Annotated in this window: 32 protein-coding genes (1 of these 32 only partly in view); 18 read left to right on the top strand and 14 right to left on the bottom strand. The window is 69.4% G+C overall.

Going from position 1 to position 41,629, the window contains the following annotated elements:
• From C693_RS23775 to C693_RS0113845, 3 genes are all read left to right on the top strand, one after another.
• Positions 1-208, top strand: a 208-nt coding sequence (locus tag C693_RS23775; RefSeq protein WP_026107422.1) for a hypothetical protein, incomplete at its 5' end; no start/stop codon positions are given.
• 91 nt (positions 209-299) lie between these two features.
• On the top strand, positions 300-1,835 hold the full coding sequence (locus tag C693_RS0113850) for a 2OG-Fe(II) oxygenase family protein (protein WP_017462888.1): 1,536 nt from the start codon (positions 300-302) through the stop codon (positions 1,833-1,835).
• Between the two features lie 210 nt (positions 1,836-2,045).
• Complete coding sequence (locus C693_RS0113845; RefSeq protein WP_017462887.1) at positions 2,046-2,387, top strand: luciferase family protein; 342 nt, start codon at positions 2,046-2,048, stop codon at positions 2,385-2,387.
• Positions 2,388-2,554: 167 nt separating this feature from the next.
• Here C693_RS0113845 and C693_RS21845 read toward each other — a convergent pair whose 3' ends face one another.
• On the bottom strand, positions 2,555-3,472 hold the full coding sequence (locus tag C693_RS21845) for a GIDE domain-containing protein (RefSeq protein WP_017462886.1): 918 nt from the start codon (positions 3,470-3,472) through the stop codon (positions 2,555-2,557).
• Between the two features lie 17 nt (positions 3,473-3,489).
• Positions 3,490-4,071 carry a LemA family protein gene (locus tag C693_RS0113835; RefSeq protein ID WP_017462885.1) on the bottom strand — a complete coding sequence of 194 codons (582 nt, stop codon included), beginning with the start codon at positions 4,069-4,071 and terminating at the stop codon, positions 3,490-3,492.
• Positions 4,072-4,288: 217 nt separating this feature from the next.
• Between C693_RS0113835 and C693_RS0113830 the strand changes: the two genes are divergently transcribed.
• A complete protein-coding gene (locus C693_RS0113830) occupies positions 4,289-5,896 on the top strand; it encodes a carboxyl transferase domain-containing protein (RefSeq protein WP_017462884.1) in 1,608 nt (535 codons plus the stop codon).
• A gap of 71 nt (positions 5,897-5,967) precedes the next feature.
• Here the strand turns inward: C693_RS0113830 and C693_RS0113825 are convergent, their stop codons facing one another.
• The 3 genes from C693_RS0113825 to C693_RS0113815 form a co-directional block, all read right to left on the bottom strand.
• Positions 5,968-6,708, bottom strand: a complete 741-nt coding sequence (locus C693_RS0113825; protein WP_017462883.1) for a hypothetical protein — start codon at positions 6,706-6,708, stop codon at positions 5,968-5,970.
• 88 nt (positions 6,709-6,796) lie between these two features.
• Positions 6,797-7,642, bottom strand: coding sequence for an FTR1 family iron permease (locus tag C693_RS0113820; RefSeq protein WP_017462882.1), 846 nt, complete (start codon positions 7,640-7,642; stop codon positions 6,797-6,799).
• Between the two features lie 4 nt (positions 7,643-7,646).
• Entirely contained in the window at positions 7,647-7,973 is a 327-nt protein-coding gene (locus C693_RS0113815; protein WP_017462881.1) for a cupredoxin domain-containing protein, read from the bottom strand.
• A 365-nt stretch (positions 7,974-8,338) separates the two neighbouring features.
• Here C693_RS0113815 and C693_RS0113810 point away from each other — a divergent pair, with 365 nt between their 5' ends.
• On the top strand, positions 8,339-10,027 hold the full coding sequence (locus tag C693_RS0113810; RefSeq protein ID WP_017462880.1) for a molecular chaperone HscC: 1,689 nt from the start codon (positions 8,339-8,341) through the stop codon (positions 10,025-10,027).
• The gene (locus C693_RS0113805) at positions 10,027-11,430 is read left to right on the top strand and encodes a J domain-containing protein (protein ID WP_017462879.1); all 1,404 of its coding nucleotides are present in this window, start codon (positions 10,027-10,029) and stop codon (positions 11,428-11,430) included. The genes C693_RS0113810 and C693_RS0113805 overlap by 1 nt, the downstream gene beginning before the upstream one ends.
• Positions 11,431-11,445: 15 nt before the next feature.
• Here C693_RS0113805 and C693_RS0113800 read toward each other — a convergent pair whose 3' ends face one another.
• From C693_RS0113800 to C693_RS0113790, 3 genes are read right to left on the bottom strand one after another with little or no spacing between them, the layout of a single operon-like run.
• Entirely contained in the window at positions 11,446-11,760 is a 315-nt protein-coding gene (locus C693_RS0113800; protein WP_017462878.1) for a DUF6587 family protein, read from the bottom strand.
• Positions 11,757-13,598: a ferrous iron transporter B gene (feoB, locus tag C693_RS0113795; protein ID WP_017462877.1), complete on the bottom strand. Its 1,842-nt coding sequence runs from the start codon at positions 13,596-13,598 to the stop codon at positions 11,757-11,759. Before feoB ends, C693_RS0113800 begins: the two co-directional genes overlap by 4 nt.
• Complete coding sequence (locus C693_RS0113790; RefSeq protein ID WP_026107420.1) at positions 13,595-13,840, bottom strand: FeoA family protein; 246 nt, start codon at positions 13,838-13,840, stop codon at positions 13,595-13,597. Before C693_RS0113790 ends, feoB begins: the two co-directional genes overlap by 4 nt.
• A 120-nt stretch (positions 13,841-13,960) precedes the next feature.
• On the opposite strand from C693_RS0113790, the gene C693_RS0113785 reads away from it, so the two are divergent.
• The 4 genes from C693_RS0113785 to C693_RS0113770 all read left to right on the top strand — a co-directional run bounded on the left by C693_RS0113785 (position 13,961) and on the right by C693_RS0113770 (position 19,354).
• The gene (locus C693_RS0113785) at positions 13,961-14,752 is read left to right on the top strand and encodes an enoyl-CoA hydratase/isomerase family protein (RefSeq protein ID WP_017462875.1); all 792 of its coding nucleotides are present in this window, start codon (positions 13,961-13,963) and stop codon (positions 14,750-14,752) included.
• A 183-nt stretch (positions 14,753-14,935) separates the two neighbouring features.
• Positions 14,936-16,936 carry an acetyl/propionyl/methylcrotonyl-CoA carboxylase subunit alpha gene (locus tag C693_RS0113780; RefSeq protein WP_017462874.1) on the top strand — a complete coding sequence of 667 codons (2,001 nt, stop codon included), beginning with the start codon at positions 14,936-14,938 and terminating at the stop codon, positions 16,934-16,936.
• A 123-nt stretch (positions 16,937-17,059) separates the two neighbouring features.
• Positions 17,060-17,959 carry a hydroxymethylglutaryl-CoA lyase gene (locus C693_RS0113775; RefSeq protein ID WP_017462873.1) on the top strand — a complete coding sequence of 300 codons (900 nt, stop codon included), beginning with the start codon at positions 17,060-17,062 and terminating at the stop codon, positions 17,957-17,959.
• Positions 17,960-18,052: 93 nt separating this feature from the next.
• Entirely contained in the window at positions 18,053-19,354 is a 1,302-nt protein-coding gene (locus tag C693_RS0113770; RefSeq protein ID WP_017462872.1) for a metal-dependent hydrolase family protein, read from the top strand.
• Positions 19,355-19,358: 4 nt separating this feature from the next.
• Here C693_RS0113770 and C693_RS0113765 read toward each other — a convergent pair whose 3' ends face one another.
• Positions 19,359-19,844 (bottom strand): NUDIX hydrolase, encoded by a 486-nt coding sequence (locus C693_RS0113765; RefSeq protein ID WP_017462871.1) that lies wholly within the window; start codon positions 19,842-19,844, stop codon positions 19,359-19,361.
• A 187-nt stretch (positions 19,845-20,031) separates the two neighbouring features.
• Here C693_RS0113765 and C693_RS0113760 point away from each other — a divergent pair, with 187 nt between their 5' ends.
• The 8 genes from C693_RS0113760 (at position 20,032) to tssA (ending at position 27,073) form a co-directional block, all read left to right on the top strand.
• Positions 20,032-20,520 (top strand): GNAT family N-acetyltransferase, encoded by a 489-nt coding sequence (locus C693_RS0113760; RefSeq protein WP_017462870.1) that lies wholly within the window; start codon positions 20,032-20,034, stop codon positions 20,518-20,520.
• Positions 20,521-20,533: 13 nt separating this feature from the next.
• Complete coding sequence (locus C693_RS0113755) at positions 20,534-21,133, top strand: YdeI/OmpD-associated family protein (protein ID WP_017462869.1); 600 nt, start codon at positions 20,534-20,536, stop codon at positions 21,131-21,133.
• Positions 21,130-21,606, top strand: a complete 477-nt coding sequence (locus C693_RS0113750) for a GNAT family N-acetyltransferase (protein ID WP_017462868.1) — start codon at positions 21,130-21,132, stop codon at positions 21,604-21,606. The genes C693_RS0113755 and C693_RS0113750 overlap by 4 nt, the downstream gene beginning before the upstream one ends.
• Positions 21,603-22,175, top strand: coding sequence for a GNAT family N-acetyltransferase (locus C693_RS0113745; RefSeq protein ID WP_017462867.1), 573 nt, complete (start codon positions 21,603-21,605; stop codon positions 22,173-22,175). Before C693_RS0113750 ends, C693_RS0113745 begins: the two co-directional genes overlap by 4 nt.
• A gap of 89 nt (positions 22,176-22,264) precedes the next feature.
• A complete protein-coding gene (locus tag C693_RS0113740) occupies positions 22,265-23,032 on the top strand; it encodes an SDR family oxidoreductase (protein ID WP_017462866.1) in 768 nt (255 codons plus the stop codon).
• 112 nt (positions 23,033-23,144) lie between these two features.
• Positions 23,145-23,708 (top strand): elongation factor P-like protein EfpL, encoded by a 564-nt coding sequence (gene efpL / locus C693_RS0113735; RefSeq protein WP_017462865.1) that lies wholly within the window; start codon positions 23,145-23,147, stop codon positions 23,706-23,708.
• 103 nt (positions 23,709-23,811) lie between these two features.
• Positions 23,812-25,935 (top strand): FUSC family protein, encoded by a 2,124-nt coding sequence (locus C693_RS0113730; protein WP_017462864.1) that lies wholly within the window; start codon positions 23,812-23,814, stop codon positions 25,933-25,935.
• A gap of 91 nt (positions 25,936-26,026) precedes the next feature.
• Positions 26,027-27,073: a type VI secretion system protein TssA gene (gene tssA, locus C693_RS0113725; RefSeq protein WP_017462863.1), complete on the top strand. Its 1,047-nt coding sequence runs from the start codon at positions 26,027-26,029 to the stop codon at positions 27,071-27,073.
• 27 nt (positions 27,074-27,100) lie between these two features.
• Here tssA and C693_RS0113720 read toward each other — a convergent pair whose 3' ends face one another.
• The 5 genes from C693_RS0113720 to C693_RS0113700 form a co-directional block, all read right to left on the bottom strand.
• The gene (locus C693_RS0113720) at positions 27,101-28,213 is read right to left on the bottom strand and encodes a hypothetical protein (protein ID WP_157798633.1); all 1,113 of its coding nucleotides are present in this window, start codon (positions 28,211-28,213) and stop codon (positions 27,101-27,103) included.
• Positions 28,203-38,330 carry a filamentous hemagglutinin N-terminal domain-containing protein gene (locus tag C693_RS21840; protein ID WP_017462861.1) on the bottom strand — a complete coding sequence of 3,376 codons (10,128 nt, stop codon included), beginning with the start codon at positions 38,328-38,330 and terminating at the stop codon, positions 28,203-28,205. Before C693_RS21840 ends, C693_RS0113720 begins: the two co-directional genes overlap by 11 nt.
• A gap of 12 nt (positions 38,331-38,342) precedes the next feature.
• A complete protein-coding gene (locus C693_RS0113710; RefSeq protein ID WP_052329399.1) occupies positions 38,343-40,070 on the bottom strand; it encodes a ShlB/FhaC/HecB family hemolysin secretion/activation protein in 1,728 nt (575 codons plus the stop codon).
• A gap of 501 nt (positions 40,071-40,571) precedes the next feature.
• Positions 40,572-40,916, bottom strand: coding sequence for a hypothetical protein (locus C693_RS21835; RefSeq protein WP_017462859.1), 345 nt, complete (start codon positions 40,914-40,916; stop codon positions 40,572-40,574).
• On the bottom strand, positions 40,913-41,629 hold the 3' end of the coding sequence (locus tag C693_RS0113700) for a protein kinase domain-containing protein (RefSeq protein WP_017462858.1). It continues 3,006 nt past the right edge of the window; 717 of the gene's 3,723 nt are visible here — the last part of the coding sequence; its start codon lies beyond the right edge, outside the window; its stop codon occupies positions 40,913-40,915. The genes C693_RS21835 and C693_RS0113700 overlap by 4 nt, the downstream gene beginning before the upstream one ends.

Here is a 41,629-nt window from a genome sequence, read left to right as displayed (position 1 = left end):
CTGGCGGGCGCCGCTTACGCGGGACATCATATTCCGCGAGCCGCTGTCGCCCGCCGGGAAGATGCGCGCCGAGGTCGAGGCGCTGAAGTTGTTCCAGCAACTCGACGGCGGCTCCGGACATCAGCCGCGCACCGACCCGCGGCCGCTGGACTGGAACATCCTGGCCACTGGCGGGACCACGGCGCCACCGGACAGCGGCCCGCCCTGATCGGCCGCAGACCGGGGCCTCATGCAGTGGAGGCCGGCAGCACTGGCCGACTATGCTGATGGCCTCCCGCCCCCATTTGTCGCGAATCCCCATGCAAGACCACCCCAACACGGACGTGCCCGCCGGCCAGCCGGCCACGCCCCTGCACGATCCGGCCACCCTGCTGCGGGCAGGACGTCCGCAGCTCGCGCTGGAGGTCATCGCCCGACTGCCACGTACCGAGGTGGAGGCGTCACCTGCACTGCTGTGCACACGCGGGCAGGCGCGCCTGGACCTGGGGGACGCCGTCGGTGCGGCAGACGACTTTGCCGCCGCCGAGCGACTCGCGCCGAGCGACAGCCGCGCTGCGCTGGGGCTGGCGATGGCGCTGGGCGAATGCGGACGCCCGCGCGAGGCCAGCGCCGCCGCGCAGCGTGCCATCGCGCATGGCGACCAGGGCACGATCACCCGCTATGTACTCGGCCGCGCCCAGCTCGATGCCGGCGAACTGGACCAGGCGCAACAGACCTGGGAGGCGCTGCTCGCCTCTCATCCGACCCACGGCCCCACGCTGGAGAGCCTGAGTGGACTGCTGTGGATGCGCCACGCCGACGTGGACGTGGCGCGACGCCCCCTCGATCGGGCCATGCAGACGGCGCCGGAACAGCCGGGCATCGTCGTCCAGCTGGCGCAGCTGCTCGACACCGCCGGCGATTCCGCGCAGGCGCTGCAACTGCTCGAAGCCGCGCTGGTCCGCATGCCCGGCCAGCCGGAACTGCACGCCGCGACGGCCCGCGTCGCGCTGGCCGCCGATCCGGGCCGCGCGCTTGCCCACGCGCGCCAGGCCGTGCAGGCCAGCGGCGGGCGTCGCAGCACCGTGGCCACCTATGCCGATGCGCTGCTCGCCGCCGGCCACGTAACGGAGGCGGCCGATGTGGCCGGACGCCTGTACCAGGCCGACCCGCGGGACAGCCACGCGCTGGCCCTGCTGGGCACGGCCGGACGACTGTTGCGCGACCCCGGCCACGATGCGCTGGTCGATTACGCCCGGCGCATTTCGGCCGAACCCATCGACGTGCCGGATGGCTGGAGCGACCTGACCACCTATCTCGGCGACCTCGGCCGCGAACTGTCGGACCTGCACCGCTGGCAGGCCCACCCGCTCGACCAGAGCCTGCTCGGCGGCAGCCAGGTCGCGCTGCACCCGGCGCAGGCCGAGGGCCCGGCACTGCGCGCATTCGTGCAGGCGATCGACGGCCCGATCCGTCGTCACCTGGCCCGGCTGGCCGAAATCCCCGACCCCACCGGCCGCCAGGCGCCGGCGGGCTATCGCTTCAGCGGCATGTGGTCGGTGCGGCTGCGGCCGGGAGGCCATCACCGCAACCACTTCCACGGCCAGGGTTGGATCTCCTCGGCGTGCTACATCGAACTCCCCTCCGGCATGGGTGCGCCCGGCGGCGAGGGCTGGCTCGGCTTCGGCCAGCCCGGCGTACCCACCACGCCGGCGCTGACGCACGAGTACCTGGTGCAACCGCAACCGGGCCTGCTCGTGCTGTTTCCGTCGTGGATGTGGCACGGCACGCTGCCGTTCCGTGGAGAACCACAGGACCGCCGCCTGACCATCGCGTTCGACCTGTTGCCGGCTTGAGCATGCACCGCGCCGTTGCCGCGACCCCGCACGCCCCACCCAGCGGGCTGCGGCTGCGCCACCGGTGCAACACAGGCATGCAAGCAACCCGCGAGGCCGCCAGCCCACGACAGGGACTACGTTGATCGACCGCGCGATCGCCAGGACACTGCGGCAACCGGTTGCCGCATCGGTCGCACGCCGACATTGCGCGGAACCGGACGCCGGGCCATGGAGACGCTGCTGATGGACAAGCTGAAGAAGGAACTGGTCGCGCGGCTCGAACGGATCCCCGGGATCCGCCACATCCCCTATCCGGACCGGGACGACGGCTTTTCCGGCCTCGTCTTCCAGGACAGGGAAATCGGCCACTTCCACGACTTCAACGAACTCGACCTGCGGCTCGGCAAGGCGCTGATCAAGCGTGAGGGCCTGACGCACCCATCCGGCTCCCGCGTCCACCCGGGCCGGCGCGCGGGCTCGCCGTACATCGAGCTGCGATTCGATCGGGAGCAGGATCTCGACAGGATCGTCCGGCTGGTGACTTTGCTGGTCGAAACAAGCCCGCCATGAGCCGGCTTGCGCGCGCGATCGGCAGGATGGTCTCTTTGCCGCATATCGACACCATGCAGTCCACGCCCCCCCGGCATGCCGCCGACGCAAATGGTTGGTAGATGCGGCAAGCCTGCTTGGGCCCAGAGAAAGGCGGCGTCCGCCAGCATTTCCCCGGAAACGCGGGATCAGGCAAACAGGTGCCTGGTCAGGAGGAACAGATAGAGCTCGATCGCGCCACAAACGATGAACAGAAGCAGGTTGTTGCGCGCGTAGAGACGATACTTATTTGCCATTTCGACCGGTTGCCGCGATGCCAGCAGGAAAGGCAGGCCGTTTTCCGGACGACGGATGGTATCCATCGTTACTCCCGCCGCCTGCTCCCGCGCCTGCAGCCGCTCGCGAACCTCGGCCTGCGCCGCCTCGCGGGCCGCATCCCATTCGTCGCTGTCGATGCGACCGTTTCCGTCCGCGTCGAAACGACGGATCAGCGCAGCCTGATCGCGCTTCCACTGCGTCAGTAGATCCCTGCTGGCGTCACCGGCGGTGAGCGATGGCCGCAAGCTGTGCAATTCGCCAATGACATAAAACGTCTCGCCCTCGTGCATCCGCTCTTCGGTGTAGCGGAAGCGTCCACTGCGACCGTTACGCACCGCCATCGGACGAGACAGCGACGCCTGATTGTTTCGCCAGCAATCCTTGACCGAGGGCATGACCTCGGCGCCGCGGGGGTCGACGAGCATTCGACCCTTGCCGTCATCGATCAGGATCGGATCGCTGCTGACGGCCTGCTCCAGCGTCACCCAGTGTCTGCGTCCGGGCGCGGTGTAATCGACCTTGTATTGCTCTATCCGATAGCGCCACCACGTGCATGGGACGCCGGTGAGCGGCGCCAGCAACGCTTTTCCGGAAGCGGCGAACTGATGCCCGACCAGCTCCACGTGCCCCTGTGCTGCCGACCGGGTGCGGGAGGTGGGAACGTCCTCGATCATCCTGGCCCGCTTCAGCGAGCGGTACCAGCCCACCAAGCCGATCGCACCGAGTGCGCCGAACAACGTCATGCCGATGACCGCATCTGCCACGGCCTTGTACGAATGGAATTCCATGAGATCGCGATTGGCCCTCACCGTCCTCCGCCGAAGAGCTTCCGGACATCGACGTCCCGGGTTTCTTCCTTGCTGAAACGCATCATCTCGGCAGGCCTGAAGCGGCACGCCACGGCGATCAGTGCGTCCGGGAACTGGTCGATGCGTGTGTTCAGGCGGTTCACCGAATCGTTGTAGAGCTCACGTCGATCGGCAATCGCGTTTTCCAGCCCGCTGATGCGAGCCTGCAGATGCTGGAAGGATTCATCAGCCTTGAGGTCCGGATAGTCCTCGACCTGCGCGAACAGGCGGCCCAGGCCCAGGCGCAGCGATTGCTCGGCTTCGCCAAGACGCCTTGCATCGTTCGATGCACCGGCGGAAAACACTGCGGCACGAGCGTCCAGCACCTGTCTGAGGGTTTCCTGCTCGTACTTCATGTACTGTTTGCAGACGTCCACCAGCTTGGGCAACTCGTCATGCCGCTGCTTGAGCAACACGTCGATGTTGGCCCAGGCCCTGGCAATGTTGTGCCTGAGCTGCACCAGGTTGTTGTAAAGAATGACCAGGTAACCGGCGGCCAGCAATGCGCCTGCCCATGCGACGATTTCCTTGACGCTCATCGACCCTCCCTTGGTGTGCTCGAGCCCTCAACCCGGCGGCTGGAGACGCCGCAGCACACGATCGGGTGATGCGCCCAAGGTATCGCGATCGAGGGTAACAGCCCTGGCAACGAGGGGCACTCCGCGCTCGCCGACGTCGCCTTTGCCGCACTGCGTAATGGGCCACTCGCGCCGCGCCGCTATCATGTCGGTTTCCCTTTGCACGGCAGGCTTGTCCATGAGCGTGATCGCCTCGCAGATCGATCCCCGGTCGCCCGAATTCCAGGCCAACGCGGCGCAGCTGCGCGCGGCGGTGGACGACCTGCACCGGGAGCTGGCGAAGGCGGCCGAGGGCGGCGGCGAAAAGGCGCGCGACAAGCACACCGCGCGCGGCAAACTGCTTCCGCGCGAGCGCATCCGCGCCCTGCTCGATCCGGGCTCGCCCTTCATGGAGCTCTCCGCGCTGGCCGCCCACGGCATGTACGACGACGCCGCGCCGGCGGCCGGCCTGATCACCGGCATCGGCCGGGTCAACGGCATCGAGGTGGTGGTGGTGGCCAACGACGCTACGGTGAAGGGCGGCACCTACTTCCCGATGACCGTGAAGAAGCACCTGCGCGCGCAGGAAGTGGCGCTGGAAAACCGCCTGCCCTGTGTCTACCTGGTCGATTCCGGCGGCGCCTTCCTGCCGCTGCAGGACGAGGTGTTTCCGGACAAGGAGCACTTCGGGCGGATCTTCTACAACCAGGCGAGGATGTCGGGGCTGGGGATTCCGCAGATCGCGGTAGTGATGGGCTCGTGCACCGCCGGCGGCGCCTACGTGCCGGCGATGAGCGACGAGACGATCATCGTGCGCGAACAGGGCACGATCTTCCTCGGCGGCCCGCCGCTGGTGAAGGCGGCCACCGGCGAGGTGGTGGATGCCGAGACGCTGGGTGGCGCGGACGTCCATACGTCCGTCTCCGGCGTGGCCGACCACTACGCCGAGAACGATGCGCACGCGCTGGCCATCGCCCGCGACATCGTGGGCCACCTCAACCGCAAAAAGGACATGCCGCTCGCCCTGCGCACGCCGATCGAGCCGAAGTACCCGGCCGATGAGCTGTACGGCGTGATCCCGCAGGACACCCGCCGCCCGTTCGACATCCGCGAGGTGATCGCGCGCATCGTCGACGGCTCGGAGTTCCACGAGTTCAAGGCGCGCTACGGCAAGACCCTGGTGTGCGGCTTCGCGCACATCCACGGCTACCCGGTGGGCATCGTCGCCAACAACGGCATCCTGTTCGCCGAAAGCGCGCTCAAGGGCGCGCACTTCATCGAGCTGTGCAACCAGCGCAACGTACCGCTGGTGTTTTTGCAGAACATCACCGGCTTCATGGTCGGCAAGAAGTACGAGCAGGCCGGCATTGCGAAAGACGGCGCCAAGATGGTCACCGCCGTGGCCTGCTCGCACGTGCCGAAGTTCACCGTGGTGATCGGCGGCAGCTTCGGCGCCGGCAACTACGCCATGTGCGGCCGCGCCTACGGCGCGCGCTTCCTGTGGATGTGGCCGAACGCGCGGATCAGCGTGATGGGCGGCGAGCAGGCGGCCAGCGTGCTGGCCACGGTGAAGCGCGACGGCATCGAGGCCGCCGGCAAGAACTGGAGCGTGGAAGACGAGGACGCCTTCAAGGCGCCGATCCGCGAGCAGTACGAGCGCCAGGGCCACCCGTACTACGCCAGCGCGCGGTTGTGGGACGACGGCATCATCGACCCGACCGACACCCGCCGGGTGCTTGGCCTGGCGATCTCCGCCTCGATGAATGCGCCGATCGAACCGCAGCGCTACGGCGTGTTCCGCATGTGACGGCCCGGCGGGCGAACTCGCCCGCCACGTCGCGTCATGGAGAGCGGCGACGCGGATCGAGCGCCGTCGACTCAGAAGAACTCGTACTCCAGCTGCGCCACCCAGGTGTGGCGCGGGGCGGCGGCGTTGATGCCGAGCAGCACGCCGACGCGGTACTCGACGTTGCCCATGGTGTGCGGCACGTGCCATTCGCCGGCGACCACCGGGCCAGCCTGGTAGGCGTGGTCGTCGGGTCGACCGTAGGCCTCGATGCCCGGACGGAACGCCTTCGAGACCGCGTAGGTGCCGGCGTAGCTGTAGCGGAATTCGGTCTTGTGCGAGGCGCCGGCACCGATCTCCTTTTCCCAGATCAGGTTGACCCGGTGGTCGAAGCGACCGACGGTCTTCTCGATCAGCGGGCCGACCTCGATCTCGCCGGGACCGCCGCCCTTCGGATGGCCGTAGGAGGCGAGCAGGCCCAGGTCGGCCCAGTACTGGCCAGGCTCGGTGAACTGGAAGGTGTTCTCGAACTCGTAGCCGACCAGCTTGCCGCCGGCGCCCGGCTCCTTTTCGTACTCGGCCAGGTAGAGCTCCGGCTTCCACCAGCTGGTGAAGGCGTGCGCCACCGACAGCTCGGCGGCGCGCTCGCCGTTGTAGTCGCGGCGACCGTCGGTGATGCCGTAACCGCGCAGCTCGATTTCGCTCTGGGTGGCGATCACGTGCGGCGAGTACACGATGAAGTCGTCGGCGTGTGCGCTGCCGGCAACACCGAAGGCGGCTGCGGCGAACAGCGTCGCCAGGGTGGCGGCGGTGGTTCGGGAGATGAAACGCATGCTCGGATGTCCTTGAACTCGTTGTCTGCGGACCGCAGGCACCCGTCGCGCGGGCAACGCGTGCCCCGCGACCGGGGAAGGCCTGCGATCAGGATTGCGGGACGGCGGCGGCCGAGGCCTCGCGACGCCTGGCGACCGGCTGCGCCGCCAGCCGCATGCCGCCGACCAGGAGCAGCAGCGTCGCTGCGTAGAAGACCAGCTGGATGCCGGCCGGCGAGGCGTCGTAGCCGACCAGGATGCCCAGCGTCTTGCCGGCCAGCGAGCCGTTGGAAAGCAGCCACGAGGTGTCCCAAAGCTGCTCGCCCAGCGCCGGCAGCCGGTTGGCCTGCAGCAGGAAGCGCGCGGCGGTGGACGCCAGTCCCGCGGCCAGCAGTACCAGCATCACGTTGGTGGCGCCGAAGAAGTGCCTGAGCGGAATGCGCAGCAGGCCGAAGTACAGCGCGAAGCCCAGCGCCACGCCGCCGCCCACGCCCAGTGCGATGCCGCCGATCAGGCCACCGGCGCCGATGCCGCCCATCGCCATCGAGTACAGGAACAGCACCACCTCGGAGCCTTCGCGCAGCACCGCCAGCGCGATCACCGCCAGCAGCAGGGTCAGCGAACTGGAACCGGCCTTCACCGCCTGCCCGACCGCACTCATGTGCTGGGCCAGTTCGCGCGCATGGCGCGACATCCACACCACGTGCCAGCCGATCATCGCCACCGCCGCCAGCAGCACGCCGGCGTTGAGCAGCTCCTGCCCCGAGCCGCTGGCCAGCCCGGCGATGAACCCGGCGCCCAGCGCCACCAGCAGCGCGCCGGCCAGCCCCAGTCCGATGCCGCCGAGCACGAACAGCCCGCGCAGCCGCACGCCGCGTGTGGCGGCACAGACGATGGAGACGATCAGGGCCGCCTCCAGCACTTCACGGAACACCAGCAGCGCTACACCGGGCATGGCATCACTCCACGATCAGCCGGCCCTGGGCCGTGTCCTGGTGGAAGTCGCCGAAAAACCGGTAGCTGCCGGGCTTCAGCGGCCCGACGTAGACGGTGATCGTGCTGTTCGGCAGCACGATCTTCTCGCGGTTGAACTCGGTGCTCTCGAATTCCTCCGGCGAGGCGTCGCGGTTCTCGATCACCAGTTTCATCTTGGTCCCGGCAGGCACCTTCAGCTCTGCCGGCTGGTAGGCGTGGTCCTGGATGACGAGATGGAATTCGGGCACGTCGGCGGCCCGGGCGGCGAAGCCCGAGAGCAGCAGGACGGCGGCGAGGGTGAGACGGTTCACGGCGGGGCATCCGGGTCAGGCTTGATATGAATATGATAATTGTTCTCATTAACAACGGCAAATGATGCGCACCGACGGCGGAGCGGCGGCATCAGCCGCCTGGCAGGCGCCAGCGAGCGGGTGAGTACGCCCCGCGGCAATGAGCCGCGGCTCGCGCGGCTGCCCCTACACCATCGGTGCGGGACTGTGGGACCATGACGGCCTCGATCCGGCGGTAGCGCCGGGGGACGGGACACGGCCCTTGCCGCCATGCCCGGTGTCCCAGTCGAACCGCGGCGCTCCGGCGCCTTCCGCATGGAATCTGTCATCACCGGGCGGTATCGCCGCCCTGCCTTGGACACGGTCGCTAGGGGGACCGTCACGGAATGCTTGTTGGCATCGATCTCGGCACCACCCATTCGCTGATTGGCCGCTACGGCGACGACGGCCCCACCCTCTTTCCCAACGCGCTCGGCCAGCTGCTCACGCCTTCGGTGGTGAGCCTGGATGCCGACGGCCACGCGCTGGTCGGTCAGGCTGCGCGCGACCGGCTGGTGAGCCACCCGGGCAGCAGCGTGGCCAGTTTCAAGCGCTGGATGGGCAGCGACCGCGAGACCCGGCTGGGCGATCGCGGCTTCCGCCCGGAAGAACTCTCCGCGCTGGTGCTGCGCGCACTGATCGCCGATGCCGAGGCGGCCACCGGCGAGACGGTGACCGAGGCGGTGATCAGCGTGCCGGCGTATTTCTCCGACGCACAGCGCAAGGCGACCCAGGCTGCCGGCACACTGGCCGGCATCAAGGTCGAGCGTCTGATCAACGAGCCCACCGCCGCGGCGCTGGCCTACGGCCTGCAGGAACGCCGCGACGGCTCGCGCTTCCTGGTGTTCGACCTGGGCGGCGGCACCTTCGACGTGTCGGTGCTGGAGATGTTCGAAGGCGTGGTGGAAGTGCATGCCAGCGCCGGCGACAACTTCCTCGGCGGCGAGGATTTCCTCGACGTGCTGGAAAAGACCTTCCTGGCCGACCTGGGGCTGCAGCGTTCCAGCCTCGATGCGGCCACCAGTGGCGTGCTGCGCCAGCGACTGGAGACCGCCAAGCGCGCGCTCACCGGCCAGGCCTCGGCGACAGTGCAGCTCACCGTGCGCGGCGAAACGCACGAGTGGTCGATCGACGAGTCGCGCTTCGCCCAGCTCGCCGACCCGCTCCTGCAGCGCATGCGCGCACCGCTGGAACGCGCCATGCGTGACGCACGGCTGCAGCCCGAACAGCTCGACGAGATCGTGCTGGTCGGCGGCGCCAGCCGCATGCCACTGGTGGCGCGGCTGGTCACCCGCATGTTCGGCCGGCTGCCGCTGCGCCACGTCAACCCGGACCAGGCCATCGCGCTGGGCGCCTGCGTCGCCGCGGGCCTGAAGTCGCGCGACCAGCGCCTCGACGAAGTGGTGTTGACCGACGTCTGCCCCTACTCGCTGGGCACCCAGGTGGTGCGCCGCGATGGTCAGGGCCGGATGCAGGGCGGCTTCTTCGAGCCGATCATCCACCGCAACAGCGTGGTGCCGGTGAGCCGCGAGCAGAGCTTCTTCCCGGTCAACCCGGGGCAATCGAAGCTGCGGCTGGACGTGTTCCAGGGCGAGAGCCCGATGGTGGAACGCAACATCAAGTTGGGCGAGCTGGAAGTGGAGATCGACCCGACCCGCCCGCCGCAGGAGAACGCGGTGAACCTGCGCTTCACCTACGACGTCAACGGCGTGCTGCAGGTGGAGGCGAACGTGTCCTCGACCGGCAAGCAGTACGAGCTGGTGCTGGAACAGAACCCCGGCGTGCTCAGCGCCGAACAGATCCGCGCCCGCCTCGCCGCGCTGGCCGAGATCAAGATCCACCCGCGCAGCAAGCAGGAAAACCTCGCCCTGCTCGCCCGCGCCGAGCGCATCTACGAGGAACACCTGGCGATGCGCGACCAGGTGCAGGCGTGGATCGCGCAGTTCCGCGCCGTGCTGGAGACCCAGGACGAGATGGTGATCCGCGAACACCGACTGGAGCTGGGACGCGCACTGGATACGCTGGAATCGATCTGATGTGGCCGTACAGCGAGCTGGGCATCGAGGCGACCGCCGACGAGCGCGCGATCAAGCGCGCCTACGCGGTCAGGCTCAAGCAGAACCGCCCGGACGAGAACCCGGAGGGTTTCCAGCGCCTGCATGAGGCCTATCAGGCGGCACTGCAGCGCTGCCGGGGTAGCGCTGCAGCGGCGCCCGCGGCGGCGACATCAGCCGCACCGCGCCCGTTGCCCCCGCCGGCTGCCACCGCGGCATCGGCGAGCCAGCCGGCGCCGGCACCTCCGTCGACGCCGGCGCCAGTGACGTTCGACGCCAGCGCCTTCCTGCAGGAAGCAGTGGCGCGCGCCGACGCCAACGAACCTGCCGCGCTGCGCAAATGGCTGGAAAGCCACCAGGCGCTCTGGTCCCTGAGCCTGAAGACGCGCGTCGGCCAGCACTGGCTGGCGGTGATCCACCAGGCCGCTCCGCCGATGCCCGATGGCTGCTTCGACGAGATGCTGGCGTTCTTCCGGCTGGATCACGCCGGCGCCGTACCCGATCCACTGCTCGTGGCGCAGCGCCGCCAGCGCATGCACATGGCCTGGCACCTGGCGCCCGCGCGCCGCGACGCGTTGGCTGGCCTGCTCGGCGCCCGCTCGGTCAGCGCACGCAAGCAGATCACCCGTTCGCTCCGCTGGCTGCAGCAACCTTTCCGCTGGCCGGTCGCGTTGTGGCGCAGCCTGTTGCCGCAGAACCTTCGCAACATGAACAACCTGATCCTGCGCCTGGCCGGGCAGCCCCCGGTCGAACTGCCGCCACCCGTGGATCCCCGGCAACAGGCATTCTGGCTGCAGGCCGCGCACAGCGGACTGTTCAGTCGTGTCGGGGCTGCCATCGTCGGCGCGCGGGTAGCTGGAGCGCTGCTGCTCGGATTGCTTCTGGGCGTGGCGTTCGGCGCGTTTGCCGGGATGCAGGGCGGGCAGTTCGCCTGGGGCATGGTCGGCTTGCTTGAGGCGATCGCCGGCGGCTTCTGCGGCGTGGCGCTGGCCATCATGGCCTGGTCCGAGCTCACCGGCTGGCAGCGTCGCCCGATGCCTCTGAAAGGCGCGGTCGGATGGCTGCACTTCGCGCTGGTGCCACTGCTCGCCATCGGCGCGCTGATTGTCGTCGATGCCACCGACTCGCCGATGGCCGGCTGGATGCTGACCGTACCCGCGCTATGGCTCGCGTTGGCCCGCGTGCTGCACGGGCGGAAGATATCGGCTTCGCTGCGCCCCTGGCTGCGGCTGGGTATCTTCCTGATCTATCCCGTCGCCAGCCTCGTCGCCAGCGCGGTGCAGGTCCCGGTGATCATGGGCAACAGCCTGGCCGCCGCCGCCCTGCTGGCCTGGACGATCGACGCCTGGCGTCGCGTGCCCAGGCGCCAGCGCGCACTGGCCTGAGCAACGGCTGTCACGCTACTTCCCGCGCGGACGGAAATGCAGCGGCATTGCGCCATCGGCCGCCGGCGGGTGCGCGGCAGCAGGCGGCTTCGGCCCGCAGGCGCCGCAGGTATCGCAGCCGTCGCTGCAGTTGCCGGTGGTCTGCTTCGGTTGCAGGCGATGCGCCAGTGCACGCTTCCAGGCCGGCGCATCCGGACTGTCCAGCCGCAGGGCGACAGCCGCCAGCCAGCGTGCGGTGAGTTTCGGCGCCAGCTTTCGCAGCACCACCAGCACGCTGACCAGCAGGACGATGCCGATCACCACGTACTGCACGAGCAGGCTGGTGCTCACGACAGCCACACAGCCACGTGGTAGGTGATGAACGAGGCCACGTAGGCCAGCGCGAACATGTAGCCGAACGAGATCGCCACGTTGCGCCACGAGGCCGTCTCGCGGCGGATCACCGCCAGCGTGGACATGCACTGCGGCGCGAAGGCAAACCACACCAGCAGCGACAGTGCGCTGGCCAGCGGGAAATTCACCGTCAGCGCGTGACCCAGTCCGCCCGTCGCGGCATCCCCACCGACCGCGTACACCGTGGCCAGCGCCGCCACCGCGGTCTCGCGCGCGGCGAAAGCGGGGATCAGCGAGAGGCTGATCTGCCAGTTGAAGCCGATCGGCGCGAAGATGTGCTGCAACGCCCGTCCCAGGTGGCCGGCGATGCTGTACTCGATCGCCGGCTCGGTGGCGCCCGGCGGCGGCCCCGGGAAGGTGGAGATGAACCACATGATCACGGTCAGCGCGAGGATCACGCCGGTCAGCCGCTTGAGGAAGATCATCCCGCGCTCGTACAGGCCGATCGCCACGTCGCGCGGCTTCGGCAGGCGGTAGGACGGCAGCTCCATCAGCAGCGCGTGTTCGCTCTTGTCGCGGCGGATGCGCTTCATCACGTAGCCCACCAGCATCGCGCCGAGGATGCCGACGGCGTAGAGCGCGAACAACACCACGCCCTGCAGGTTGAACACGCCAAGCACGCGGCGCGAGGGAATGAAGGCGCCGATCAGCAGCGCGTACACCGGCAGGCGCGCCGAGCAGGTCATCAGCGGCGCCACCAGGATGGTGGCCAGCCGGTCGCGCGGATCGGTGATCGAGCGCGTGCCCATGATGCCGGGGATCGCGCAGGCGAAACTGGAGAGCAGGGGGATGAACGAGCGCCCGGTCAGGCCGACCGCCACCATCCAGCGATCCAGCAGGAACGCCGCCCGCGGCAGGTAGCCGGACTCCTCCAGCGTGAGGATGAACAGGAACAGCACCAGGATCTCGGGCAGGAAGCCAAGCACGGTACCGATGCCGCCAAACAGGCCATCGGTGACCAGGCTCTGCAGCGGGCCGGCCGGCATCCAGGCGGCGACATGCGCACCCATCCAGTCGAAGCTGTCGGCGATCGCGTCGGTCATCGGCTTGCCCACCGAATACACCGCCTGGAACACCAGGAACATCACCACCGCAAGGATCGCCAGGCCGAACACCGGGTGCAGCGCCCAACGGTCCAGCGCATCGTCGATCGCATCGGTGGCGCGCGGCATGGTCACCGTGGCGGCCATCAGCGCGCGCACCTCGGCGTGCAGGTCGGCACGGCTGGCCGGGTCGTCCGGCAGTATCGGCGGTGCATCCGGCATCGCGCCGTCGACCCGCTCGACCAGCGCCTGCACGCCGCCGCGCCGCACCGCCACGGTCTCTACCACCGGCATGCCGAGACGGCGCGACAGCTCCGCCACATCGATGACCACGCCGCGGCGGTTGGCTGCATCCATCATGTTCAGCGCCAGCACCATCGGCCGCCCCAGCCGCTTCACCTCAAGCACGAAGCGCAGATGCAGACGCAGGTTGGTGGCATCGGCCACGCAGACGATCAGGTCCGGCGCAGCCTCACCGGGATACACGCCGGCGCAGACGTCGTGGGTGATCTGCTCGTCGGGGCTGGTCGCGTCCAGGCTGTATGTGCCCGGCAGATCCAGTACGTGCAGCACGCGACCGGACGGCGCGGTAAACCGACCCTCCTTGCGCTCGACGGTGACCCCGGCGTAGTTGGCCACCTTCTGCCGACCGCCGGTGAGCTGGTTGAACAGCGCGGTCTTGCCACAGTTGGGGTTGCCGACCAGGGCGATGCGCAGCGAATCCGCGCTCACGCCGCCTCCTGCTCGCGCACGGTCACCCGCGAAGCCTCGTTGCGCCGGAGTGCGAAGCGGGTCGAGCCGATCTGGATCAGCAGCGGGTCGGCGCCCATCGGCCCCCGCGCCACCAGGCGCACCGGCTCACCCGCCACGAAGCCGAGATCACGCAGGCGTTGTGCGATGACATCGTCGGCGTGGGCATCGTCCACGCGGTCCACCACGGCGGGCAAACCCTTGGGCAGATCGGACAGGCGCACAGGCAAAGACCTAAATGGGAATGGTTCGCATTGTATATCGTTCCCTTTCTGTCCGCATTCAAGCCGACCGCCGCGTTTGCCGGCGTTTATCATCGGCGGTCTTTGCCGGGGAGCCCCACCATGACGAGCCGCCTCTCGATCACCGACCAGGACCGCGTGCGCCGCATCGCGCTCAACCGCCCGGAGGTGCACAACGCCTTCGACGACGCGCTGATCGCGGAGCTGACGGCCGCCATCGACGATGCCGGCCGCGACGAAAGCGTGCGCGCCGTGGTACTCACCGGCGAGGGCGAGAGCTTCTCCGCCGGCGCCGATCTGAACTGGATGCGGTCCATGGCCCGGGCCAGCGAGCAGGAGAACCGCGACGATTCGTCGCGCCTGGCGCGGCTGATGCGCCGGCTGCAGTTCTGCCCCAAGCCGACCATCGCCCGGGTCAACGGCGCGGCCTTCGGCGGCGGCGTGGGGCTGATCGCCTGCTGCGACATCGCGATCGGCGTCGAGGGCGCGAAGTTCGGCCTCACCGAAGTGAAACTCGGCCTGGTGCCGGCGGTGATCTCGCCCTACGTGATCGCCGCGATCGGCCTGCGCCAGGCGCGCAGGCTGTTTCTCACCGGCGAGTTCTTCGATGCGGCGGCCGCGCAGCGCATCGGCCTGCTGCACGAGGTGGTGCCGCGCGAGCAGCTCGACGACGCCGTGCAGCGCATGCTCGGCTTCCTCGCCAAGGCCGGCCCGCAGGCACAGGCCGAGGCCAAGACGCTGGCGCTGGGCATGGCTGGGCTGGATGAAGCCGGTGCCGAGCAGATCGACGAAGAGAACGCGGCGTTGATCGCGCGGCTGCGGGTGTCGGCCGAGGGGCAGGAAGGGCTTGGGGCGTTTCTGGCCAAGCGCGCGCCGGCCTGGGTCGTAGGCTGAGCGCGTCCCGCACGCTCCGCCGCGCGGGAATCTTCCCGCTCGTCGTCCCGGCGAGGGAAGGTGAGCTCTCCGCGACAACCTGGCCAGAGTCCCTCTGTGCTGCGCTGCGCATCGGCTCAAAACCGCCGTTCTGCTACCGTTTCAGGCTTTGCATCACGGCGCACGCCAGCTTAGGGACTTCGCATGTTCGAGCGCGTTTTGATTGCCAACCGCGGCGAGATCGCCTGCCGCGTGATCCGCACTTGCCGCCGGCTCGGCATCCGCACCATCGCGGTGTATTCCGAGGCCGATGCCGACGCCCAGCATGTACGCCTGGCCGACGAGGCGTGGCCGATCGGTGGCCCGCGTCCGGCCGACTCCTACCTGCGCGGCGAAACGATCATCGCGGTGGCGAAGAAGGCCGGCGCCCAGGCGATCCATCCCGGCTACGGCTTCCTCTCGGAAAACACCGGTTTCGCCCGCGCCTGCACCGAGGCGGGCATCGCCTTCATCGGCCCGCGCCCGGAGAGCATCGACGCAATGGGCTCCAAGGCCGCGGCCAAGGCGCTGATGGAAAGCCACGGCGTGCCGCTGGTGCCGGGCTACCACGGCGACAATCAGGATGGCGCCTTCCTCGCCGAGCAGGCCGCGAAGACCGGCTTCCCGCTGATGATCAAGGCCGCGGCCGGCGGCGGCGGCAAGGGCATGCGCATCGTGCGCAAGGAGGCGGAATTCGCCGACGCGCTGGCCTCGGCCCAGCGCGAGGCGCAGTCCTCGTTCGGTGACGCGCGGGTGATCCTCGAGCGCTACGTCGAGCATCCGCGGCACATCGAGTTCCAGGTGTTCGGCGACAGCCAGGGCAACGTGATCCATCTCAATGAGCGCGAGTGCTCGGCGCAGCGCCGTTACCAGAAGGTGCTGGAGGAAACGCCCTCGCCCTTCCTAGACGACAGGCGCCGCGCGGCGATGGGCGAGGCCGCGGTGGCCGCGGCGAAGGCCGTGAACTACGTCGGTGCCGGCACGGTGGAATTCATCGTCGCGCCGGACGGCGAGTTCTTCTTCATGGAGATGAACACCCGCCTGCAGGTCGAGCACCCGGTCACCGAGCTGACCCTGGGGCTGGACCTGGTGGAGTGGCAGCTGCGCGTGGCCGCAGGCGAACCGCTGCCGCTGGCGCAGGCGCAGATCCACGCGCACGGCCACGCCATCGAGGTGCGCCTGTACGCCGAGGACCCGGAGCAGAACTTCCTGCCCGGCTCGGGCCGGCTGCAGCGCCTGCGCCTGCCGGCACCGTCTGCGCATGTGCGGCTGGACGGCGGCGTGATCGAGGGCGACACGGTCACCATCTTCTACGACCCGATGATCGCCAAGCTGATCGTGTTCGACTCCGATCGCCCGCGCGCCCTGCTGCGCCTGCGCGAGGCGCTGGCCGCATGCGAGATCGCCGGACCGAAGTCCAACATCGCCTTCCTCGAGCGGCTGGCGCGCCATCCGGCGGTGGTCGAGGGCCGCATCGACACCGGCTACCTCGACCGTCATCTGGATGAATTCCTCGCCGGCGACGTCGCCCCGCCCGACTACGTGCTGTTCGCCGCCGCCACCGCCGCCCTGCTGCACGACGAGTGCGCGGCGATGGCGGGCGTGCGCGGGAGCAGCGATCCGCACTCGCCGTGGGCGCAGGCCGATGCCTGGCGCATCGGTCACGAAGGTCGCCGACTGGTCGCACTGGAGCACCGCGGCCGCCGTTACGAGGTGGAGGCCTACGGCCACGCCGGGCACTACCGCATGCGCCACGGCGAGGACCGCTGCGAAGTGAGCGGCGCCCGCCACGACGGCGAGATCCTCGGTGCCCGCTTCGATGGCGACGCACTGCGCCTGGCTGTGCGTGCGGATGCGGCGCGTGTGCTGCTGCACGACGTCGACGGCCAACGCCATCATCTCGCCCGCGCGGCCGCCTATGCCTGGGAAAGCCGTGACGCGGCCGGCGGCAACAAGCTGGTTGCGCCAATGCCCGGCCGCATCGTGCTGGTGAAGGCCGCCGTCGGCGACGAAGTCGCCGAGGGGCAGGAGTTGCTGGTGATGGAGGCGATGAAGATGGAACTCGCTCTGAAAGCACCCCGCGCCGGCACCATCGAGAGCATCGGTGCGAGCCAAGGCGACTTCGTCGAGGCCGACGCCGTGCTGGTGCGCTTCGCCACCGAGTGAACTCAGCCATCCCTGTAGGGGCCCGCTCGCGGGCGATGCTCTTGCTCCTGATGCACATCGAAGCCACAGGCATCGCCCGCGAGGGGGCTCCTACAACGAACCGGGGCTGCCACGGAGAACATCATGACCGCATCCAACCACGTCCGCATCGTCGAAGTCGGCGCCCGCGACGGCCTGCAGAACGAAAAGACCCTGCTGCCGGCCGACGTGAAGATCGCGCTGATCGACCGGCTGTCCTCCACCGGCCTGACCACCATCGAGGCGACCAGCTTCGTCAGCCCGAAATGGGTGCCGCAGCTGGCCGACGCGGCCGAGGTGTTCGCCGGCATCCGCAAGGTGCCCGGCGTGAGCTACCCGGTGCTGGTGCCGAACCTGCAGGGCTACGAGCGCGCCCGCGCCGTGGGCGCCACCGAGGTAGCGGTGTTCTCCGCCGCCAGCGAGGCGTTCAACCGCAAGAACATCAACGCCTCGATCGACGAATCGATCGAGCGCTTCCTGCCCGTGCTGGAACGCGCGCAGGCTGACGGCGTGAAGGTGCGCGGCTACGTCTCCACCGTGCTCGGCTGCCCCTACCAGGGCGAGGTGCCGGTGGCCGATGTGGTGCGCGTAGCCCAGCGTCTGCACGCGGCGGGCTGCTACGAGGTGTCGCTCGGCGACACCATCGGCGTCGGCACGCCGGCGAAGGCACGCGCGATGCTGCGTGCGGTTGCCGCCGAAGTGCCGATGACCGCACTGGCGGTGCATTTCCACGACACCTATGGCCAGGCGCTGGCCAACATCCTGGCCTGCCTGGAGGAAGGCGTGCGCGTGGTCGATAGCGCCGTTTCCGGCACCGGCGGCTGCCCGTACGCGAAGGGCGCCACCGGCAACGTGGCCAGCGAGGACGTGGTCTACATGCTGCACGGCATGGGCATGCACACCGGCGTGGATCTCGATCTGCTCGTCGCCACCGGCGCCTGGCTCGCCGCCCAGCTGCACAAGGAAACCGCCAGCCGGGTGACCCGCGCCCGCACCGCAGCCTGACTCCGGCGGAAACGGGTCGCTAGAATCGACGTGCGATGCCGCCGGGCGCCCGTGCGACCGGCATCCGTCCGAATACCTCAGGGGGAACGTCCGATGCGCCACCTTCCGCGGATCCTGTCGGCGGCCTGCGCCGCCCTGCTGCTCGCCGCACCACTGGCCCGTGCCGCCTCGCCGGCGAAAGACACCGTGCTGCTGCCCGACCGTGTATGGACCGCTGACGGCGATGCCGCGCACGCCGGCTGGGCCGTGCTGGTGCACGACGGCAAGGTCGCCGCGGTCGGCCCGGCCGACGCGATCAAGGCCCCCGCCGATGCCGAGCGCATCGCCCTGCCCGGCACCACGCTCACGCCCGGCCTGGTCGACCTGCATTCGCACCTGTTCCTGCACCCGTACAACGAGACGCTGTGGAACGACCAGGTGCTCACCGAGCCGCAGGACTACCGCACGCTGGAGGCGGCGGCGCACGCGAAGGCCACCCTGCTGGCCGGCTTCACCGTGCTGCGCGACCTGGGCACCGAGGGCGCCGGCTTCGCCGACGCGTCGATCAAGCGCGCCATCGACAACGGCCTGATCCCCGGGCCGCGCATGTTCGTCGCCACCCGCGCCATCGTCGCCACCGCCAGCTACGGTCCGGGGCCGCGCGGCTTCCGCCCCGACCTCGATCTGCCGCAGGGTGCGCAGCCGGTCACCGGCGTGGATGCGGCCGTCGCCGCCGTGCGCGAGCAGGCCGCGCGCGGCGCGGACTGGATCAAGCTCTATGCCGACTACCGCGTGGGCGACCACGGCGAGACGATGCCGACGCTGTCGCCCGCCGAGATCAAGGCGATCGTCACCGCCGCCCACCAGATCGGCCGCCCGGTCGCGGCGCACGCGGCCAGCGAGGCCGGCGTGCGCAATGCGGTGGAAGCCGGCGTGGACACCATCGAGCACGGCTACGGCACCAGCGAGGCGACCTTCCGCCTGATGAAGCAGAAGGGCATCGCCTACGAGCCCACGCTCACCGCGGTGGAAGCCACCTCGGAATACTTCCAGCACTACGTGCCCGGAAAGTCCGAACCGACGCCCGCGATGAAGGAGGCCGAACACGCCTTCCGCACCGCGTTGAAAGTCGGCGTGACCATCGGCAATGGCAGCGACGTGGGCGTGTTCGCGCACGGCGAGAACTGGCGCGAGCCGGCGCTGATGGTCGCCGACGGCATGACCCCGGTGCAGGCGCTGCACGCGGCCACCGATGTCGCCGCGCACATCCTGCGCGCCGACGGCCAGTTCGGCCGCATCGCCCCGGGGGCGTTCGCCGACATGGCCGCGTTCGACGGCGACCCCAGCCGCGACATCCAGGCGTTGCGGCACCCGGTCTTCGTAATGAAGGACGGCGTGGTCTACCGGCGGCCCTGAGCATTCAGTCCGGCACGATGCGCAACGCCGCGGATGGCGTGCGTTCGACGAATTCGCGACGCACGTGGGCCAGCAGGTCGCGCTGGCTGCCGAACGGCAGCTCGGCTGCGGCCTCGTCCAGATCCACCCAGCGCCAGGCGGAGTGCTCGGAGTTGAGCCGCACCGGGGCGTGCTCATCCACGCGGGCGACGAATGCCGGTACGATCTCGATGCCTTCCGGCCGGGCCCGGTAGAACTGCTCGCAGAAGCCGGTGGCGTAGAGCGACTGCGGCACCAGCCCGGTCTCCTCGAACAATTCCCGACGCGCGGCCCGCCAGCCCGCCTCGCCGTCCTGCAGGTGGCCGGCGATGTAGCTCCAAACGCCATCGAGCCAGGTGCCGGACCGTCGCGCCAGCAGCATCTGTGTTGCCGCGCCGGTGCCGCGCAGCACCACGACGGAAACAATGCCGCAGCGTATCGGCAGGCCGGTAGCGGAAACATGCGCGCTCATGCTCGGGACTCCAGGACTGGCCTGCCGGACTCTGCGCTTCCCCGTCCGTGCCCTCAAGCGTGGCGGATGCGCGCGCCTCGGACCGGACAGCGCGCCACCGGCCCCTGTGACGAAAGACGGCTTTTCCTCGACATCGCGGTTACTGCAGACTGTCGTCCTTGTCCCCCAAGACCATCCAGCGCGCGCCATGCCCTCCGGCTTCCTGATCCGCCCCATCGTTCCCGAAGACAATCCGGCGGTAGCCGCCATCATCCGTGCGGTCATGCCCGAGTTCGGTGCCGACGGCCCCGGTTTCGCGATCCACGATGCCGAAGTGGACACGATGTACCAGGCCTACTCGCAGCCGCGCTGCAGCTATTTCGTGGTGGAGCGCGACGGCCGAGTGATCGGAGGCGCCGGCATCGCCCCGCTGGACGGCGGCGAGGCCGACGTGTGCGAGCTGCGCAAGATGTACTTCCTGCCCGAGGCGCGTGGCATCGGCGCCGGCAGCGCGATGATGGAGCGCTGCCTCGACGCGGCGCGCGACCACGGTTTCGCCCGCTGCTACCTGGAGACGCTCACCGGCATGGACCAGGCCCAGGCGCTGTACCTGCGCAGCGGCTTCAAACCGCTGTGCGAGCCGATGGGCGGCACCGGGCACTTCAGCTGCGACCGCTTCTTTCTGCGGGAGCTGTAGACGGAGGCGAGCCATGAGCACCGATTCCCGCGTGGACGACTACATCGCCAGCGCCGCGCCGTTCGCACGGCCGGTACTCGAACACCTGCGGGCCGTGGTGCATGCGGCCTGTCCCGAGGCGACCGAAACGCTGAAGTGGCGCATGCCGTTCTTCGAATACCGGGGACGGCCGCTGTGCATGATGGCGGCATTCAAGCAGCACTGCAGTTTCGGCTTCTGGCGTGCGCGGGCCGAAGCCGGCGCGGACGACACCGACGGCATGGGCCAGTACGGCAAGCTCACCGCGATTGGCGACCTGCCGCCGAAGCGCGAGCTGACCGCTGCGGTGAAGGCGGCCGCGCGGCGGATCGACGACGGCGCAGCCGCGGCACCGGCGAAGACGCCCAAAGCCAAGGCGCCGCCTGCGATACCGGATGACCTGGCCAACGCGCTTGCCCTGAAGAAGCATGCCGCGGCGAAGAAGCACTTCGACGCGTTCAGCCCCAGCGCACAGCGCGAGTACACCGACTGGATCGCCGACGCGAAAACCGACGCCACCCGCAGCAAGCGCCTGGCCACCACGCTGGAGTGGCTGGCCGAGGGCAAGCACCGCAACTGGAAGTACATGAAGTGAGCGACGAGCCCCTGCCGCCCCGCCTGGAATTCCGCATCGACGATCCGAGCCTGCCCGAGCTGCGCCCGCTGATCGAACCCAGCGATGGCTACCTCGCCGAACTGCATCCCACCGGCAACATCGAGCCGGTGTCGCTGGCCGCGCTGCAGCGTCCCGGGGTGAGCCTGCTCACCGCGCGCGTGGATGGCGAACCGGTGGCCTGCGGCGCCTGCATCGACGAGGGCGACTACATGGAGGTCAAGCGCATGTACGTGCTGCCCGCCTGCCGCGGCCTGGGCCTGGGCAAGCAGCTGCTGGAGGCGATCGAGCGCCATATCCGCCGGCTTGGCGGCCGGCTGGTGCGCCTGGAGGCGGGCACCGCGCAGGCCGAGGCGCTGGAACTCTACGAGCGTGCCGGCTACCGCCGCTGCCCGCCGTTCGGCGAGCACCATGCCAACCCACGCAGCGTCTGCATGGAAAAGGCACTGGCATGATCCGCGTCGCCACCGGCGCCGACGCCGACGCCTTCCACGCCATCTACGCCCCGCACGTGCTCGAGGGCGTGGCCACCTTCGAGACTGTGCTGCCGGGCGTCGAGGTCATGCGCGAGCGCGTGCTCGGGCGGCTGGAGCAGTATCCGTGGCTGGTCTGGGAAGAAGCGGGCGAGGTGCTTGCCTACGCCTATGCCAGCCGTTTCCGCGAACGTGCCGCCTACGACTGGATCGCCGAAACGTCGATCTACGTCCGCGCCGATGCGCAACGCCGCGGGATCGCCCGCCGGCTCTATGGCACCCTGCTCGATGCCCTGCGCCTGCAAGGCATCTGCCAGGCCGTCGGCGTAATCACCCTGCCCGGCCCGACCAGCGTCGCCGCCCACGAGGCAATGGGCTTCGCGCCCGCCGGCGTGTGGCGGCAAGCCGGCTACAAGCTGGGCCAGTGGTGGGACGTCGGCGTATGGCAGAAAACACTCACTGAGCCGGCCAATCCGCCGGTGCCGGTGCTCCGGTTCCGTGATCTGCGCGAACTACCGGCCTGGCGGACCCTGATCGCCCGCACGGGCTGACGCGGCATGCGGCCGTCGACGGCCGCCCATGGCTGGTGCCCCGGCCGCTCGGCTAAAATCGCGGTTTTCCAACGCTTCGGGACATCTCCATGCAGCTCGATCAGGTCAAGGCCGTCATCACCGGCGGCGCCTCCGGACTCGGCCACGCCGTCGCCCAGCACCTCGTCGCGCACGGCGCGCAGGTGGCGCTGTTCGACGTCAACGAGGACAAGGGCCAGCAGGCCGCCCAGGCATTGGGCAACGGCGCGCGCTTCTACCGCACCGACGTCACCAGCGAGGACGGCGTGGCCGCCAACGTCGCCGCCGCGCGCGAGGCGATGGGCGGCCTGAACATGGTGATGAACTGCGCCGGCATCCTCGGCGCCGGCCGCGTGCTGGGCAAGGAAGGCCCGATGGCGCTGTCGCAGTTCCAGACCACGGTGATGGTGAACCTGGTCGGCAGCTTCAACGTGGCCAAGGCCGCCGCGGCACTGATGCAGGGCAACGAGGCCGGCGAAGACGGCGAGCGCGGCGTGATCATCAACACCGCCAGCGTGGCCGCCTACGAGGGCCAGATCGGCCAGGCCGCGTACTCGGCCTCCAAGGGCGGCGTGGTCGGCATGACCCTGCCGATGGCCCGCGAGCTGGCCCGCTTCGGCATCCGCGTGGCGACCATCGCGCCGGGCATCTTCTGGACCCCGATGGTCGACGGCATGCCGCCGGCGGTGCAGGAGTCGCTGTCCGCCTCGATCCCGTTCCCCTCGCGCCTGGGCAAGCCGGAAGAGTTCGCCGCCACCGTCGCCTTCATCCTCACCAACCGCTACATCAACGGCGAGACCATCCGCCTGGATGGCGCGGTGCGGTTGCAGCCGAAATAAGCGAGGAGTGAGTGGAGAGGAGTGAGGAGCGAGAGGAACCGCTCGCCCCCCTCTTCTCCGCACGCCTTTGCTCTTCTCTCACCTCTCACTCCTATTGACTCACTCCTGACCCATGAAAGCTTCCGACGTCAAGAAAGGCAACGTGGTCGAGCACGACGGCACCGTCTACCAGGTGCGCGACATCGAGCGCAGCTCGCCCACTGCGCGTGGCGGCAACGTCACCTTCCGCTTCACCATGTATTCGATCCCCGGCGGTCGCAAGTTCGACCTCAGCCTGCGCGCCGACGACGACCTGAAGGAGATGGACCTGGTGCGCCGCGCCGCCACCTTCTCCTACATGGACGGCGAGGCCTTCGTGTTCATGGACACCGAGGACTACACCCAGTACCTGCTCAGCCCCGAGCTGGTCGGCGACAACGCCGGCTACATCGTCGAGGAGCTGGAGGGCTACTACGTGCAGCTGATCGACGACGCGCCGGTCGGCCTGCAGGTGCCCACCAGCGTGATGCTGACCGTGGTCGACACCGCGCCGGAGCTGAAGGGCGCCAGTGCCACCAAGCGCACCAAGCCGGCCAAGCTCAACACCGGTATCGAGATCCAGGTGCCCGAGTACATCACCAACGACGAGAAGGTGTGGGTCAACACCACCACCGGCGAGTTCGGCGGCCGCGCCTGAGCGTTGGCTGACGCGGTCGCGGCGCGATTCGCCGCGACCGCGACGCATGGACCGGGGCTGGTGCAGAATCGGAGCTGACCTTCCCGACGGATCCGGACGCGGCATGACCGTCCGCAGCTACTCGCTTCGCGCGTCACTCATCGACAGCCTGACCCGTACGCGGCGTCCGGACGTACCGCTGCGGGTGGTGCTGCGCAACACCGCCGCCGTGATCCTGCCGCTGGCGGCAGGCATGGCCACCGGCCATACCGAGATCGGCCTGGGCGTGGGCGCCGGCGCGCTCAACACGATGTTCTCCGACCAGCCGGGGCCGTACCGGCAGCGCATGTGGCGCCTGCTGATGGCGGCGCTGGCGGCCTCGTTCGCCTCGCTGCTGGGCATGCTGGTCGGCGGCCAGTTCTGGCCAATGCTGGCCGCGACCACCGGGCTGGGCTTCTTCGGCGGCCTGCTGGTGGTGTTCGGCGTGGACATCGCCCGCGTCGGCATGACCAGCATCATCCTGCTGGTGGTCACCGCCGCCACGCCGGCGGCACAGGCCTCGGAGGCACTGGGGGCCGCGGCGCTGATCTTCGCCGGCGGCCTGCTGCTCGGTCTGTTCTCGATCGCTGCCTGGCCGCTGCAGCGCTACCGGCCCGAGCGTCAGGCGCTGGCCGGGGTCTACCGCGGACTGGCGCAACTGGCGCGGCAGCAGGCCCATGACGACGCCGACGTCCCCGCCCTCACCGAGGCGATGACCACGCTGCAGACCACCCTGCTTGGCCGCCATCACGCCCGCGGACGTGCCATGGAGGCATTCGGGGTGCTGCTGGAACTGGCCGAGCGGATCCGCCTGGAACTCACCGCGATGGCCGAGCTGCGCAGCAACCCGGCGGTACATGCGATCTTCCGCGAGGACGCGGCCCTGGTGCTGGGCGCGATTGCCGAGGCGCTGGAAACCGGCGATGCGCCGGAGCGCGCCGAGCAGTCGCTCAAGGGCCTGCGCGCCAGCGAACGCACCCTGCTCGACGACGAGCGCGCCAGCGGCGGCCTTACCGTGCACATCCACGCCCTGGCCGGCCAGCTGGCCGCCGCCGTGCGCAATGCCCACTGGGCCGGCAGCCGCGGCGAGCTGCGCGCGGCCGCCGCCGAGACACCGCTGCCGGCCGCGCTGCGCGGGCACTCGCCGCTGGCCACCCTGCGCGCCAACCTCACCCCGCACTCGGTGGCCTTCCGCCATGCCGTGCGCAGCGCCGCATGCCTGGGCGTGGCCTGGGCGGTCGCGCGCCACATGCAGCTGCCGCATGGCTACTGGGTGCCGATGACCGCGGCCATCGTGCTGCGCCCGGACTTCGCCGCCACCTTCAACTTCGGCCTGCTGCGCGTGGTGGGCACCGTTCTGGGGCTGCTGCTGACCACCGCGCTGTTGTGGCTGGCCCCGGACGAGCCATGGGCGCACCTCGCGCTGATGGCCGTGCTGTGCATGGGCTTCCGCTACCTGGCTACCGCCCACTACGGGGCGGCGGTGGCGGCGCTCACCGGCACGGTGGTGATCCTGCTGTCGTTCGAGGGCGTCAGTCCGGCCGATGCGGTGATCGACCGCGTGATCAACACCGCGCTGGGCAGCGCGATGGCGCTGCTGGCCTACGTGCTCTGGCCGACCTGGGAGCGCGCCCGCGCCCGCGCCTCGTTGGCCGAGATGCTGGGCGCCTACGCCAATTACCTGCGCGCGCTGGCCGCGACCGAGCAACGCGATGCGCACCGCGAGGCACGTACGGCCGCGCGCATGGCTCGCACCAATGCGCAGGCCTCGATCGAACGCATGCGCGGCGAGCCCGGCACGCCGGCGGCGCTGCTGGAGCTGGCCGAATCGCTGTTTGCCAACGGCAACCGGCTGGCGCGTACCGCGATGTCGCTGGAAGCGCTGATCGACGACCGCGCCACCCTGCCCGAGCACATCGAGGTGTCCGGCTTTGTCGGCCAGGTCGCCGATGCCCTGCACGCAATCGCGGCGGGCCTGCGCGAGCAGCGCCCGGTGAAGGCGTTGCCGCCGCTGCGCGACCTGCAGCGCAGCTTCGCCGCCCTGCTGGAACTGAGCGACGATGCCGCAACGGCCGAGCTTCTGGAGCGTCTGTCCGACCGCCTGGTCGACAACGTGAACACCCTGGCCCACGTGGTCGAGCGCAGCCGCTACCCGCTGCCCGGCCCGACCCCGGACGAACACCGGCTGCCGCAGGACTGGGCCTCCTGACCGGATCGGGAGCGTTTTTGCGCACTACAGAGGGAGACGTCCGTCCCGACCGGCCGGACGACGCCATGGCCCACCCTCGACGAGTCCGCCCATGTCCGACGACCTGCTGACGTCCTACCTCTCGCCCCTGGGCGAGGACGCCCCCTGCGGCACCGACCTGGAATACGACGCCGACTTCATGGCGCTGGAGCGCGCCGCCGCGCCGCGCGCCGAGCGCGCCATGGGCGATTCGGTGAAAGCCGCCGAAGAGCCCGAGTGGGACAAGGTCATCGCCTTGTCCAACAGCCTGTTCGAGCGCACCCGCGACCTGCGCGTGGCTACCTACCTTTCCACCGCCTGGCTGCGCACCGAGGGCCTGGCCGGCCTCGCCCGCGGCCTGGACCTGGTGCACGGCCTGCTCGAGAACTTCTGGGAAGCGGTGCACCCGCAGCTCGACGCCGAGGACGACAACGATCCCACGGCACGCGTCAACGCGGTGGTGCCGCTGGGCGACCCGCTGGCCGTACTGGCCTACCTGCGCAACACCCCGTTCGTCGCCTCGCCGCGGATCGGCCGCTTCTCGCTGCGCGACCTGCGGGTGGCGCAGGGCACGCTGAAGGTCCCCGGCAACGAGAATGGCGAGGGGCTGCCGTCGATGACCGACATCGAGGCCTGCTGCCTGGACTGCGACGAAGGCCAGCTCACCGGCTCGCTGGAGGCGGCAGCGCAGATCCTCGACCTGGGCAAGGCGATCGATACCCTGTTCACCGACCGCATCGGCACGCTCGGACCCGACCTCAAGCCGCTGCTCACCGATGCCTACGAACTGAAGAAATTCCTCGAATCGCAGGTCGCCCTGCGCACGCCCGAAACGGCGGCTCCCGGCGAGGAGGGCGTGGCCGGCGACGAAACGGGTGCAGCGCCGGCCGCGGGTGGCGTGGCGGTGGCGGCCGGTCGCATCCAGAGCCCGGAGGACGTGCGTCGCCGGCTGGACGAACTGTGCGAGTACTACGCCAGGTACGAGCCGGCCAGCCCGCTGCCGATCCTGCTGCGTCGCGCCCAGCGACTGGTCGGGCTGAGCTTTCCGGAGCTGCTGCAGGATCTGGCCCCCGGTGGCCTCAGCGAGCTGCGCACGATCTCCGGCACCGACGAGTTCTGACCATCGTCCCGCCCTTGCGGCGGGACGCTAGCGCACGCCCTTGCAGGTGTTCGCTCCGGCACGGACGAACACCGACTGCACGGAAGGATCCCAGCTCAACGTCAACCCGCCGGGCAACCCGGCAGTGATCGAGGCCTGCGCGGACTGGGTGAAAGGCCCGGCCGGAGACGGCGTGCCGCCCGATGCGCTGACCGATGCGCTGAGACGATAGGCCGCCGGCTCCGCACACGCGGAGGTCGGCACGTTCTGCGCGGCGCTCGCGCCGCCGCCGGCCAGTTCCAGCGTGCCCTTGCCCAGTGCGACCACTCGGTCGGCGGCGCCCGGCGCCGGGCAGATCGCCTCCAGGGTGTAGTCGACGCGGTACTGCGTCGCCGGCACCACCGCGACCACGGCCGTGGCCTCGGGCAGGGCCTTACAGCCGAGCAGGAACACCTTGCGCTGAGCGACCACGTGCAAGACAACGGGGCCGACAGGCACCTGGCCGACATCCGCCCACTTCAGCTCCAGTCGCGCCGGCGAGGCGCCGGTGAGGATCGGCTGGTTGGCCAGCACGGTACCGCCGGCGTCGGTCGCACGGACCTGCGGAGACGGGCACTGGCTGTCGAACAGGTCGCTGCCGGTCAGGGCGAACGCCTGGGGACCGCCGCCCGCACGGATCGCGAACAGCGACGCCCCCGGCGCCGGCATCGACTGCACATCCTCGACCGCGGGGACCACCTTGGCGCCGCCCTCGGCCGCAGCCAGCAGTTTCACGCCCTGGGTCAGCGCCGCCTGCATCGCCGCGCGGTCCGCGCCCTGGCAGTCGGCCACGGCCTTCAGGTAGGCCCGCACCCGGGTCGCCGCGGCATGTGCCCGCACGATGCGGCCGCGCAGCGCGTCGCCGACCAGGTCGGCCGGCTTGTCCGCATCCTTCCCCGCGTCCTGGCGCAGGTTGTCGGCCATGCCCTGCAGCTGCGATCGCAGGGAAGCCAGCGCCGGGTCCGCCGGCAATGCGGCGGTCGCGGTCGACAACTCGTCCAGCGACACCTGCGCGCTCAACCTGGGGGCCAGTTGCGCGTGCAGCGGCGCCGACGTGGCAGCGAGCATCCAGGCTGCCGCAAGCGGCACGCACCAGGCCGATCGGCTGAGGCTACTGGTCACCGCAATCCTCCACTCCCGGATCGCAGGCCTGCTGGTCCGCCGGCAGCAGGATGCCCGAGGGCACGATGCCGAACGATCGGTAGTTGGCCGAGATCACGCTGGGGTCGATGTAGGCATCGCCGCGACCGTTGCCGTTCTGCGCCTTGCTGAAGAACAGCGAGGTCGGCACGTTGAAGCTAAGCTCGCCGGTCAGCGGCAGGATGTTGCCCTGGCGGTCCACCGCATAGAAGTAGGCCGGCGGATTGCCGACGTGCGCGACCAGCTGCGCACCATCACCGATCACGTAGATCGGCGACGAACCGGAGCCCATGTGGCCGGCCGAGGCGAACGTGCCGGTACCGTCGTAGAGCGGGGTCTTCCCCTGCTCGAGCAGGTCTCCCTGGGTCACCCCCAGGTACAGCTCGGCATGTCCGGCATCGACCGTGAACGTACTGTTGTCCACCGAGGCCAGGGTCAGCGTCTTGTCGTTGGTCAGGCTGAAGCCGGCAGTGGATGAGAAGTTGCCGAGCGTGTCGATCTGGTTGCCGATGGCCTGTGACTGGGTGCCCAGCGAGGTGAGGCCGGCCGACTGGCCGCTGAGCGTTGCGGCGGTGATCACGCCGCCGCTGCCTTCGGTGATCGCACCGGCCGACTGCAGCCATACCGCGGTGGCACTCAGTTGGCCGTTCACCGCGAGATCGCCGAAAGTGGTGGTGAGCGAGGCAAGCGCACCACCATCGACGGGCCCGCTCACGCTCAGCGCCTTGCCGTTGGTGAAGCTCAGGCTGCCGGCGGAAAAACTGCCCAGCGTATCCACGCTGTTGCTGCCGCCGAGGGTGGTGGCGCCGGACGACTGACCCGCAAGGCTGCCCGCCACGATGCGGCCTCCGCTGCCCTCGTTGATCGCGCCGGCCGACACCAGCGTGGTGCTGGTGCCGCTGACCCGCCCGTTGATCGCCAGATCGCCGGACGTGGTGGCCAGCCGCGTCGTGCTGCCGCCGTCGATCGGACCGGCCACGGTGAGCGCCCCGGCGTTGGTGAAGCGGAAACCGTCCGCACTGAAACTGCCCAGCGATCCGACGTGGTTGGCACCATCCAGCGCGGCACTGCCGCCAGCCGTGCCGCTCAGGCTGCTGGCGGTAATCGCACCACCGGACTGGGTGATGGCACCGGCCGCCTGCAGGGCCAGCGTGGTGGCCGACACGGTGCCGTCGATGGCCAGTGCCGAGGCGGAAACCAGCCCGACCGTGCCGCCGGCCACCGCGCCGGTCACCCGCAGATTGCCGGCCGTGGTCGACAGGTCGAGCGCACCGCTGCCGGTGCTCACCTGGCCCCCGACCACCAGTGCGCCGGCATTGCCGAACGTGAGGCTGGTGGCACTGAAATCGCCGAGCGTACCGACGTGGTTGGCGCTGCCAAGCTGGGCCTGGCCACCCGCACTGCCGGTCAGGGTCGTGGCGGTGATGCCCGACGCCGAGGTGATGTTGCGTCCGGCACCGAGCGTGACCGTGCCGCCGGCCAGTGCGGTACCGAGGATCAGGTCCGAGCTGGCCCCGCTCGCCGTCAGGCTGAGGTTGCCGCTGCCACCGTGGACATCGAGCGGACTGTTCACGGTCAGCGTGCGAGCGTCACGGAAGCTGAAATCGCCGCCCGTGGTGAAGTTGCCCAGGGTCACGACCTGATTGGCGCCCCCGAGCACGGTGCTGCCGCTCGATGTGCCGGAGAGGCTGCCGGCGGTGAGCACGCCCGCGCTGCCTTCGCTGATCCCGCCGGCGGCGGACGCCAGCGTGATGTCGCCGGTGCCGGCGTTCACCGCGCCGTTGATCGCCAGCCCACCATGACCGGCCAGCGAGATCGCGGTGCCGCCGATGCTCCCGCTGGTGGCAAGGCTGCCGGAAGTGGTGGCGAGGGTGGTCGAGCTGCCGCCGTTCACCGTACCGCCGACGGTCAATGCCTGGGCATTGCTGATGCTCAGCCCGTTGGTCGCGCCGAAGTTGCCCAGCGTGCCGATCTTGTTGGCCCTGGCCAGCGTCGCGCTGCCGCCGGCCTGCCCGGTGAGGGTGCCGGCCTGGATGACCCCGGCGCTCTGGGTGATGTCGCCAGCCGATACCAGTGCGACCGAGCTGCCGACCAGATTGCCCGCCAGCGAGAGATTGCCCGCCGATTTCAGCGAGAGGCTGCCGCCGTTGAGATCGTGTTGGATGGTGAGGGCGCCGCTGGTGGTGGTCAGCGCGATCGCGCCGGTGCCTCCACCGACCACCAGGTTGCTCCCCACGGTCAGTGCCTGCGCATTGGTGAGCGTGAAGTCCGCGGCACTGAAGGCACCCAGGGTGCCGACATGGTTGGCCTTGCCCAGCGTGGTGTCGCCGGCCGAGCTGCCGGTGAGGGTGCCGGCGGTGAGCACGCCGCCGGTCTGGCTGATCGCGCCGCTGCTGCTGGTCAGCGTCACCGTACCTGCGCTGGTCAGGTCGCTGCCCAGGGTGATGCCGTCGCGACCGCTCAGCGTCACGTTCGCACCACTCAATGCCCCCGGCATCACCAGTGCACCGCCTGCGGTGAGATTCACCGTGCCGTTGGTGCCGCTGTTCAGCGAGGCCACCGTGAGGTTGCCCGCATCCACCAGCGACACGCCCTGCCCCGCGGCCGTCACCGCGCCGGTGAAGTGGTTGCTGCCGTCGGTCAGGGTGATCGCACCGGTGCCTGCCTGCAGGTTGCTGGTGCCCGTCACCTGCACGCCGCCGCTGCCTTCGGTGATCGTGCCGTTGTTGCTGGTCGCGACCAGGTTGCCGCCAACGCTGCCGTGCCCGAGGTTCAGCGCGCCATGACTGGTCGCCGTAAGCGCGCCGGTGGCCAGCGTGCCCAGGGTCAGCGCGTTCTGGTCGGTGATCTGCGTCGTGCCGCCGGTGAGGTTCACTGTGCCGCCGAAATCGTTGCCGCTGTCGGTCAGCGTGATCGCGTTGCCGCCCGCGTTCACCGTGGTGGTGCCGCTGACCGTCAGTGCACCTGCACTCTGGCCGATCGCACCAGTGGAGGTCAGCGACAAGGTGGTCGCATCGATGTTGTTGGCCAGGCTCAGTGCTGCGGCCGAGGTCAGGCTCACCGTCGTTGCCGACAGGTCTGTGGCGAGGCTGAGTCCGCCGGCCGTCGTGGTGAGGCTGAGCGTGCCCGGCACGGTCAGCGGGCCATTCACGGCCAGCGCCTGCGCATTGGTCAGCGCCAGGTTCGCCGCGGCGAAGCTGCCCAGCGTGTTCAACCGGTTGCTTCCACCGAGCGAGGTATTGCCGCTGCTGCTGCCACCGAACTGGTCGGCGGTGATCACGCTGCCGCCGGACTGGGTCAGGTTGCCGGTGATCGTCAGCACCACGTCGTTGCCGCTGGCGCTGCCGACGTCGACCGCACCGGCCAGGTTCAGATCGCTGGCATCGGTGAAGGACAACCCGCCGCTGCCGGTGTTGGTCACCGTGCCCAGGCTGGTGACCAGGTTGCTGCCGGTGAGGCTGGCGCCACCGACCGAGCCGAGGTTCAGCGTGGTGGCCGTGACGATGCCGCCGGCCTGGTCGATCGTGCCGCCGGCATTCAATGTCATGGTCGTGCCGCTGACGTTGCTGGCCAGGACCAGGTTGCCGGTGCTGTCGATCGTGGTGCTGCCGCCGCCGTCCACCGCCCCGTTGACGGTCAGCGCCTGCGCATTGTTCAGGCTGAAGCCGGCTGCGCTGAAACTGCCCAGCGCAGTGACCAGATTGGCGCTGCCCAGCGTGGTCGCGCCGGCCGAGCTGCCGGCGAGGGTGCCGGCGGTGAGCACGCCGCCGGTCTGGCTGATCGCGCCGCTGCTGCTGGTCAGTGTCACCGTACCTGCGCTGGTCAGGTTGCTGCCCAGGGTGATGCCGTCGCGACCGCTCAGCGTCACGTTCGCACCGCTCAATGCCCCCGGCATCACCAGTGCGCCGCCGTTCGCCGCCAGCGTCAGATCCGCCGTACCCGTATCGATGCCCAGCGCCGGCAGCGTAAGCGAGCCGCCTGCGGTGAGGTTCACCGTGCCGTTGGTGCCGCTGTTCAGCGAGGCCACCGTGAGGTTGCCCGCATCCACCAGCGACACGCCCTGCCCCGCGGCCGTCACCGCGCCGGTGAAGTGGTTGCTGCCGTCGGTCAGGGTGATCGCACCGGTGCCTGCCTGCAGGTTGCTGGTGCCCGTCACCTGCACGCCGCCGCTGCCTTCGGTGATCGTGCCGTTGTTGCTGGTCGCGACCAGGTTGCCGCCAACGCTGCCGTGCCCGAGGTTCAGCGCGCCATGACTGGTCGCCGTAAGCGCGCCGGTGGCCAGCGTGCCAAGGGTCAGCGCGTTCTGGTCGGTGATCTGCGTCGTGCCGCCGGTGAGGTTCACCGTGCTCTGGAAGTCGTTGCCGCTGTCGGTCAGCGTGATCGCGTTGCCGCCCGCGCTCACCGTGGTGGTGCCGCTGACCGTCAACGCACCACTCTGCAGTACCGCACCGCTGGCGTTGATGGTCAGATTCGCACCGGTCGAGAGCGCACCGAGCGTGGTGGTGGTGCCGGCGCCGGTCGTGGTGATACCCAGCGAACTGGCGGTGGTTCCGCTGACCCCGAGATCGCTGCTGGCCGTGATCGAGGCGATGCCGCTGACCGTGCCACCGACGCCGGTGGTGCCGACGCCGGACAGGTTGACGTTCACCGGCGTCGTGTAGCCGGTGTAGTCGATGCTGCCGCCGGAGCCTGCATCCAGATTGCCGGAAATGTCGCCGTCGGCCCCCGAGTGCATCAGGAACGAGCCGGTGCCGGTGTCGATCAGGTTGCCGATACCGCTGAATGCCCCGGACAGATCGGTCACCGTGCCCTGGTTGTGCCCGGTCAGAGCCCAGGTCTGATCGGCGGCCCGCAGCGTGCCGGTGCCGCTGTCGGCGATGTTCTCGAACGAGGTCCAGCTCACCGTGCCGTTGTTGCCGGCATTGGCGCCGGTCAGCGTGTAGGTCTGGTTGTTGCCGGCGATGGTGTCGCCCACGCTGCTGCCGGTGACCGCGGTCACTCCGCTCCAGGTGCCGCCGATGCCCGTCGTCGTGCCGCTGCCGGCGGACAGGTCGAAGTTCACCGCGCTGCCGTAGCTGCTGTAGTCCAGCGTCTGGACCGTGGCATTGCCACCCAGGCTGCCGCCGGCGGAAAAGCCGAGGGTGCCGGTGGCGTCGTCGATGTTCTCGAACGAGGTCCAGCTCACCGTGCCGTTGTTGCCGGCATTGGCGCCGGTCAGCGTGTAGGTCTGGCTGCTACCGACCAGCGTGTCTCCCTGGGCGCTGCCGACCACCGCGGTGACTCCGCTCCAGCTGCCGCCGATGCCGGTGGTCGTACCGTTGCCGGCGGACAGGTCGAAGTTCACCGCGCTGCCGTAGCTGCTGTAGTCCAGCGTCCTGGCCGTGACGCTGCCGCCAAGGCTGCCGCCCGCACCGAAGACCACGCTGCCGGTGGCGTCGTCGAGATTGCCGATACCGCTGAAGCCTCCGGGCAACAGGGTGGTCACCGTGCCCGAGTTGCTGCCGCTGAGGTTGAAGGTCGCGCCACTCGCCTGGAGCGTGCCGGTGCCGCTGTCGGCGATGTTCTCGAACGAGGTCCAGCTCACCGTGCCGTTGTTGCCGGCATTGGCGCCGGTCAGCGTGTAGGTCTGGTTGCTGCCGGCGATGGTGTCGCCGACGCCGCTGCCGGTGACCGCGGTCACTCCGCTCCAGCTGCCGCCGATGCCCGTCGTCGTGCCGCTGCCGGCGGCCAGGTCGAAGTTCACCGCGCTGCCGTAGCTGCTGTAGTCCAGAGCTTTGGCCGTGACGTTGCCGCCAAGGCTGCCGCCCGCACCGAAGACCACGCTGCCGGTGGCGTCGTCGAGATTGCCGATACCGCTGAAGCCTCCGGGCAACAGGGTGGTCACCGTGCCCGAGTTGCTGCCGCTGAGGTTGAAGGTCGCGCCACTCGCCTGGAGCGTGCCGGTGCCGCTGTCGGCGATGTTCTCGAACGAGGTCCAGCTCACCGTGCCGTTGTTGCCGGCATTGGCGCCGGTCAGCGTGTAGGTCTGGTTGTTGCCGGCGATGGTGTCGCCCACGCCACTGCCGGTGACCGCGGTCACTCCGCTCCAGCTGCCGCCGATGCCCGTCGTCGTGCCGCTGCCGGCGGACAGGTCGAAGTTCACCGCGCTGCCGTAGCTGCTGTAGTCCAGAGCTTTGGCCGTGACGTTGCCGCTGACGCTGCCGCCGATACCGAAGATCACGCTGCCGGTGGGGTCCTGGATGTTGCCGAACCCGGTCCAGGCGACGGCGCCGTTGGTGCCCTTGTTGGCGATGGCATCGTCCAGTGTGTAGTTCTGGCCCGCACCGGCGATCGTCGCACTGCTGCCGTTGCCGGCCACCGAGGTGACACCGCTCCAGGTACCGCCGATACCGGTGGTGCTGCCTGCGCCGTTGGACAGATCGAAGCTCACCACGCCGGCACGGCTGCTGTAGTCCAGCGTCTGCGCCGTGATATTCCCGCTGACGCTGCCGCCGGTGCCGAATACCACCGTACCGCTGCTGTCGTCGATATTGCCGAAGCCCGTCCAGCTGATTCCGCCGTTGCTGCCCTTGTCGGCGATCGTGTTGTCCAGTGTGTACGTCTGGCCCGACCCGGTGATCGTCCCCCCACCGTTGCCAGCCACCGTACCGAGATTGAATCCGCTGTAATCAAGGCCCGAAGACGACGAGACCTGTGTGCTGAGGTCAAAGTTTCCAGCCACACCAGTCACCGCACCGCCACTGCCAGCAACCGATCCGAAGCCCGCATAGACGATGCCGCTCGCTGACGAGGTCAGCGCGTCATCGGCGAAACTGCCGGTGACGTCGGAGATCGCGCCCGTACCGGACACATGGGTGGCAAGAGCGAAGGTCATGCCGCCGCTGCTCCGGTTGCCGTCATCGAAGCCCGCCGCTCCGGAGACATGCGTGGTGTCGGCTGCGGTGAATCCGCTGAAGGTGATCCCACCAAGCGTGCCGGTGGTCATGCCCGTCAGATTGAACGAGGTGTTGCCCAGGCCGCTGATCGCGCCCGTGCCGGAGATGCTGCCACTGCCGGAAAGGCTTGGCGTGGTGAATGCCGCATCGCTCAGGCCAGAAAGTGCACCGTTGGCGGTGATCGACGTAGTGGCGGTGGCATCCAGCTTGCCGCCAACCGTGCCGCTACCCAGTGTCAGCGCTCCGCCGCTGCTTACCGTCAGGTCCCCGGTGGTCAGCGTACCCAGGGTCAGATCCGTCTGGTCGGACAACTGCGTGGTGCCGCCGGTGAGGCTGACCGCACCGCTGAAGTCGTTGCCCGAATCGATCAATGAGATCGCGTTGGCACCTGCATCGAAGGACGAGGTACCGCCAACGATGAACGCTCCGCTTTGCCCGATCCCACCCGCCGTCGTCGTCAGCGAAAGGTTGCCGGTGACGTCGATGCTGCCGATGCTCAGCGAGCCACTCGTCGTACTCAGGCCACTGAGTGCCTGGGACCCTCCCACTGCACCATCCAGCGTCAGCGCGCCGCCGGTCGTGACGGTCAGCTGCTGCGGGCCGTCCAGGGTCGAGAGGAAGTGAATGTCGCCACTGCCCGTACTGGACAAAGTCACGTTCGCGCCCAGGGTCACGGCGCCGTTGTAGGTCTGACTGCCGCCGGTGGTGACGTTGGCACCCAACGTGAGCGTGCCTGGGCCGGTCTGGCTGAAGCTGCCGCTACCGGAAACCGCCTGGCCCACGGTGACGTTGGTGCCGCTGTCGGTCTGCAGCGTGCCGCCGCCAGCTCCCAGGGTAATGGCCCGGTTGAGGACGAGGGTTGCCGTACTCTCCAGCGTGCCGCCATCGAGGGTCAGGCCGGCGCCGGCGCCACCGAGATTCCCGTCGCTCGATACCGCCAGGGTGCCGCCGCTGATCGTCGTTCCGCCCGTGTACGTGTTCGTGCCCGAGAGCGTCTGCGCGCCGCCAGCCAGGGTGAGACCGCCGGTGCCGCCGATGACACCGGAGAACGTGCCCGCGGCATTGGACAGCGTCAGCCCCTGCGTGCCTAGCGTCACGGTGCCATTGCCGGACAGGCTCTTGATCGAGGCACCGCTGCTCGTCCCCGAAATATCCAGCGTGCCGTTGGCGGTCACGCCGCTCGATGCGGCCACGCTGCCGCTGCCGCTCAGCGCGAGCGTGCCGGCATTGATCGACGTCGCACCGGTATAGGTGTTCGCACCCGAGAATGTCTGCGAGCCACCGGTCAGGGTGAGACCGCCGGTGCCGCTGACGACACCGGAGAACGTGCCTGCGGCATTGGACAGCGTCAGCGTATGGCTGCCTAAGTTGACCGTGCCCGAGCCGGTGAGCCGGGGCATGCTGAGCCCCGCAGTCAAGCCGGAAATATTCAGCGAGCCGTTGTCGACCAGCCCGCCATTGAGCGTCATCGCACCGGTGCCGGCCAGCGACAGCGAACCGGTGCCGGAGATGATGTTTGCGCCGGTCCCTACGGCGGCGTCACCGCCGTTGGCCGTGGCCGGGTTCAGCACCAGGCCGGCGCTTCCAGTGGCCGACATGGACGCGTTGATGTTGACATTGTTCGCCGCGGTCAGCGTGAGCGTGTTCGCGCTCCAGCTGATCGCGTCGTTGACATTGATATTGCCGGTGCCGGGGCTGCCGCTATCGGAGGAGTGGATGGTGAGGTTGCTCGACTGCAGGAGTGTGCCCACGTCCGAGCCAGTGAGGCCATCCGAACCGGCGGCGTCGATCGTGAAGTCGAACGGATCGATCAGCCAGTCGCCGGTCTGTCCGAACGGCGCCGATGTATCCACCTGCGTACCATGTTCTACCCGCACGTGATCGGCCGACGTCTCGATGAAACCGCCGTTCCCGCCTTGCGCGCCCCCTCGCGCACTCAGGCGTCCGTCCACCTGGGTCGACTGCTTGCCGAGCACGACGATGGAGCCGCCACGACCCTGCGATGTCGCATCGGCGTTCAACAAGGCACTGGCACCGAGCGTGACGCCCTGAGCGGTCGCACCTCCTGCGGCATCACTGCCGATGCGGATGTCGCCACCACCGCGCGCGCCTGCAGCGTCGATGCTGCCAGTCACCGCGACGTTCGCGTCCGACAACACCTGCGCGGTGCCGCCATGCACGCCGGACACGTTGATGCTGCCGCTGTTGATCGCGTTGCCGCCGGCGGCGACCAGCCGCACCGTGCCGCCATCGGTGCTGATGCCGCCGGCGGTGATCACTCCGGAGTTGTTCACCGCATCGGTGAACAGATCCTTCGCGGCCGAGGCCTGCAGCACCACGGTGCCACCGTCGGCCTCGAGGGTTCCGCTGTTGGACACCGCGGCACGGTCGTCCAGGCGACGCTTCAGCGCACCGGTGACCTCGACCGTGATCAGTCCGTTGCCGTCGAAATCCAGCACCGCGCGATCGGCGCCATCGAGGTTGATGTTGCCGTAGTTGGCCAGGATCAGGCCGTCGTTCGCCACGCTGCCGCCGAGCAGGCTCACCGAGCCGCCGCTGGCCGCGGCGATGGTGCCGTGATTGACCACGCCGGCGCTGCCGCCGTGCGCGTCGAGGTTGAAGTGGTTGGCCAGGAAGTCGCTGGGCGTGAGGTCCAGCGTGCTGGCCACCAGGCCACCGACGTTCACCTGCGCGCTGGTGCCGAAGATGATGCCGTGGGTGTTGATCAGGAACACCTGGCCGTTCGAATTGATGCGGCCGAAGATCTGGCTGGGGTTCTGGTCGAGGATGCGGTTCAGCGCCACCGCGGTGAACGACGGCTGCTTGAACAGCACCGTGGCGTCCTTGCCCACGTTGAAGGTCTGCCAGTCCAGCGCCAGCTTGTTCGACAGCTGGTTGATCACCGTGGTGCCGCCGCTCTGGGTGATCGAGCCGGTACCGCCCACCACGGTGCCACCGGTGGGCGAGGTCAACGCGGTGACCGAGACCGTCCCGGCATTCGCACCGGGCGCCACGCTGCCGGCGCGAACGCCTGGCGCCACCAGCACACCGGCGGCCAGTGCCATGGACAGGCAAGTCGGCAGCAGCTTGCGGCGGGGACGGGTCGCCACCGAGCCGTTGCGGCAGCGTGACGGACGATGCGGATACTCAGTGTGGTTATGCATGGTCGTTGCCTGTCAGAACGTGAAGCCGAACCGCGCGTACACGTGGTAGCCCTTCTTGTCCGAGGCCTGCGGCCCGCCGATCGGCACCGCGCCGTCGAGGTGGAACTCGAAGCGGTGGAACCGCGGCAGGCGGAAGATGAACCCCGCGCCGATGCCCTTGAAGGTCAGTGCGCTGTTGCCTGCCCGGTCGGCGCCGGCCGGCATGCCGCGGGCGTAGTCGATGAACGCCTCCAGCTCCAGCAGCTCGCGCCAGGGCCGGGCGTAGAACGGCGAGATCTTGTTGCCGAAGCCCGGCGCGTCGACGTGGTACTCCAGCGAGGCGTAGTAGCCGCGGTCGGTCAGGCCGTCGGCGATCGGGTAGGCGCGCACGCTGTCCGGGCCGCCGATCACGAATTGCTCCAGCGGCGCCAACGCGGCGTTGGTCCACTGCCCGGCCAGCTTGAAGTAGGCGCGCTGCGACTTGGTCAGGAACTGCAGGCGCGTGTAGGAGAAACGCAGGCTGGTGAAACTGCTGGCGTGATTCGGGCTGACCAGGTCCGGCTCGCGCGAGCGGTCCTTGATCGACTTGCGCAGGCTCACCTGCAACAGGTCGATGCCGTGCAGGCGCTGGTCGGTGCGGTTCATCGCCCAGGCCAGCTCGGCCACGTCGAAGCTCTCGTCCGACAGCGGGATGCCGAGACTGGTCAGGCGCGACTTCTCGCGGATGTAGTGCAGCGAGGTCTGCATCTGCATCGTGTCGGTGTTGACGAACTTCCAGTCGGCACCGCCGTACTGCGAGGAACTCGGGCCTTTCACGTCCAGCGCGGCGAGCTGGCTGGAATTGAGCTGCAGCTCGCTGCGGGTGGCGCCGATCACGCCGCTGAGACCGGGCACCACCACCGTCGGCGCGCGGTACACCAGCGAGCCGTAGACGTTGTTGCGCGGATCCATCGCGTAGTCGACGTTGGCGGCAAAGGTGTCGCCGATGCCCAGCGGGCTGTTCCAGGTGAAGCCGAGCTGGGCGCGGTAGCGACCGGTGAGATCGGTGCCGTAGTTGTTCGCGCCGGTGGTGATCGTGTACGGCCGCTTCGCCTCGTTGGCGACCATCAGCAGGTCGGTCTGGCCGGTCTTTTCGCCGGGCTGGAAGGTCGAGCTCACCGACACGCCGGGCAGATCGCGGGCATAAAGCAGTGCAGAATCGACGTCGCCCTTGCGCAGCACCTTGCCCTTCAACGGCTCCACCGATGCAGCGATCGCACTGGCGCGGTAACGCTTGTTGCCCTTGACGATGACGCGACCCAGCGTGCCCTCGAGCACCTGGATGCTGACCACGTGGTCCTGGCCGATGGTCTGCGCCGGCAGGAACGCCGTACCGAAGATGAAGCCGGCCTTGCGGTACTTTTCGGTCAGCGCATCGGCCACCTGCTGCAACTGGGTGAAGGCAAGCTGGGCGGGCTGGCCCGGGCCGCCGCCGAGCTTGTGCAACTGTTCGTCGGCCAGTGCCTGCATCGAGGCCGGGGTGATCCCGGCATCCGGATGCGAATCCACGCCCTGCACGCGGAAGGCGCTGACCGCGACGGTCTGCGCCGGGGCCTGGTCGCGTTCGCGTACCGGCGGCACCACGTTGTCGGGCGCCATCGGCTTGGGCGCCGGAGCCGGAACGGCGGACGCGGCCACCGCCGCGGGCGGCGTTTGCGCCGGAGCCTGCTGTGCGACCTCGCCGGCCGGGGTGGCTGGTGTGTCCTGCACGGTGAAGGCCATCACCTGCTCGGCCAGATAGGCACGAGCGTCCTTGAAGCCGGCCTTCTGCAACGCCGCCGTGATGGCGTCGGCCGCAGCCTGCCACTGCGCCGGGCTCAACGTTGCCGGATGACCGGCAGCGGCCATCGCCTGGCGGTAGCCGGCCTGCACGATCGCCTGGACCGACGCCGCATCGCTGCCGGCGGGAATCCCGCTGACCAGGATGCGCTGTGTCGGCGCAGACGCCGGGGTCGGTGAAGCCCCCGGCGCGGGCGATGCCGGAGGGGCGGGGGTGTCCTGCGCCCACGCCTGGCCGCCAGCCAACGCCAGCGCCAGGGCTGCTGCCAGAGAAGCCATCCGCACGACATCTTTCCCCTTGCAATGAGGCTGCCCGCGACATGGACGGTGGATCCCCCCACGCCCGCAAGCGGAGTGCGCGCGCAGCCCCCGGGAACGGCACCCCTCCTGAGTAATGCGCAACTGCGTCACAAATCTGGTCAGTCGCCGCCGATTCCTTGCGACTCAGCTCCCGCCCAGCTGCACCACCGCGTAGATCAGCAGCAACGCCAGGGCCAGCCCGACCACGGCCAGCAGCCAGGTCTGCAGCATCCGGCGACGGCGGTCGGGAAACAGCGCGCCGGCCATGTCCGCGCTGGGCAGGGCCTGGCGCCGGGCATCCTCCCGTCGCCCTCCCCCCGAAGCGGGCGGGGTGATCGCGTTGCGCGCGGTCACCCCGGCGCTGTCGTTCAGCCCCTGCAGCAGGGCGCGCCGCCGGGCGCGATAGTCCTCGCGGCTGAGCCGGCCGAGCCGGTGTGCCTCGTCCAGTGCCCGCAACCCCACATTGATGCGACGCTCCTGCTCGTTCATCTGAGCTCCCTCAGCACGCGGAATCCGACGTCGTTCTGGGCGCTGCCGCTGTCGGCGCGGTGCGCGTCCACGGTGCAGTCCGACCAGTAGCTCGTGTAGCTGGCCCCGCGCACGCCCACCTGGCCGCCGCTGACCACCCACTCCCACACGTTGCCCGTGAGGTTCACCAGTCCCCAGGGATTCGGGCTGCGTCCCAGCGGCGAGATCGGCGCGCCGCTGCCGTCGTCCCCGTTGGAGTTGGGCGGCACGCAGTTGCTGTCCGGCGACTGCTTCCAGCCGCCGCCCGCCTTCGCCGCATGCAGCCATTCGGCATCGGTGGGCAGGCGGTAGGTGAACCCGCTGCCCTTGCTCAGCCATGCGGTGTACGAGCGAGCAAGCGACAGCGGAATGTTGCTGATCGGCTGGGTCGCGGTCAGCCGGTCGCCCGCCGGCCGTGGCGCGCACTGCCCGGTGGCACTGCAGAAGCGGTTGAACTCGCTGACGCTGATCTCGTTGCGCGACATCGCATACGCCTTCCCGCCAGCCAGTCCGGGAATCACCACCAGCGGCGGGCCGCGCTTGCCGGCCACTTCATCGGCGCAGATCCGGCCCTTGCCGACCAGCGCCGGATCGCCGCAGGGATCGCTTCCGGCCGCGGCCGAGGCGGCGGTCGCTCCCGGCTTGGCGGTGCCGGGCCGGGTGCCGACGGCCCCCGGCGACGTCGGCGTGACGGT

The sequence above is a fragment of the Dyella ginsengisoli LA-4 genome (assembly GCF_000334915.1).
Lineage (GTDB): Bacteria > Pseudomonadota > Gammaproteobacteria > Xanthomonadales > Rhodanobacteraceae > Dyella_A > Dyella_A ginsengisoli_A.
The sequence above is the reverse complement of the archived record's forward strand: the minus strand, read 5'-3'. Positions and strand labels throughout refer to the sequence as shown.

Excerpts from the sequence above, each read along its gene's own strand:
- C693_RS0113820 (WP_017462882.1), bottom strand. The coding sequence starts at position 7,642 with ATGCCCGGTGTAGCGCTGCTGGTGTTCCGTGAAGTGCTGGAGGCGGCC.
- C693_RS0113810 (WP_017462880.1), top strand. The coding sequence starts at position 8,339 with ATGCTTGTTGGCATCGATCTCGGCACCACCCATTCGCTGATTGGCCGC.
- C693_RS0113770 (WP_017462872.1), top strand. The coding sequence starts at position 18,053 with ATGCGCCACCTTCCGCGGATCCTGTCGGCGGCCTGCGCCGCCCTGCTG.
- C693_RS0113710 (WP_052329399.1), bottom strand. The coding sequence starts at position 40,070 with ATGGCCTTCACCGTGCAGGACACACCAGCCACCCCGGCCGGCGAGGTC.
- C693_RS0113745 (WP_017462867.1), top strand. The coding sequence starts at position 21,603 with ATGATCCGCGTCGCCACCGGCGCCGACGCCGACGCCTTCCACGCCATC.
- C693_RS0113825 (WP_017462883.1), bottom strand. The coding sequence starts at position 6,708 with ATGCGTTTCATCTCCCGAACCACCGCCGCCACCCTGGCGACGCTGTTC.
- C693_RS0113760 (WP_017462870.1), top strand. The coding sequence starts at position 20,032 with ATGCCCTCCGGCTTCCTGATCCGCCCCATCGTTCCCGAAGACAATCCG.
- C693_RS0113850 (WP_017462888.1), top strand. The coding sequence starts at position 300 with ATGCAAGACCACCCCAACACGGACGTGCCCGCCGGCCAGCCGGCCACG.
- C693_RS0113765 (WP_017462871.1), bottom strand. The coding sequence starts at position 19,844 with ATGAGCGCGCATGTTTCCGCTACCGGCCTGCCGATACGCTGCGGCATT.
- efpL (WP_017462865.1), top strand. The coding sequence starts at position 23,145 with ATGAAAGCTTCCGACGTCAAGAAAGGCAACGTGGTCGAGCACGACGGC.
- C693_RS0113845 (WP_017462887.1), top strand. The coding sequence starts at position 2,046 with ATGGAGACGCTGCTGATGGACAAGCTGAAGAAGGAACTGGTCGCGCGG.
- tssA (WP_017462863.1), top strand. The coding sequence starts at position 26,027 with ATGTCCGACGACCTGCTGACGTCCTACCTCTCGCCCCTGGGCGAGGAC.
- C693_RS0113805 (WP_017462879.1), top strand. The coding sequence starts at position 10,027 with ATGTGGCCGTACAGCGAGCTGGGCATCGAGGCGACCGCCGACGAGCGC.
- C693_RS0113780 (WP_017462874.1), top strand. The coding sequence starts at position 14,936 with ATGTTCGAGCGCGTTTTGATTGCCAACCGCGGCGAGATCGCCTGCCGC.
- C693_RS21845 (WP_017462886.1), bottom strand. The coding sequence starts at position 3,472 with ATGGAATTCCATTCGTACAAGGCCGTGGCAGATGCGGTCATCGGCATG.
- C693_RS0113730 (WP_017462864.1), top strand. The coding sequence starts at position 23,812 with ATGACCGTCCGCAGCTACTCGCTTCGCGCGTCACTCATCGACAGCCTG.
- C693_RS0113755 (WP_017462869.1), top strand. The coding sequence starts at position 20,534 with ATGAGCACCGATTCCCGCGTGGACGACTACATCGCCAGCGCCGCGCCG.
- C693_RS0113785 (WP_017462875.1), top strand. The coding sequence starts at position 13,961 with ATGACGAGCCGCCTCTCGATCACCGACCAGGACCGCGTGCGCCGCATC.
- C693_RS0113830 (WP_017462884.1), top strand. The coding sequence starts at position 4,289 with ATGAGCGTGATCGCCTCGCAGATCGATCCCCGGTCGCCCGAATTCCAG.
- C693_RS21840 (WP_017462861.1), bottom strand. The coding sequence starts at position 38,330 with ATGCATAACCACACTGAGTATCCGCATCGTCCGTCACGCTGCCGCAAC.
- C693_RS0113775 (WP_017462873.1), top strand. The coding sequence starts at position 17,060 with ATGACCGCATCCAACCACGTCCGCATCGTCGAAGTCGGCGCCCGCGAC.
- C693_RS21835 (WP_017462859.1), bottom strand. The coding sequence starts at position 40,916 with ATGAACGAGCAGGAGCGTCGCATCAATGTGGGGTTGCGGGCACTGGAC.
- C693_RS0113835 (WP_017462885.1), bottom strand. The coding sequence starts at position 4,071 with ATGAGCGTCAAGGAAATCGTCGCATGGGCAGGCGCATTGCTGGCCGCC.
- C693_RS0113740 (WP_017462866.1), top strand. The coding sequence starts at position 22,265 with ATGCAGCTCGATCAGGTCAAGGCCGTCATCACCGGCGGCGCCTCCGGA.